The sequence below is a fragment of the Escherichia sp. WS3063 genome (genome assembly GCF_046486595.1).
Classification (GTDB): Bacteria; Pseudomonadota; Gammaproteobacteria; order Enterobacterales; family Enterobacteriaceae; genus Escherichia; species Escherichia coli.
Genome location: NZ_JBJQKY010000036.1, coordinates 1 through 40674, shown reverse-complemented (window position 1 = coordinate 40674; position 40674 = coordinate 1). Strand labels below are relative to the sequence as shown.

The window sequence follows — 40674 nt, the reverse complement described above, 5'->3', positions numbered from 1 at the left end:
CGGGTCTTGTAGGCCTGATAAGACGCGCCAGCGTCGCATCAGGCACTGAATGCCGGATGCGGCGTAAAACGCCTTATCCGGCCTACGGTTCTGTGCTCGGATCTTGTAGGCCTGATAAGACGCGTCAGCGTCGCATCAGGCACTGAATGCCGGATGCGGCGTAAAACGCCTTATCCGTCCTACGGCTCTGTGCTCGGGTCTTGTAGGCCTGATAAGACGCGTCAGCGTCGCATCAGGCACTGAATGCCGGATGCGGCGTGAACGCCTTATCCGTCCTACGGTTCTGTGCTCGGATCTTGTAGGTCTGATAAGACGCGTTAGCGTCGCATCAGGCAAAAAACGGCAACGAACACAACAAACACAGCCTCACCTGGCATCAAATTTATGAGGAAAAAATGAAATTACTTATTCTGGGCAACCACACTTGCGGCAATCGTGGCGATAGCGCCATCCTGCGTGGCTTACTTGATGCCATCAATATCCTCAATCCACATGCCGAAGTGGACGTGATGAGCCGCTATCCGGTCAGTTCTTCCTGGCTGCTCAACCGCCCGGTAATGGGCGATCCGCTGTTCCTGCAAATGAAAAAACACAACAGCGCGGCGGGCGTTGTCGGGCGCGTTAAAAAAGTCCTCCGTCGCCGCTATCAGCATCAGGTATTGCTCTCACGCGTCACCGACACTGGCAAGCTGCGTAATATCGCCATCGCTCAGGGATTCACTGACTTCGTGCGCCTGCTGTCAGGTTACGACGCCATTATTCAGGTCGGCGGATCGTTTTTTGTCGATCTCTACGGCGTGCCGCAGTTTGAACACGCGCTTTGCACTTTCATGGCGAAAAAGCCGCTATTTATGATTGGTCACAGCGTTGGTCCATTCCAGGATGAGCAATTTAACCAACTGGCGAACTACGTTTTTGGTCACTGCGACGCGCTGATCCTGCGCGAATCGGTCAGCCTTGAACTGATGAAACGCAGCAATATCACCACCGCAAAAGTCGAACATGGCGTCGATACTGCGTGGCTGGTCGATCACCACACAGAAGACTTCACCGCCAGCTATGCCGTTCAACACTGGCTGGACGTTGCCGCACAACAGAAAACGGTAGCAATTACCCTGCGCGAACTGGCACCGTTCGACAAACGTCTCGGCACCACTCAGCAAGCGTATGAAAAAGCCTTTGCCGGGGTGGTCAATCGCATTCTCGACGAAGGGTATCAGGTGATTGCGCTTTCCACCTGTACGGGCATCGACAGCTATAACAAAGACGACCGCATGGTGGCGCTCAATCTTCGCCAGCACATCAGCGATCCTGCCCGTTACCACGTGGTGATGGATGAACTCAACGATCTGGAAATGGGCAAAATTCTGGGGGCCTGTGAACTCACCGTCGGTACGCGCCTGCACTCTGCCATTATCTCGATGAACTTTGCCACTCCGGCGATTGCCATCAACTATGAACATAAATCCGCCGGGATTATGCAACAACTGGGGCTACCAGAGATGGCAATTGATATCCGTCATTTATTAGACGGCAGCCTGCAAGCGATGGTTGCGGATACCTTAGGCCAGCTTCCGGCACTGAACACGCGACTTAACGAAGCCGTCAGTCGCGAACGTCAGACGGGAATGCAGATGGTGAAATCTGTGCTTGAACGCATCGGGGAGGCGAAATGAAGGTCGGCTTCTTTTTACTGAAATTTCCACTGTCGTCGGAAACCTTCGTCCTCAATCAAATTACCGCGTTTATTGATATGGGCTTTGAGGTGGAGATTGTCGCGCTGCAAAAAGGCGACACACAAAACACCCACGCGGCATGGACAAAATATAACCTTGCCGCCAGAACCCGCTGGTTACAGGACGAACCTACGGGCAAAGTGGCGAAACTGCGCCACCGCGCCAGCCAGACCTTACGCGGCATTCATCGTAAAAATACCTGGCAGGCGCTCAACCTCAAACGCTATGGTGCTGAGTCGCGGAACCTGATTTTGTCTGCCATTTGCGGCCAGGTCGCAACACCATTTTATGCCGATGTCTTTATCGCTCATTTTGGCCCTGCGGGGGTAATCGCAGCAAAACTACGGGAACTGGGTATCATTCGCGGCAAAATCGCTACTATCTTCCACGGCATTGATATCTCCAGTCGGGAAGTGCTCAACCACTACACTCCCGAATATCAGCAACTGTTCCGCCGTGGCGACCTGATGCTACCGATCAGCGATCTGTGGGCCGGAAGGCTGCAAAAAATGGGATGCCCGAGGGAAAAAATCGCCGTATCGCGCATGGGCGTGGACATGACGCGCTTTAGCCCGCGTCCGGTGAAAGCGCCCGCAACACCGCTGGAAATCATTTCCGTCGCACGCTTAACCGAGAAAAAAGGCCTGCATGTGGCGATCGAAGCCTGCCGTCAGTTGAAAGAGCAGGGCGTGGCATTTCGCTATCGCATCCTCGGCATTGGCCCGTGGGAACGACGCCTGCGCACCCTCATCGAACAATATCAACTGGAAGATGTGGTAGAGATGCCGGGCTTTAAACCGAGCCACGAAGTGAAAGCGATGCTAGACGACGCGGATGTTTTCCTGCTGCCTTCGGTAACGGGTGCGGACGGCGATATGGAAGGCATTCCGGTGGCGCTAATGGAAGCGATGGCGGTCGGCATTCCGGTGGTTTCTACTCTGCATAGCGGAATTCCTGAACTGGTGGAGGCCGATAAATCCGGCTGGTTGGTGCCTGAGAACGATGCTCGCGCACTGGCGCAACGACTGGCGGCGTTTAGCCAACTGGACACCGACGAACTGGCTCCGGTTATCAAACGTGCTCGCGAAAAAGTCGAACACGATTTTAACCAGCAGGTGATCAATCGAGAACTCGCCAGCTTGCTGCAGGCTTTATAGAGGAGAACGCATGCCATTTAAAAAACTCTCCCGACGCACCTTCCTGACGGCAAGCTCTGTGCTTGCCTTCCTCCATACGCCTTTCGCCCGCGCACTTCCCGCTCAACAAAGCGTTAACATTAACGACTACAACCCTCACGACTGGATCGCCTCATTTAAACAAGCCTTCAGCGAAGGGCAAACGGTCGTCGTGCCTGCCGGATTGGTTTGTGACAATATCAACACCGGCATCTTCATTCCTGCAGGTAAAACGTTACACATCCTTGGAAGCCTGCGCGGCAACGGCAGAGGGCGATTTGTCTTACAGGACGGCAGCCAGGTGACAGGGGAGGAGGGCGGCAGTATGCATAACATCACCCTGGATGTGCGTGGTTCTGACTGCACCATCAAAGGGCTGGCGATGAGCGGCTTTGGTCCGGTAACGCAGATTTATATCGGCGGCAAAAACAAACGGGTCATGCACAACCTGACCATCGATAACCTGACCGTTAGCCACGCTAATTACGCCATCTTACGCCAGGGATTTCATAACCAGATAATCGGTGCCAACATCACCAACTGTAAGTTCAGCGACTTACAGGGCGACGCTATTGAATGGAACGTGGCGATTAACGACAGTGATATTTTGATATCCGACCATCTCATTGAGCGCATTAACTGTACCAACGGCAAAATCAACTGGGGCATCGGCATAGGCCTTGCGGGAAGTACCTACGATAATAATTATCCGGAAAACCAGGCAGTGAAAAACTTTGTCGTGGCGAATATCACGGGATCGGATTGTCGGCAACTGATCCATGTTGAAAATGGTAAACATTTTGTTATCCGTAATATCAAAGCTCGTAATATCACGCCGGATTTCAGTAAGAAAGCAGGTATTGATAACGCCACAGTTGCTATTTATGGTTGTGACAACTTTGTGATTGATAATATTGAAATGATTAATAGTGCCGGGATGTTAATCGGCTATGGGGTAATTAAAGGCAAATATCTCTCGATACCGCAGAATTTCCGAGTGAATGATATTCAACTGGATAATACTCATCTTGCTTATAAATTGCGCGGCATTCAAATCTCCGCCGGGAATGCTGTCTCCTTTGTGGCGCTGACTAACATTGAGATGAAGCGTGCGTCGCTGGAGTTACACAACAAACCGCAACATCTTTTTATGCGAAATATCAATGTGATGCAGGAATCCTCAGTTGGACCCGCATTGAGCATGAACTTTGACATGCGCAAAGACGTTCGAGGCGTTTTTATGGCAAAGCGTAAAACGCTGCTTTCACTCACGAATATTCATGCAGTGAATGAAAAAGGGCAAAGCTCCGTCGATATCGACAGGATTAATCACCATATTGTTAATGTGGAGAAGATTAACTTTAGATTGCCGGAACGGAGGGAGTAGATTTGCGACCATTCATAAACTTACTGGATATAATGTTCTAAAAGATTATAATCCTCACACTAACTGTTAAAGCTGGGGCTGGGCAGCATTGACTACTCAGAGAAGGTACTCATCTTTATCTTGTGTTTCTTACGTAACAACCAGACTAAAGTGATTTATGAACGATAACGTTTTGCTCATAGGAGCTTCCGGATTCGTAGGAACCCGACTACTTGAAACGGCAATTGCTGACTTTAATATCAAGAACCTGGACAAACAGCAGAGCCACTTTTATCCAGAAATCACACAGATTGGCGATGTTCGTGATCAACAGGCACTCGACCAGGCGTTAGCCGGTTTTGACACTGTTGTGCTACTGGCAGCGGAACACCGCGATGACGTCAGCCCTACTTCTCTCTATTATGATGTCAACGTTCAGGGTACCCGCAATGTGTTGGCTGCCATGGAAAAAAATGGCGTTAAAAATATCATCTTTACCAGTTCCGTTGCTGTTTATGGTTTGAACAAACACAACCCTGACGAAAACCATCCACACGACCCTTTCAACCACTACGGCAAAAGTAAGTGGCAGGCAGAGGAAGTGCTGCGTGAATGGTATAACAAAGCACCAACAGAACGTTCATTAACCATCATCCGTCCTACCGTTATCTTCGGTGAACGCAACCGCGGTAACGTCTATAACTTGCTGAAACAGATCGCTGGCGGCAAGTTTATGATGGTGGGCGCAGGGACTAACTATAAGTCCATGGCTTATGTTGGAAACATTGTTGAGTTTATCAAGTACAAACTGAAGAATGTTGCCGCAGGTTATGAGGTTTATAACTACGTTGATAAGCCAGACCTGAACATGAACCAGTTGGTTGCTGAAGTTGAACAAAGCCTGAACAAAAAGATCCCTTCTATGCACTTGCCTTACCCACTAGGAATGCTGGGGGGATATTGTTTTGATATCCTGAGCAAAATTACGGGCAAAAAATACGCTGTCAGCTCAGTGCGCGTGAAAAAATTCTGCGCAACAACACAGTTTGACGCAACGAAAGTGCATTCTTCAGGTTTTGTGGCACCGTATACGCTGTCGCAAGGTCTGGATCGAACTCTGCAGTATGAATTCGTCCATGCCAAAAAAGACGACATAACGTTTGTTTCTGAGTAATGCAGACGAGTCAGAGAAAAAAGGACCAGGTTGGACTACGATTATTCGGAAAGAGGTACTGATTAAATTATCAGTATGCGGAATTCCGAGTAATCCGAGTAACCCAGATGCTGATGGTGTGTAGTGTTATCGCAAGGTTTAATCAAAGTTATGCGGAACTAAGCTTTGGTATATAGCCATACCGTTTGGCTAATCTATGGCAATAATTTACGCACTATCAGTCACTTAGAGGTAGGAAAATAATGACGAATTTAAAAGCAGTTATACCGGTAGCGGGTCTTGGGATGCATATGTTGCCTGCCACTAAGGCGATACCCAAAGAGATGCTACCGATCGTCGACAAGCCAATGATTCAGTACATTGTTGACGAGATTGTGGCTGCAGGGATCAAAGAAATCCTCCTGGTAACTCACGCGTCCAAGAACGCGGTCGAAAACCACTTCGACACCTCTTATGAATTAGAATCTCTCCTTGAACAGCGCGTGAAGCGTCAACTGCTGGCGGAAGTGCAGTCTATCTGTCCGCCTGGCGTGACCATTATGAACGTGCGTCAGGGCGAACCTTTAGGTTTAGGCCACTCCATTTTATGTGCACGACCCGCCATTGGCGACAACCCATTTGTCGTGGTACTGCCAGACGTAGTGATCGACGACGCCAGCGCCGACCCGCTGCGCTACAACCTTGCTGCCATGATTGCGCGCTTCAATGAAACGGGCCGTAGCCTGGTGCTGGCAAAACGTATGCCGGGTGACCTTTCTGAATACTCCGTTATTCAGACCAAAGAGCCGCTGGATCGTGAAGGCAAAGTCAGCCGCATTGTTGAATTTATCGAAAAACCGGATCAGCCGCAGACGCTGGACTCAGACATCATGGCCGTTGGTCGCTATGTGCTTTCTGCCGATATTTGGCCGGAACTTGAACGCACTCAACCTGGTGCATGGGGGCGTATTCAGCTGACTGATGCCATTGCTGAACTGGCGAAAAAACAGTCCGTTGATGCAATGCTGATGACCGGTGACAGTTACGATTGTGGCAAGAAAATGGGCTATATGCAGGCGTTTGTGAAGTATGGACTGCGCAACCTGAAAGAAGGGGCGAAGTTCCGTAAAGGTATTGAAAAGCTGTTAAGCGAATAATGAAAATCTGACCGGATGTAACGGTTGATAAGAAAATTATAACGGCGGTGAGGATTCGTGGGGCTAATTGTACTCATTGCCTCATTCTTTCTTTATACCGTTCTAAATATGAGTAACAATAACTTTTCAATAGGCATTTATTGTGGGAGGCTGAGATTTTCTCCATCTCTGAAGCGATTTGGTAAAACGTTCAGAGTTAAGCTTTTCGAACTAACCATAACGGTTAATGCTAGGTACAACTAGGACATGCATGCAGTACGCTGGTAGCTGTTGAGCCAGGGGCGGTAGCGTGAATTAAATGTTTATCCCATATTACTTAACAAATTGTAAACTATCGTGCAAAATAAGACTTGTTAAGTACGTAGGCTCGTTATGTTAAAAAACATCATCTATTTATTAAGCGTTCAAGGTGGCAATTATATATTTCCATTGGTCACACTGCCTTATCTTGTCAGGATCCTTGAACCTACAGGATACGGGATATATGGGTATAGTTTTGCTGTGGTCCAATATTTTATATTATTTATTGATTACGGATTTAACTACTCAGCGCCCAAAATCATATCAATATCAAGGGAAAATACTGATTCCATAAGTAAAGTTTTTTGGAATGTAACGTTTATCAAAATAATTGCAGCATCTCTTGGTTTGTTAATTATTTATTTAATTTCGGAATTGAATATCATTGATTACCAAATTAAATTTATCATTCTTGCATACATATCTGTCGTAGGAAATTTAATATATCCAGTATGGTTTTTTCAAGGGCTGGAAAAAATGTTAGGAATAGCGATAAGTATGTTTTCCGCACGCTTACTTACACTATGTTTAACATTTTTATTGGTTAAAAGTGAAAAGGATCTTGGTATAGCGATAACAATACAATCATCAATAACAGTTATTGCAGGTATAATATCTACATATTTTTTATTTTCTCTTAAAAAAATAATATGGGTACCACCATCCTTATCCAAAATGAAAGAGTTAATTTATGATGGATGGCATTACTTCATTTCCTCTGCAGCAATAAGCCTTTATACTACTAGTTCAACAATAATATTAGGTGCATTATCAGGAACAACTGCAGTGGGATATTTTATCGCTGCAGATAAAATTAGGCTTGCACTACAAGGCGTTATTGGTCCTATAACCCAAGCTGTTTTTCCTAGAGTAACTTATATAATGAAGGATAATCATGACGATGGACTATTATTAGCCAGGAAAGTGTTTCGATGGCAATTTTCACTGATGTTCGTACTTTCCATATTTCTTTACTTTTTTGCAGACGATATAATTTTAATCATGTATGGAAAAACGTATCATGAATCTTTAGAAATACTCAAAGTTTTAGCTTTTACTCCAGCAATAGTTACGGTAAGTAATTATATTGCAATTTTAGTAATGATCCCTATTGGTATGAAAAAAGAATTTACAAAAATTATTACTACCAGTGGATTAATAGGCCTACTGATAATTACTTATTTGACTAATGAATACTCAGGAGTTGGTACAGCAATAGGAGTTATTTCAACTGAGTTTATAATAATGGCGAGATTTTACTTTTTGATTAAGAAAACAAATAAATTAAATAATTTAAATTTATTGTAGGGCTAACAATGAATAAACCAACTTTAACAATAGTTACCGTTGTGTACAATGGCGAAATGTATATCGAAGATACTATAAAAAGTGTCTTATCACAAAACTGCAATGATGACATTGAATATATTATAATTGATGGTGCATCAACGGATAATACTCTAAATATTGTTAATTCTTACAAAAATGAAATTTCATATATCATTTCTGAAAATGATAATGGTATATATGATGCAATGAATAAAGGTGTGTTAAAAGCATCTGGAAATTATATAGGATTTATAAACGCTGATGATTTTTATAATAAAGATGTATTATGTCAAGTAATAAAAGTAATGAAAGAAAATAAATATGATGTTATTTATGGAAATATGTCTTTGGTAGAGGCTGATAGCTTGGATGTTATTCAGGTCCGGAGGCCTAAAGACTGGAAACTACATATAGATATGAATTTAAGCCATCCGGCCACATTTATTAGAAAAGATATCCACAGAGAAAATTTATTTAATACTAGCTATAAAATTGCTTCTGATTATGATCTTTTGCTAAAATTGAAGAAACAAGGTTATATCTTTCATTATATTGATAAAAATATCTCTTCGATGAGAAATGCCGGCCTTAGCGCTAAAAATGTAAAATTAGCATTGGAGGAAGCGAGACAAATCCGAAAGAAAAGAAACGGGAAATTATATGCGGCGTTAGCAGATATTTACCTATTTATGAGAAAAGTTATAAAAAGATGATTAATAGAAACATAAAAATTAGTGCTTCATTTATTTCAATAATTTATTTGCCTCTTGCTTTATTATTAGCAATGATTGAAATGATTAATGGGGCCAGATGGAGTGTTTATGTATGTTCATTTATGCTAGGGGTACTAGCATTTTTGTTAATACCTTATGAAAATTGGGATTTGACTAGGCATTATGAAACATATTTATATGTTAGTCAAACATCACTAAACAAAGTTTTTGAAAATAGTGACAATAGATATATTACAATAAATACTGTTATTTATTTATTTAAATCTTTAGGAATAAAAAAAGAATTTTTACCTTTTTTTTCAACATTTTTATCATATATTTTTTATTTTAATATATATGTTAATTACATTAAAAAATACAATCCGGAATTATCTCATAGATGTATATATTTATATATTCTAATAAGCGTAATCCCATTTTTTGCTATAGCTAGTTCATTGCGGCAATATCTTGCATTTAGTATTATGCTTTATATGATTATACAGTATTTCACCAGTGAAAATAATAGGTATAAGTCACAAAAAATTATATTCTCTGCAATTATTTCATGTTGTATTCATCCCAGCGCAATACTATTGCTAGGTGTTTTTTTTGTTAGCAAATTAATAAGACTTAACAAAACAATATTGTATTTAATAATATTAGTTCTAATCCTTAACCATGATGGGTTAATATCTTCTTTGCTATTTCAATTGATTAGGCCATTATTGGAAAGCTTAGGTTTTTACTTTCCCGAATATATGGACTCTGTAACCATAGGCATAAGCAATAGCTTGCTGAGCACTAATGAATATATCTTGAATAAGATCATATTACCGTCAGTGTTTTTTATTTTTACTTTTATCTATTTAATTTTATTTAATAAAAAAATGACGAGGCAAGAGTCACAAATCAAAAATTTTTGCAGTTTACTTCTTTTGCTGATATGCCTTTTATCGTTATCGCCTGATTTATTTTATCGATTTTCCATTTTCTGGGTGTTATTATATAGTTATATATTTTTCTCCTACGATATTAATAAAATTAGCAAACTATGTAAGCATCTGATCTTCTTAATACTCATTACCGCATGTTCAATCATAAATTTGGCACAGGCAAATATGGGTAAAGATATTATTTATGTGTCTTGGTGCGATATATTGTATAAGCCCTCATTATTCCTATTCAATAAAGAAGTTAAATCAGCAGAATATATAAGAGTGAGTCAATAAAATGTCCATTGGAGTCTTTAAGCTGTATGAAAATAAAATAGGTGGCACTGAGAAAGCAGTTGAAAATCTAATTGATATATTAACTAAAAACAGCCTACAAGTGAGATGTTTTTCAGCAATAAACGCACAAGAGATACAAGTTAGAGAAGATAATCGGAAAACCTACTTATTCCAAGACAATACTGCATATGAAGAAAGCAAATTAAGGTTTTACATTAAATATTTGTTTTTTTTGAGTGCCAAAAGTAAAGACCTTGAATTAATAATTTCCACGGATATAGCTACATCATCATTATTGTTATTGATTGGTTTTTTTCGGTATAATAAGAATAAAATTATTTGCTGGGAACATTATCCATTTGACAAGAATAGTATTTTTTGGAGAAAAGTATTTAAATTTCTTTTGTCTCTTAATAAAAAAGCTGTAGTAGTTTGTAATTCTCACAAGGAAAAAGATAAGTTTACTTTTTGTAAAAGGGTTGTAATTATACCAAATTCAATCAAAACGCAAAAATATAAGCGCATACATCAAGGAAAAGAAACTCTTGATTTGATTTATATTGGTCGGATTGTTAAAGATAAAGGAGTTGAAAGGTTAATTAATGCAGTAATAAATCACCCGTCTACAAAAAAGTATGTTTTACACATTGTAGGAGGTGGTCAAGAGCTGGAGTATCTCAAATCTAAATATAAGAATAACAACCAAATACACTTTCATGGACCGAGTTTAAACACAGATGTTTTTTTGGCAAAAAGTGATGTTTTTGTATCCGGTTCATACTTTGAATGTTTTCCTGTTACAATACTTGAAGCTATGTCCTACGGATTACCTGTAATTTCAATGGATATATCTGGAGGGACAAGTAGCGTGATTTCTTCATCGGGTGGCGGATTTGTGTGTCAATCTCAAATTGAATTTCAGGAAAAACTAACTTACTTTGAAGATAATGTTAAACGAACCGAACACGGAAATGCAGGATTCCTATTCGTGAATAGACATTATACAGAAGAAATAGTTAGTGCTCAGTGGATGAGTTTGATCAATCGAGCCAATAGTCAAGAAAATTAAGGTATTGGAGCTATTAAAGTATGAGCATACTTGTGACTGGTGGGGCTGGCTATATTGGCTCACATGCTATATTAACTTTATTGCAAAATGGATATGATGTTATATCGCTAGATAATTATTGCAATTCCTCTCCAAAATCTCTAGAACGAGTAGAGGAAATTTGCTTATCTAAGATAAAAAAATTACGTGGTGATATTAGAGATAGACATATATTAAAAAATATCTTTTCAAAATATAATGTTTCTACTGTAATGCATTTTGCGGGTTTAAAATCTGTTAACGAGTCCATTAAAAAACCATTAGAATATTACGACACAAATCTTTTGGGGACTCTAATATTACTTGATGAAATGCAGAAAGCGAATATTTCTAATCTAATTTTTAGTTCGTCTGCTACTGTCTATGGCAATCCTCATTATGTTCCAATATCTGAAAAACACCCTGTCGGTGAGGTGATCAATCCGTACGGTCGTTCAAAGTTTATGGTGGAACATATATTGCGTGATTTTTGTAACGCGAATAGCGACGCAAATATCACAATACTAAGATATTTTAATCCTGTAGGTGCTCATGAGACTGGATTAATTGGAGAAGATCCTTTAGGAACTCCTAATAACCTGTTTCCCTATGTTGCGCAAGTCGCAATTGGAAAATTACCCTATCTAAATGTTTTTGGTAATAAATATATGACAAAAGATGGAACAGGTGTAAGAGATTATATCCATGTAGTCGATTTAGTTGAGGGGCATCTTGCCGCTTTAAAAAATCTCAATAGAAACCAGGGGCTTAAAGTTTTTAATTTAGGCACTGGTCAAGGTTATAGTGTGTTAGATATCATCGACGCTTTTAAACTGGAAACAGGACGCGATATACCTTTCCGTATCGTTTCTGAGCGAAATGGAGATGTGGCTGAATGTTGGTCCGATCCTTCCTTAGCAAACGAGCAGCTAAGTTGGGTTGCTAAAAGGACTCTTAATAATATGGTGGAAGATGCATGGAGATGGCAAACAATGAATCCAAATGGATATAAAGAGTAAATTGAAACAATTATAATCATCCATTTCATTGCTTACTGTATTGTTATCTATATATATGAAAACAAAAAATGAAAATATTATATGATGGGATTGTGAAAAGTTTACAATCATATGGTGGTATCACTGTATACTTTGAAGAAATCATTAAGAGATTAAAAAATGACGAATACAAGTTCATTCAATTTAATGATAAAAATGAAAATCACAATGATGATCTCCATCGGCCATGCCGGTTTTTAGAACGATATAGATGTTTTGAAGCATTAAAAAGTGATTCAGATTACAGTATATTTCATTCTACATATTATCGGGTTCCGAAAGATGGGGAATATGCGGTTGTGACCACGGTCCACGATTTCACATATGAATTGTATATGAAAGGACTTCGGCGCAATGTTCATAGCTTACAAAAAAGATGGGCTGTGAAACATAGCGATGCAATCATTTGTGTCTCTAATAATACAGCCAAGGATTTAATTAATTTCTTTAAGGTTGATGAAAAAAAGATACATGTTATTCATAATGGTGTATCGGAAGATTATAGACACTTAAATCTAGAAAAAGAAAATTTTGTGCTTTTTGTCGGTGCTCGTTCAGGATATAAAAATTTTGAGCTTGCAGTTAAAGCCATTTCTAAACTTTTTGATACTAATCTTAAAATAGTCGGCGGAGGTGGTTTAAATAAAGCAGAAATGAAGTTACTATCTGAATATCTTCCAGAAAGATTCCAGTACTTAGGGAAGGTATCAAATGAAAAACTAAATATATTATATAATTCGGCTTATTGCTTAATCTATCCTTCAGAATATGAAGGGTTTGGAATTCCCTTGCTTGAGGCTATGCGAACTGGCTGTCCTGTGATAGCCGTAAATAGATCATCAATACCCGAGGTTGTGGGGGATAGTGCGATTTTAGTCGAAGAAGTATCAATTGAAAGTTTATTCTCAGCTTTATTAAGTGTAGAAGCTAACGCTAATGAATTAAAAAATAAAGGATTAGCGCAATCTAATAAATTTTCATGGGGGAAGTGTTTCTCCGAAACATATAATCTATATAAATCACTATCTAAGTTTTGAGAGGTTATTTATGTGTAAGAAAGCTTTAATTACAGGAATTACCGGGCAAGATGGTTCCTACTTGGCAGAATTTCTGCTTAAAAAAGGCTATGAGGTTCATGGAATAAAACGTCGATCTTCCTTGTTTAATACTGACCGTATTGATCATATATATCAAGACCCACACCATCGTAATTTAAAATTACAACTTCATTATGGTGATTTAACAGATACTTCTAATTTGACTCGGATATTATCTGAAGTTCAACCTGATGAAGTTTATAATCTTGGCGCAATGAGTCACGTAGCTGTTTCCTTCGAATCCCCAGAATATACAGCTGATGTTGATGCTATAGGTACTTTACGATTATTGGAAGCTATTCGTTTTTTGGGATTAGAAAAAAAAACCCGATTTTATCAGGCGTCAACCTCTGAATTGTATGGATTAGTTCAGGAAGTTCCACAAAAAGAGACAACGCCGTTCTATCCTCGTTCACCTTATGCCGTAGCTAAACTGTATGCATATTGGATCACTGTAAACTATCGTGAGTCTTATGGAATGTATGCATGTAACGGTATTTTGTTCAATCATGAATCCCCACGTCGTGGGGAAACGTTTGTAACACGTAAAATCACACGTGCTATAGCTAATATATCGCAGGGAATAGAAAAATGCTTATATCTTGGCAACATGGATTCTTTACGCGATTGGGGGCATGCGAAAGATTATGTTCGTATGCAATGGATGATGCTTCAACAAGACCAGCCAGAAGACTTTGTTATTGCCACCGGCAAACAAATATCTGTACGTGAATTTGTCCGTATGTCTGCTAAAGAAGTTGGACTTGAACTTGAGTTTTCCGGTACTGGTGTTGATGAGATTGCATTTGTTGTAAATAAAACATCAGATTGCGCCGTTGGTGTTAATATTGGTGATGTTATTGTTCGCGTTGACCCTCGTTATTTTCGACCAGCAGAAGTTGAAACTCTTCTTGGTGATCCAACAAAAGCAAAAAATGTCTTGGGTTGGGAGCCAGAGATTACAGTTGAAGAAATGTGTGCAGAAATGGTGGCTAGTGATTTAGAAAAAGCTAAACAGCATGCACTTCTTAAAAGCCATGGTTTTGACGTGGCAGTCTCTTTGGAGCGTTAAAGTATGACCAAGAAGCGAATTTTTGTGGCTGGACATCGTGGGATGGTTGGTTCTGCTATTTGTCGTCAATTATTAGCACGTAATGATGTTGAGTTAATTGTCAAAACTCACAAAGAACTCGATTTGACAGTTCAAAAGGATGTTGAATGTTTTTTTGAGCAAGAGAGAATAGATCAGGTTTACCTTGCAGCAGCAAAAGTAGGAGGAATTCATGCTAATAACACTTTTCCAGCTGAATTTATTTATCAGAACCTTCTTATTGAAAGCAATATTATTCACTCATCTTACAAAGCGGGCATAAAGAAACTATTATTCTTAGGGTCAAGTTGTATCTATCCAAAGTTTGCAGAACAGCCAATGAAAGAATCTGCACTTTTGACGGGAACTCTTGAGCCTACTAATGAGCCTTATGCTATTTCCAAAATAGCAGGTATAAAGCTATGTGAATCTTATAATCGCCAATATGGATGTGATTATCGCAGTGTAATGCCTACTAACTTATATGGTATGAATGATAATTTTCATCCCAATAACTCACATGTAATTCCAGCGCTTATGCGGCGTTTTCATGAAGCAAAGGAACTTGGTTTAAATGAAGTGGTTGTCTGGGGAACGGGAACTCCAAAACGCGAGTTTTTATATGTTGATGATATGGCCGCTGCATCAGTATATGTGATGGAGCTTGATGATGAAATTTATAAAAAAAATACTCAACCAATGTTATCTCATATTAACGTAGGTACTGGTGTTGATTGTTCCATACGTGAAATGGCAGAAACAATGGCTTTAGTTGTTGGCTATGATGGAAAAATTGTTTTTGATATAACAAAACCAGATGGTTCGCCTCGTAAACTTATGGATGTTACACGCCTTGAGAATTTGGGTTGGAAATATCGTTATAATTTAAAACAAGGACTAGAATTAACATATAAATGGTTTATAAATAATCTTGACTCATTTAGGAGTTAATATTGAACAAGAGATTAGAAACAGAGTTATTTAAATCAATAGTTGAACATACTCCACTAATCTCGATAGACCTTATTATAAGAAACGAAGATGGTAAGGCGCTGCTTGGTCAGCGCCTTAATCGTCCAGCACAAAATTATTGGTTTGTGCCGGGGGGACGGATTCTTAAAGATGAGTCTTTCGAGAACGCATTCAAAAGAGTTACTTTAGAAGAATTGGGTGTTCAAATTAGCATTAATGAAGCAAAATTTCTTGGGATTTATGAACATTTCTACAGCGACAATTTTTCTGGGACTTGTTTTTCAACTCATTATGTCGTACACGGATATGAGATTAGTTTGATGCCACATCAAATTAACTATCCAACACTACAACATAGTACTTACAATTGGTTCGATATAGCCGAATTGTTAGCTAATTCCTCAGTTCATCAGTACACAAAAAATTATTTTAAGTGAAGGTTATTTATATGCTACTTCCTGTTGTAATGGCCGGTGGTTCTGGAACTAGATTGTGGCCACTTTCTCGAACACTATATCCGAAGCAATTCCTATCGTTAACTAGTCGTTTGACTATGCTACAAGAGACCTTAAGAAGGCTTGAAGGGGTTGAACATCGTCCTGCTCTGGTTATTTGTAATGAAGTTCATCGTTTTATCGTTGCAGAACAAATGCGTAATGTAAATTTAGCGAATAGTGGCATTTTACTAGAGCCGATAGGTCGTAATACAGCCCCCGCAGTTGCGCTTGCTGCTCTTAAAGCGATTTCATCAGGTGAGGATCCAATACTGCTTGTACTAGCAGCCGATCATGAAATACAAGACCAAAAGCGCTTTATATCGTCAATATTGGCTGCAAAAGAATTTGCAGAGGAAGGTAAGCTGGTAACTTTTGGTATTGTGCCAACCAAACCCGAAACTGGATATGGCTACATAAAAACCGGAGAAAATTTAAATGAATATGGTTTTAAAGTTTCTGCTTTTGTTGAAAAGCCTGAGCTAGATGTGGCCAAAAAATATCTTGAAGATGGAGATTATCTTTGGAATAGTGGAATATTCATGTTTAGGGCTTCTGTGTTTATTGATGAGTTGAATAAATTTAGACCAGACATACTAAAAATATGCCAACAAGCATTGAAGTCCTCTACACAAGATCTTGATTTTATCCGTATAGATAATGACTCATTTAGTTGTTGCCCTGAAGAATCCATTGATTACGCTGTTATGGAGAAAACAACAGAGGCTGTGGTAGTTCCATTAAATGCCCACTGGAGCGATGTTGGTTCTTGGTCTGCATTATGGGAAATTAGCAGAAAAGATAAAAGTGGAAATGCAATTAGAGGAGATGTATTAATTCATGATTCTTCTGACAGTTATCTTTACTCACAACATAGATTAATTGGTGTAGTAGGAGTTAAAGATTTAGTAGTTGTTGAAACTAAAGATGCTATTCTCGTTGCGCATAAAGATAAAGTTCAACAGGTAAAAAATATTGTAGAAAAACTTAAGGTTAATAACCGTACGGAATATCTGCAGCATCGTGAAATATTTAGGCCATGGGGCAGTCATGACTCTATAGCGGAAGGATCTCGATTTGAGGTTAAACATGTCGTTATTCATCCTGGACATAAAACTGCTAAACAGATTCATTACCATCGTACTGAGCATTGGATTGTTGTTTCTGGAACAGCAAAAGTCCATTATGAAGATGAAATATTTCTTGTTTCTGAAAATGAATCAACTTATATACCAATAGGTGTACCTCATTTTATTGAGAATCCAGGAAAGATCCCTTTGGAGATTATTGAGGTACGTTCAGGTGTCTACTTGGATGAAGATGATGTTGTTAGAATCTAAAATGATGCTGGATACTAATGCAACATTATTATTCGTAATGCTGTACTGACGTTATTTAATTATGATTATTATTGGATGTTAAAATGAAAGTCAGTATTATTACAGTGACTTATAATAGTGAAAAGACTTTAAGGGATACTTTAGAGTCAATAGAGTTGCAAACCTATAAAGATATAGAGTATATAATTATTGATGGTGGTTCTACAGATAATACGTTAAAACTAATTAACGAAGTATCAACAAGAGTAACCAAATGTCTATCAGAAAGCGATAACGGTATCTATGATGCTTTAAATAAAGGTATAAATTTATCTACGGGAGATATTATTGGATTCGTTCATTCTGATGACCTTTTAGCAAGACCTGATATTATTGAAACTATTGTAAGCCGTTTCCATGAGACAAAAGCGGATGTTGTATACGGTGATTTGGTTTTTTTCGAAAAAAACCAAACTGATATAATCAAACGATACTGGCGTAGTGGTCCTTTTAAACGTTCTAAGCTATCATTAGGCTGGGCACCACCGCATCCATCTTTCTATATGAGGAGGGAATTATATAAAGACGATGGATATTTTGATTTATCCTATAGGATTGCTGCAGACTATGATCAGATGGTCAGGATTTTGAAACGTGATGATATTAAAGTTATTTATGTTCCTCAAGTATTTGTAAAGATGAGATTGGGTGGGGAAAGTACCAGAATTGATAACGCGATATCAAGTACAAAGGAAATTGTAGAAGTTATGAAAAACCATAATGTAAATTGGAAAATTGCTATCATTATCAGAAAAATCTCAAAACTAATGCAATTGTTTGCGCATAAATAATTTTATTATTGGTAAGGTTTTTATATGAAAAAATTAACCTGCTTTAAAGCCTATGATATTCGCGGGAAATTAGGCGAAGAACTGAATGAAGATATTGCGTGGCGCATTGGTCGCGCCTATGGCGAATTTCTCAAACCGAAAACCATTGTGTTAGGCGGTGACGTCCGCCTCACCAGCGAAACCTTAAAACTGGCGCTGGCGAGAGGTTTACAGGATGCGGGCGTCGATGTGCTGGATATCGGCATGTCCGGCACCGAAGAGATCTATTTCGCCACGTTCCATCTCGGCGTGGATGGCGGCATCGAAGTTACCGCCAGCCATAATCCGATGGATTATAACGGCATGAAGCTGGTTCGCGAGGGGGCTCGCCCGATCAGCGGAGATACCGGACTGCGCGACGTCCAGCGTCTGGCTGAAGCCAACGACTTTCCTCCCGTCGATGAAACCAAACGCGGTCGCTATCAGCAAATCAACCTGCGTGACGCTTACGTTGATCACCTGTTCGGTTATATCAATGTCAAAAACCTCACGCCGCTCAAGCTGGTGATCAACTCCGGGAACGGCGCAGCGGGTCCGGTGGTGGACGCTATCGAAGCCCGCTTTAAAGCCCTCGGCGCACCTGTGGAATTGATCAAAGTGCACAACACGCCGGACGGCAATTTCCCCAACGGTATTCCTAACCCGCTGCTGCCGGAATGTCGCGACGACACCCGCAATGCGGTCATTAAACACGGCGCGGATATGGGCATTGCCTTTGATGGCGATTTTGACCGCTGTTTCCTGTTTGACGAAAAAGGGCAGTTTATCGAGGGCTACTACATTGTCGGCCTGCTGGCAGAAGCGTTCCTCGAAAAAAATCCCGGCGCGAAGATCATCCACGATCCACGTCTCTCTTGGAATACCGTTGATGTGGTGACCGCCGCGGGCGGCACACCGGTGATGTCGAAAACCGGACACGCCTTTATTAAAGAACGTATGCGCAAGGAAGACGCCATCTACGGTGGCGAAATGAGCGCCCACCACTATTTCCGTGATTTCGCTTACTGCGACAGCGGCATGATCCCGTGGCTGCTGGTCGCCGAACTGGTGTGTCTGAAAGGAAAAACGCTGGGCGAACTGGTGCGCGACCGGATGGCAGCGTTTCCGGCAAGCGGTGAGATCAACAGCAAACTGGCGCAACCCGCTGAGGCGATTAATCGCGTCGAACAGCATTTTAGCCGTGAGGCGCTGGCGGTGGATCGCACCGATGGCATCAGCATGACCTTTGCCGACTGGCGCTTTAACCTGCGCTCCTCCAACACCGAACCGGTGGTGCGCCTGAATGTGGAATCGCGCGGTGATGTGCCGCTGATGGAAGAAAAGACAAAACTTATCCTTGCGTTATTGAACAAGTAATTCAGTAATTTCATATAAATAAGTTTTAAAAGACGGAAAAGATGAGATATTCAGTGTGGTATAGCAAAGGTACTGCTATTCACCATCTCTATGAGTGAGTTAACATCTATACCACATTTAAGCCGCACACTCGGCGGTGAACACCCCCTGACAGGAGTATACAATGTCAAAGCAACAGATCGGCGTCGTCGGTATGGCAGTGATGGGGCGCAACCTTGCGCTCAACATCGAAAGCCGTGGTTATACCGTCTCTATTTTCAACCGTTCCCGTGAAAAGACGGAAGAAGTGATTGCCGAAAATCCAGGCAAGAAACTGGTTCCTTACTATACGGTGAAAGAGTTTGTTGAATCTCTGGAAACGCCTCGTCGCATCCTGTTAATGGTGAAAGCAGGTGCAGGCACGGATGCTGCTATTGATTCCCTCAAACCATATCTCGATAAAGGTGACATCATCATTGATGGTGGCAATACCTTCTTCCAGGACACCATTCGTCGTAACCGTGAACTTTCTGCCGAAGGCTTTAACTTCATTGGTACCGGTGTCTCCGGTGGTGAAGAAGGCGCGCTGAAAGGTCCTTCTATTATGCCTGGTGGGCAGAAAGAAGCCTATGAACTGGTTGCACCAATCCTGACCAAAATCGCCGCAGTAGCTGAAGACGGGGAGCCATGCGTTACCTATATTGGTGCCGATGGCGCAGGCCATTATGTGAAGATGGTTCACAACGGTATCGAATACGGTGATATGCAACTGATTGCTGAAGCCTATTCTCTGCTTAAAGGTGGCCTGAACCTCACCAACGAAGAACTGGCGCAGACCTTTACCGAGTGGAATAACGGTGAACTGAGCAGTTACCTGATCGACATCACCAAAGATATCTTCACCAAAAAAGATGAAGACGGTAACTACCTGGTTGATGTGATCCTGGATGAAGCGGCTAACAAAGGTACCGGTAAATGGACCAGCCAGAGCGCGCTGGATCTCGGCGAACCGCTGTCGCTGATTACCGAGTCTGTGTTTGCACGTTATATCTCTTCTCTGAAAGATCAGCGTGTTGCCGCATCTAAAGTTCTCTCTGGTCCGCAAGCACAGCCAGCAGGCGACAAGGCTGAGTTCATCGAAAAAGTTCGTCGTGCGCTGTATCTGGGCAAAATCGTTTCTTACGCCCAGGGCTTCTCTCAGCTGCGTGCTGCGTCTGAAGAGTACAACTGGGATCTGAACTACGGCGAAATCGCGAAGATTTTCCGTGCTGGCTGCATCATCCGTGCGCAGTTCCTGCAGAAAATCACCGATGCTTATGCCGAAAATCCGCAGATCGCTAACCTGCTGCTGGCTCCGTACTTCAAGCAAATTGCCGATGACTACCAGCAGGCGCTGCGTGATGTCGTTGCTTATGCAGTACAGAACGGTATTCCGGTTCCGACCTTCTCCGCAGCGGTTGCCTATTACGACAGCTACCGTGCTGCTGTTCTGCCTGCGAACCTGATCCAGGCACAGCGTGACTATTTTGGTGCGCATACTTATAAGCGTATTGATAAAGAAGGTGTGTTCCATACCGAATGGCTGGATTAATCTGATTTAATCAACAATAAAATTGAGGCCCGGCGTATATTATGCCGGGTTTTTTTTACCAATTATCTTATAGACTAAATTTCACTGCTTAATATTAACTTAATAAATATCAGCTATTCTTATAAAGAAATTCTGAATTGTTTTTCGTTGCGTTGACCATCTTACAACGTAGCGTTAAAACTTTTAACTCTTATCAGGATGCTAAAAACATCATGATTCACAGTTAAGTTAATTCTGAGAGCATGAAATGAAAATCACCATTTCCGGTACTGGCTATGTCGGCTTGTCAAACGGGCTTCTAATCGCACAAAATCATGAGGTTGTGGCATTAGATATTTTACCGTCACGCGTTGCTATGCTGAATGATCGGATATCTCCTATTGTTGATAAGGAAATTCAGCAGTTTTTGCAATCAGATAAAATACACTTTAATGCCACATTAGATAAAAATGAAGCCTATCGGGATGCTGATTACGTCATCATCGCCACTCCAACCGACTATGATCCTAAAACTAATTATTTCAATACATCGAGTGTAGAATCAGTAATTAAAGACGTAGTTGAGATAAATCCTTATGCGGTTATGGTGATCAAATCAACGGTTCCCGTTGGTTTTACCGCAGCGATGCATAAGAAATATCGCACTGAAAATATTATATTCTCCCCGGAATTTCTCCGTGAGGGTAAAGCCCTTTACGATAATCTCCATCCTTCACGTATTGTCATCGGTGAGCGTTCAGAACGCGCAGAACGTTTTGCTGCTCTGTTACAGGAAGGAGCGATTAAGCAAAATATCCCGACCCTGTTTACCGACTCCACTGAAGCAGAAGCGATTAAACTTTTTGCAAACACCTACCTGGCGATGCGCGTGGCGTACTTTAACGAACTGGATAGCTATGCAGAAAGTTTAGGTCTGAATTCCCGTCAAATAATCGAAGGCGTTTGTCTCGACCCACGTATTGGCAACCATTACAACAATCCGTCGTTTGGTTATGGTGGTTATTGTCTGCCGAAAGATACCAAGCAGTTACTGGCGAACTACCAGTCTGTGCCGAATAACCTGATCTCGGCAATTGTCGATGCTAACCGCACGCGTAAAGATTTTATTGCCGATGCCATTTTGTCACGCAAGCCGCAAGTGGTGGGTATTTATCGTCTGATTATGAAGAGCGGTTCAGACAACTTCCGCGCGTCTTCCATTCAGGGGATTATGAAACGTATCAAGGCGAAAGGCGTTGAAGTGATCATTTACGAGCCGGTGATGAAAGAAGACTCATTCTTCAACTCTCGCCTGGAACGTGATCTCGCCACTTTCAAACAACAAGCCGATGTCATTATTTCCAACCGTATGGCAGAAGAGCTTAAAGATGTGGCAGATAAGGTCTACACCCGCGATCTCTTTGGCAGCGACTAACATCCTGTTATCAGGGCTATTTACGCCCTGATTGTCTTTTGTTACTTGCGTAACAATTCATTATTTTTATCAATTATCCTATAGCATTCATGAGGATTATCGCTAAACTATGCGGACTTGGAAATTTCCGTCAGTTAGGGTAATGATGAGAGTAGAAAATAATAATGTTTCTGGGCAAAACCATGACCCGGAACAGATTGATTTGATTGATTTACTAGTGCAGTTGTGGCGTGGCAAGATGACAATCATCATTTCCGTCATTGTGGCTATTGCCCTGGCTATTGGATATTTGGCAGTAGCGAAGGAGAAATGGACGTCAACAGCAATTATCACTCAGCCCGATGTGGGGCAAATTGCTGGCTATAACAATGCCATGAATGTTATCTATGGTCAGGCTGCACCGAAAGTATCGGATTTGCAGGAGACGTTAATTGGTCGCTTCAGTTCTGCCTTCTCTGCATTAGCAGAAACGCTGGATAATCAGGAAGAACCAGAAAAACTTACCATCGAACCTTCTGTTAAGAACCAGCAATTACCATTGACTGTTTCTTATGTTGGGCAAACTGCAGAGGGCGCACAAATGAAGTTGGCCCAATACATTCAGCAAGTTGACGATAAAGTGAATCAAGAGTTAGAAAAGGATCTCAAGGACAACATTGCTCTGGGACGGAAAAACTTGCAGGACTCTTTAAGAACGCAGGAAGTGGTTGCGCAGGAGCAGAAAGATCTGCGTATCCGTCAGATTCAGGAAGCGTTGCAGTATGCGAATCAGGCGCAGGTGACAAAACCGCAGATTCAACAGACTGGCGAAGATATCACACAAGATACGTTGTTCCTTTTGGGGAGCGAAGCGCTGGAGTCGATGATTAAGCATGAGGCGACCCGTCCGTTGGTGTTCTCACCAAACTACTATCAGACTCGTCAAAACCTGCTTGATATCGAAAGCTTAAAGGTTGATGATCTTGATATTCATGCTTACCGTTATGTGATGAAACCGACGTTACCTATTCGTCGCGATAGTCCGAAAAAGGCAATTACCTTGATTCTGGCAGTGCTGCTGGGCGGCATGGTTGGCGCGGGGATTGTGCTTGGGCGTAACGCGCTGCGTAATTACAACGCGAAATAATATTATTGTGCATTTAAGAGAAACGGGCAGGGTGGTGACACCATGCCCGTTTTTTTTGCCGGATGCGATGCTGGCGCATCTTATCCGGCCTACGTGTGTTGAGATAATGTGTAGGCACGATAAGCTTGCGCATCGGGTAATGGCTCCGGGTGTGACAACAACATCACACCTGCTCAGCACGCCACTCACTGATGCCGTTTACGCAGGTTCTCAATTACCGTTGTTAAATCCAGATCCTGATCCTGCAACAGCACCAGCAGGTGATACATCAAATCAGATGCCTCGTTGGTCAGCTCAAAGCGGTCATGTACCGTCGCGGCCAGCGCGGTTTCCACGCCTTCTTCGCCTACTTTCTGCGCAATGCGTTTGGTGCCGCTGGCATACAGTTTGGCAGTGTAGGAGGTTTCCGGGTCGGCAGATTTACGTTCGGCGAGCAGTTGTTCCAGTTGATACAGGAACAGCCACTGGTGAGCGGTGTCGCCGAAGCAGCTGCTGGTGCCTTTGTGGCAGGTTGGCCCGATGGGATTCGCCAGCACCAGTAACGTGTCGTTGTCGCAGTCCGGGGCAATACTCACCACATTGAGAAAATTGCCCGACGTTTCGCCTTTGGTCCACAGCCGTTGTTTAGTGCGCGAGAAGAAGGTGACTTTGCCGCTTTCGATGGTTTTGTCTAAAGCTTCCGGGTTCATATAGCCCAGCATTAGCACTTCGCCGGATACCGCGTGTTGCACAATCACCGGCATAAGTCCGTCGGTTTTTTCCCAGTCCAGTTCGCGACGTTGTTGTTCTGTTAACATATCCTGATCTCCACGCCCTGTGTTGCCAGGTACGCTTTTAATTCACCAATATTGATTATTTGTTTGTGGAATACGGAAGCTGCCAGCGCGCCGTCAACGTCGGCATCGCGGAAGGCTTCGAGGAAGTGTTCCATGGTGCCCGCGCCACCGGAGGCAATCAGCGGGACGTGGCAAACTTCACGCACTTTTTTCAGCTGCTCGAGGTCGTAACCGTTACGCACGCCGTCCTGATTCATCATGTTGAGGACGATTTCTCCGGCACCGCGTTTTTGCACTTCTTCTACCCAGTCGAGCGTTTCCCACTGAGTAACGCGGGTGCGGCTTTCATCGCCAGTATATTGATTCACATGATATTTACCGGTTTCAGCGTCGTACCAGGTATCAATACCGACCACAATACACTGCACGCCAAAACGATCCGCCAGGCGAGTAATTAACGTCGGGTCCGCCAGCGCAGGCGAGTTTATGGAAATTTTATCCGCGCCAAAGGAAAGAATTTTCGCGGCATCTTCCAGAGACTTAATCCCACCCGCCACGCAGAACGGAATGTCGATCACTTCCGCCACGCGAGATACCCAGCTTTTATCTACCACACGGCCATCGCTGGAAGCGGTGATATCGTAGAACACCAGTTCGTCTGCACCTTCTTCGGCGTAGCGTTTTGCCAGCGGTACAATATCGCCAATGATTTCATGGTTGCGAAACTGTACGCCTTTCACCACCTGACCATCACGAACGTCGAGACAAGGGATTATGCGTTTTGCCAGCATGCGATGGCCTCCTTCAGGGTGAATTTACCTTCCAGTAATGCCCGACCAACTATTACGCCGCGCACGCCAGTACCACGCAGGGCCGCCACATCATCAATGTCACCAATGCCGCCGGAGGACTGAAATGCCACCTGCGGATATCTGGCGCACACTTCTTCATATAAAGAAACGTTAGAGCCTGCCAGCGTGCCGTCGCGCGAGATATCGGTACACAGCACATGTTTCAGTCCGACGGGCAGATAGGTTTCCACCAGTTGTTCCAGTGAAACGCCCGAGTTCTCTTGCCAGCCGCTGACTGCCACCTGCTTGTTGCCTTGCTCGTCGATACGGACATCCAGTGCCAGCACTAAGGCATCGGCACCAAAACGTTCAAACCAGCCCTTCACCATTTCTGGTGATTTCACCGCGGTGGAGCCGACCACCACGCGAGCAACGCCCGCTTCCAGTAACGCCGCCACGTCTTCTTCGCTACGCACGCCGCCGCCAACCTGCACCGGAACGTTAACGCCCGCGACCAGGGTTTTAATCAGCGGGATTTGACGTCTAGCCGGATCTTTTGCCCCGGTCAGATCCACCAGATGCAACACTTCGGCACCCTGCGCGGCGTAATCCTGTAAGCGCGGCAGCGGGTCGTTACCGTAATCGCGTTGTTTGCCGTAATCGCCCTGATGGAGACGCACCACGGTGCCGTCGATTAAATCTAATGCCGGAATAATCATCACATCTCCAGGAAGTTTTTCAGCAACTTAGCGCCAGCAGCACCAGAACGCTCCGGGTGGAACTGCACGCCGTAGAAGTTATCTTTTTGTACTGCCGCGGTGAACGGTTCGCCGTAATTACACTGGGCGATGGTCCACGGATTGACTGGCATTGCGTAGCTGTGAACAAAGTAAAAGTACGCGCCGTCTTCAATCCCCTGAAACAGACGGTTGCCTGCCTGCGGGTAAACGCGGTTCCAGCCCATATGCGGCAGCGGCAGACCAAAGTCGGTCATTTTCGGCACGTCTTCGTCGATGATGCCCAGCAAGTCGACGCCGTTGCTCTCTTCGCTGCGCCGCCCCAGAAGTTGCATCCCTAAGCAGATGCCCAGCACCGGTTGGGTACAGGCTTTGATGAGATCAAACAGCTCGCGCTCACGCACCTGGTCCATCGCCGCTTGCGCGGTGCCAACGCCGGGTAAAAACAGTTTATCGGCCAGCAACACCACGTCCGGGTCACGGCTGACTTTGGGTTCATAACCGTGACGCGCAATGGCTGACTTCACCGAGTTCAAATTGGCGCAGCCAGTATCAAGGATCACCACGTTCATTACAGCACTCCTTTCGACGAGGGCAGGGTGTCGCCTTCCACGCGGATGGCCTGGCGCAGGGTGCGACCAAAGGCTTTGAACAGGCTCTCTACACGGTGATGATCGTTTTTACCTTTGGTTTTCAGGTGCAACGTCACGCCCATGGTGTAAGAGAGTGAACGGAAGAAGTGCTCGATCATTTCAGTGCTGAGATCGCCCACGCGCTGGTAGGTAAATTCAGCTTTATATTCCAGGTGCGGGCGACCAGAGATATCCAGCGCGCAGCGGGCAAGGCATTCGTCCATCGGCAGTACAAAACCAAAGCGGCAAATACCGCGTTTGTCGCCAAGGGCAATTTTTAATGCTTCCCCCAGCGCCAGGCCGGTATCTTCGACGGTGTGGTGATCGTCGATATAGAGGTCGCCTTTAACGTTGATTTCCATGCGGAAACCGCCGTGGGTGGCGATCTGATCCAGCATGTGATCAAAGAATCCCACGCCGGTGTTAATCTTGCTGCCACCTTCGCGATCCAGCCACACCTGGACGTCAATTTGCGTCTCTTTGGTGTTACGCACTACATGGGCGTAACGGTCTCGTTTAGTGAGTTGCTCGCCAATCATCGGCCAGTTCAGTGTTTCGCGGTCGTAGCGTAAACCATTAATGCCCATGTTTTCCGCCAGTTGAATGTCGGTCGTGCGATCGCCAATGACATAACTGTTGGCACGATCCATCGCTTGCTCAGCCAGATAACGCTCCACAAGTTTTACTTTCGGCTTACGGCAGTCGCACTCATCGGCGGGCAGGTGCGGACAAATCAGCACTTCATCAAACTGTACGCCTTGCGAGGTGAAGATCTGCATCATCAGGTTGTGCGGGCCATCAAAATCCGCCTGCGGGAAACTTTGTGTTCCAAGACCATCCTGATTAGTGATCATCACCAGCTTGTAGCCCGCTTTTTGCAGCCTCAGCAGCTCCGGGATCACGCCAGGTTCAAAGGCGAGTTTGTCAAAACGGTCCACCTGAAAATCACTCGGCGGTTCGCTAATCAGGGTTCCATCGCGATCGATAAAAAGATACTTCTGACTCATCAAACTTGCTCCGCACGTAAGGCGTCAATGACGCGCTGGCTTTCTTCACGGGTTCCGACGGTAATTCGCAGGCAGCCGCTTAAAGTGGGTTGTTTATTCTGATCACGTAAGATAATGCCCTGATCCCACAAAGATTTAAACACTGCACTGGAGGCTTTAAAGCGCGCCAGAATGTAGTTGGTTTCAGAGTCAAAAACCTGCTCCACGCAGGGGATCTCTTGCAGTGCGGCAATCAGGTATTCGCGTTCTGCAATAATTTGCGCCACCCGTTCGCGCATGGCGACGATTCCCTGCGGGCTTAACGCCTGTGCGGCAATATCGGCAACCGGTGTCGAGAGCGGGTAGGGGGCGATCACTTTCATCAGCAGGTTGATGACTTCTTCGTTTGCCAGCGTAAATCCGCAACGAAGGCCCGCCAGAGCAAAAGCTTTCGACAGTGTGCGTAAAATAGCCAGGTGCGGATATTCCGCCAGCCAGCCAGCCAGCGATGCCTGCGGGCAAAACTCGATATAGGCTTCATCGGCAACCACAATCGCCTTACCGCGGGTTAACTCCAGCAGGGTGCGAAAATCCTGCGGGTTGATCAGTTGCCCGGTGGGGTTGTTGGGGCTGCAAACATAGACCACTTTTACGCCGTCCAGCTTGTCGGAAATACCCTGTAAGTCCAGTTGCCAGTTGTCCAGCGTCGGCACTGTGCGGCACTCGACGCCAATGGTTTCAGCGCTGACGCTGTACATGCCGTACGTTGGCGGGCAGTAGAGGATGGCGTCTTTACCCGGTTCGCAAAAAGCGCGAATCAGCAGTTCAATGCCTTCGTCCGCGCCACGGCTGACCAACACCTGCTCCGGTTTTACGCCTGCATATTGCGCGTAATTTTCAATCACCGTTTTCGGCTGGCATTCCGGGTAGCGGTTGAGCGTTTGCTGAGTAAGCTGAAATTCCACGGCAGTGGGGTATTCGTTGGCGTTCAGCCAGACGTCGCCGTTACCGCCCAGACGACGCGCCGACTGATACGGCGTCAGGTTGCGGACGTTTTCACGCGCTAAATCAGTAATAGTCACGGTGCTCATGCTTGCTCCTTAAGGACGTTAACACGCAAAGTAACGGCATTTTTGTGGGCGGTCAGGCGCTCGGCGGCGGCGAGTGTTTCAATGGTCGACGCCAGCACGGAAAAACCTTCTTTCGACAGTTCCTGCACGGTCATGCGTTTCTGGAAATCTGCCAGCCCGAGGCTGGAACAGGTGGCGGTGTAACCGTAAGTCGGCAGCACGTGGTTCGTGCCGGAGGCGTAATCACCTGCCGATTCCGGTGACCAGTCACCAAGAAATACCGAACCGGCGCTGGTGATGCCATCGACCAGTTCGCGGGCGTTGCGGGTCTGAATGATCAGGTGCTCCGGGCCGTACTGGTTGGAGATCTCTACGCACTGCGCTAAATCTTTAGTCACGATCAGGCGGCTGGCGTTCAGTGCCTGGCGGGCGGTTTCGGCACGCGGCAGTTCTGCCAGTTGGCGTTCGACGGCCTCGGCAACGCGACGCGCCATATCAGCGTCGGGGGTCAGTAAAATTACCTGTGAGTCAGGGCCGTGTTCAGCCTGAGAAAGCAAATCAGAAGCCACGAAATCCGGCGTTGCGCCGCTGTCAGCAATCACCAGCACTTCCGACGGGCCTGCGGGCATATCGATCGCCGCACCGTCCAGACGCTGGCTTACCTGGCGTTTTGCTTCGGTGACAAAGGCGTTACCCGGCCCGAAGATTTTATCCACTTTCGGCACAGATTCCGTACCAAACGCCAGCGCGGCAATGGCCTGTGCGCCGCCGACGTTAAACACGTCCTGCACACCGCACAGCTGCGCCGCATAAAGGATCTCATCGGCAATCGGCGGCGGTGAGCACAGCACCACTTTTTTACAGCCCGCAATACGCGCCGGAGTTGCCAGCATTAATACCGTTGAGAAGAGCGGGGCGGAGCCGCCAGGAATATACAACCCCACTGAAGCCACCGGGCGCGTGACCTGCTGGCAACGTACGCCTGGCTGCGTTTCGACATCTACCGGCGGCAGTTTTTGCGCAGTGTGGAAGGTTTCAATATTCTTTACTGCCACCGCCATCGCCTGTTTTAGCTCGTCGCTCAGGCGTTCGCTGGCTGCAGCGATCTCCTCAGCAGACACCTTCAGCGCGGTAACCGTGGTTTTATCAAACTTCGCGCTGTATTCCCGCAGGGCCTCATCGCCGCGTGCTTTCACGTTATCGAGAATATCGTTAACAGTGCGGGTAATGCTTTCAGAAGCGGAGATCGCCGGGCGCATTAACAGCTGGCGTTGTTGCTCCGCAGTACAGCTATTCCAGTCAATGATTGTGTTAAAGCTCATGGCGATCACTCCATCATCTTCTCAATCGGCAGGACCAGAATTGAACTGGCACCCAGCGCTTTCAGTTTTTCCATCGTTTCCCAGAACAGGGTTTCGCTGCTGACCATGTGCATCGCTACGCGCTGTTGGTCACCTGCCAGCGGTAGAATGGTTGGGCGTTCGGCACCTGGCAGCAGGGCGATGACTTCATCCAGACGTTCGGTCGGTGCGTGCATCATGATGTATTTTGATTCGCGCGCCTGGATCACGCCCTGAATACGCGTCAGCAGTTTGTCGATCAGTTGCTGTTTGGATTCTTCCATTTCGCCATCGCGTTGGATCAGGCAGGCTTTCGAGCGGTAGATAACTTCGACTTCGCGCAGGCCGTTAGCTTCAAGCGTGGCACCGGTGGAAACCAGATCGCAAATCGCATCCGCCAGTCCGGCACGCGGGGCGACTTCAACAGAACCGTTCAGTAAGCAGGATTTAAAAGAGATGCCTTTCTGGTCGAGATAACGCTTGAGCAGGTGAGGATAAGAGGTGGCGATACGTTTACCGTTTAAGGAGAGCGGGCCGTCCCAGGCTTCATCAACCGGCGTTGCCAGCGAAAGGCGGCAGCCGCCGAAATCCAGACGACGCAGGGTAAAGTAGCGCGGATCTTCACCCTGGGCGCGGCGGTTAAGCAGCTCTTCTTCCAGCACGTTTTCGCCGATAATCCCAAGGTCAACCACGCCGTCCATTACCAGACCGGGAATGTCGTCGTCACGCACGCGCAGAATATCAATCGGCATGTTTTCTGCCATCGCGATCAGGCGCTGGGTGTGAAGATTAATTTTAATGCCGCAGCGCGCCAGTAATTCGCGTGAGTCATCACTTAAACGGCCGGATTTCTGCATAGCTATGCGTAAACGAGAGTTGTCTGTCATTTTCTTATTCCTCTTTAAACCTGTCTGAACCGTTATCAACCGCGCAATAAAAAAGCCCCCGGAAGGTGATCTTCCGGGGGCTTTTTCATGCGTTCATGCACCACTGGAAGATCTGAATGTCTTCCAGCACACATCGCCTGAAAGACTAGTCAGGATGATGGTGATGATGGTGGTGTTTAAATTGAACGCGTGTCATAAAAGTCTCTGTGAATGTTTATTCAACTGATGTCTTTTAACCTAACCCACTTTCACGTTAGAAAGCAAGGGCTTTTTTATATATTTTATGGCGATGGATTTGTTTAATGAATGAGCGGGGAAAGGAGGGGGCCAGGAGTGGCTACGTTAAAAAAGTAATCGTGAAAATATGTCTTTAAAACCCTCAAGAACATTGTGTTCTGTAACTAAAGTGGGCTTTGTTCCTGCCGGATGCGGCGTGAATGCCTTATCAGGTCTACAAATATTGCCTAAATTCAATGTATTGATGTTTTTGTAGGACTGATAAGCGGAGCACATCAGGCAATTGTATATTTGCTAACAGTTTCGATTTCATTCATAGAATGAATTGTCAGTTTTGATACGCTAGCGTAGCCTTATAGATCTAAGGTGTATCAGGAGATAACGGATGAAAAAGGTCGCAATTGTCGGGTTAGGGTGGTTAGGCATGCCGCTGGCGATGTCACTTTCAGCGCGAGGCTGGCAAGTCACCGGGAGTAAAACCACACAAGATGGTGTCGAAGCGGCCCGAATGAGTGGGATTGATAGCTATCTGCTTCGCATGGAGCCTGAGTTAGTTTGCGATTCTGACGATCTGGATGCCCTGATGGATGCCGATGCGCTGGTCATTACGCTTCCGGCACGTCGTAGCGGCCCCGGCGATGAGTTCTATTTACAAGCGGTACAAGAGTTAGTAGATAGCGCGCTGGCCCATCGTATTCCCCGCATTATTTTTACCAGCTCAACATCTGTCTATGGCGACGCGCAAGGCACGGTGAAAGAAACCACCCCGCGTAATCCGGTAACCAACAGTGGACGAGTATTAGAAGAACTCGAAGACTGGCTGCACAATTTACCCGGTACTTCGGTCGATATTCTGCGTCTTGCGGGCCTGGTCGGACCGGGACGTCATCCGGGACGCTTCTTTGCCGGAAAAACCGCCCCTGATGGTGAACATGGTGTCAATTTAGTCCATTTAGAAGATGTTATTGGCGCTATCACCCTGTTGTTACAGGCACCTAAAGGCGGACACATCTATAATATATGTGCGCCAGCTCACCCTGCGCGTAATGTTTTCTATCCGCAGATGGCCCGTTTACTGGGGCTGGAGCCTCCGCAGTTCAGAAATAGTCTGGACAGCGGAAAAGGTAAGATTATTGATGGCAGTCGGATTTGTAATGAACTGGGATTTGAATACCAGTATCCCGATCCGCTGGTAATGCCGCTGGAGTAAACGATCACGCCAGCAGGACGCCGCATGCACTGCAAGGGGGCGTGTATGAAACCACTGCTGGATGTGTTGATGATCCTCGATGCCTTAGAAAAAGAGGGCAGTTTTGCGGCGGCGTCGGCCAAACTCTACAAGACGCCGTCCGCTCTGAGTTACACCGTTCACAAGCTGGAAAGCGACCTTAATATTCAATTGCTTGATCGTAGCGGACACCGCGCTAAATTCACCCGCACCGGAAAAATGTTATTAGAGAAAGGGAGGGAAGTTCTGCATACCGTGCGAGAACTGGAAAAGCAGGCGATCAAACTGCATGAAGGCTGGGAAAACGAGCTGGTGATTGGCGTGGACGATACCTTCCCTTTTTCTCTTCTCGCGCCACTTATTGAAGCTTTTTATCAACATCATAGCGTGACGCGCCTGAAGTTTATCAATGGCGTGCTCGGTGGTTCCTGGGATGCCCTGACTCAGGGACGAGCGGATATTATTGTTGGCGCGATGCATGAGCCACCATCTTCCAGTGAGTTTGGTTTCTCGCGGTTGGGCGATCTTGAACAAGTCTTTGCGGTCGCGCCCCATCATCCGTTAGCCCAGGAAGAAGAACCGTTAAACCGTCGTATCATTAAGCAATATAGGGCGATTGTGGTAGGGGATACTGCGCAGGCCGGCGCTTCTACGGCCTCGCAACTTCTCGACGAACAAGAAGCCATTACCGTTTTCGATTTTAAAACCAAGCTGGAGCTGCAAATTAGCGGCCTCGGCTGCGGCTATTTACCCCGTTATCTGGCGCAACGTTTTCTCGATAGTGGCGCGTTAATCGAGAAGAAAGTGGTCGCCCAAACTCTCTTTGAACCTGTCTGGATTGGCTGGAACGAACAGACCGCAGGACTTGCCAGCGCCTGGTGGCGAGACGAGATTTTAGCAAATAGTGCGATCGCCGGTGTTTATGCAAAATCTGATGACGGAAAATCAGCCATTTAAAGAAAAATTATTATGACAAGCCTCTCATTCTCTTGTCATTTCCCCCCCATTTAGGCACAATGCGCCGCTGTCAAAAAATGACTAAAAACCGACGTTTAATTAGCGTCGGTTATTTTTTGCTTCAAACCAATCATTCATACCAAGAGGCCGGGCTTCGTACCGGATAGATATTTACTAAAAATCGACAGTTGTTGTCGCTGAGGAATCCAAAAAAATGGGGCAATTTTTTGCTTACGCGACGGTTATCACCGTAAAGGAGAATGACCATGTCGCATAACGTTACTCCAAACACCTCTCGCGTGGAATTGCGTAAAACGCTTACGTTAGTTCCGGTTGTAATGATGGGTCTTGCCTATATGCAGCCGATGACGCTGTTTGATACATTTGGTATCGTTTCAGGCCTCACGGATGGTCATGTGCCGACAGCCTATGCGTTCGCATTGATTGCGATCCTGTTTACGGCTCTGAGCTACGGGAAGCTGGTCCGCCGCTATCCTTCTGCTGGCTCTGCATACACTTACGCCCAGAAATCCATTAGCCCGACCGTCGGCTTTATGGTGGGTTGGTCTTCTCTGCTCGACTATCTGTTCGCGCCGATGATCAACATTCTGCTGGCGAAAATCTATTTTGAAGCTCTGGTGCCTTCCATTCCATCGTGGATGTTTGTGGTGGCGCTGGTGGCCTTTATGACCGCCTTTAACCTGCGTAGTCTGAAATCCGTAGCGAACTTCAACACTGTAATCGTCGTGTTGCAGGTAGTGCTGATCGCGGTGATCCTGGGCATGGTTGTTTATGGCGTATTTGAAGGTGAAGGCGCGGGTACGCTGGCGAGCACTCGTCCGTTCTGGTCTGGCGATGCGCATGTTATCCCGATGATTACCGGGGCGACAATCCTGTGCTTCTCCTTTACCGGCTTTGACGGCATCAGCAACCTGTCGGAAGAAACCAAAGATGCAGAGCGCGTGATCCCGCGTGCGATTTTCCTGACCGCGCTGATCGGCGGCATGATCTTCATCTTTGCAACTTACTTCCTGCAGCTGTACTTCCCGGATATCTCTCGTTTTAAAGATCCGGATGCGTCACAGCCTGAAATCATGCTGTACGTTGCGGGTAAAGCGTTCCAGGTTGGCGCGCTGATCTTCTCCACCATTACCGTACTGGCGTCCGGTATGGCGGCGCACGCAGGCGTAGCGCGTCTGATGTACGTAATGGGTCGTGACGGCGTATTCCCGAAAAGCTTCTTCGGTTATGTACACCCGAAATGGCGTACTCCGGCGATGAACATCATCCTGGTTGGCGCGATTGCCCTGCTGGCAATCAACTTCGACCTGGTAATGGCTACGGCGCTGATTAACTTTGGTGCGTTGGTGGCGTTCACCTTCGTTAACCTGTCGGTTATCTCGCAGTTCTGGATCCGTGAGAAGCGTAACAAGACGCTGAAAGATCACTTCCAGTATCTGTTCCTGCCGATGTGTGGTGCGCTGACCGTTGGTGCGCTGTGGGTTAACCTGGAAGAAAGCTCAATGGTTCTGGGTCTGATCTGGGCTGCTATCGGTCTGATTTACCTGGCTTGCGTCACCAAGAGCTTCCGTAACCCGGTTCCGCAGTACGAAGACGTAGCATAATCATCTTTTCTAATAATCAACCGGAGTCGAATGAATATTTGGCTCCGGTTTTTTTATTCTTTTTTATCGAAATCCTCATTAATAACCATTTGTTCTAATTTAGAGAATTTGGTTATTGGTCTGCATTCCACCAGTCATGAATAATTTCCTCATTAACATTCATCTGGTTAATTAATTTATGTTTTCAATGATATTAAGCGGGCTAATTTGTGGTGCTCTGCTGGGATTTGTCATGCAGCGTGGGCGTTTTTGCCTGACAGGTGGTTTTCGCGATATGTATATCGCGAAAAATAATCGCATGTTTTACGCCCTGCTGATTGCAATTTCGGTACAAAGCGTGGGGGTTTTTGCGTTAATTCAGGCGGGTCTACTGACTTACGAAGCCGGGGCGTTCCCGTGGCTTGGCACTGTTATCGGTGGGTATATCTTCGGGCTGGGAATTGTTCTGGCGGGTGGATGTGCTACCGGGACCTGGTATCGCGCGGGTGAGGGATTGATCGGCAGTTGGATCGCGCTTTTCACTTATATGGTGATGAGTGCGGTGATGCGTTCTCCACATGCCAGTGGTTTAAATCAAACCTTGCAGCACTACAGTACTGAACATAACTCTATTGCTGAGACTTTTAATTTGTCTGTGTGGCCGTTGGTTGCCGTTTTGCTGGTGATAACGCTCTGGGTGGTGATGAAAGAGTTGAAGAAGCCAAAACTCAAAGTCGCGACCTTACCGCCGCGCCGAACTGGGATCGCTCATATTATGTTTGAAAAACGCTGGCATCCCTTTGTCACAGCTGTACTCATCGGTTTGATTGCGCTTTTAGCCTGGCCCCTGAGTGAAGCAACCGGACGTATGTTTGGGTTAGGCATCACTTCCCCAACGGCCAATATTCTGCAATTTCTGGTCGCGGGTGACGTGAAATACATTAACTGGGGCGTTTTCCTGGTGTTAGGGATCTTCGTGGGGTCATTTATTGCCGCCAAAGCGAGCCGTGAGTTCCGCGTTCGCGCTGCTGATGCACAAACAACATTACGTAGCGGGTTAGGTGGTGTACTGATGGGCTTCGGTGCCAGCATTGCAGGTGGTTGCTCTATCGGTAATGGACTGGTAATGACTGCAATGATGACCTGGCAGGGCTGGATTGGCCTTGTATTTATGATTCTCGGAGTCTGGACTGCGTCCTGGCTTGTGTATGTTCGACCGCAGCGTAAGGCGCGACTGGCAACTGCTGCGGCAAATTAAGTAAGGTGTAAAGATGGCGATTAAAAAGCTGGATGTGGTGACGCAGGTCTGTCCGTTTCCACTCATAGAAGCAAAAGCAGCACTGGCAGAAATGGCCAGCGGCGATGAGTTGGTAATTGAGTTTGATTGCACCCAGGCAACTGAAGCAATCCCACAGTGGGCGGCAGAAGAAGGACATGCCATCACCGATTATCAGCAGATTGGTGATGCTACGTGGAGCATCACCGTTCAAAAAGCCTGACTCAAAATTGTCCTCCGCCGTACCAGCGGCGGAGGCTTCACATTAGACAATCTCTTCCGCGTACTGCCAAAGCGCTTTTAACAGCGCCACTTTCTCTTTGTCATCGGCATACTGTTGTGCCAGCATCTGCAATTCATCAGCGTAGCCCTGCAAAAACTCTGGCGTGAAGACCTGGCGGCGGTGCTCAAGCCAGCGTTGCTGCTCGGCATAATCCAGCGTCCCCGGGAAGTTGCGCGCTCGATAATTGAACAACAGTTTTTCAATTCGTTTATCAACAAAAGTGATATCCAGTGCCGGTAAATTACGCGGCTCGGTTTCCAGCACAATTTTCATTGCTGCACGATCGGCGTCACTGAAAAAGCCATTATAAAGCTGTGCATCCACGTTATCTGAAGGCGTAAACGGTTCGGCTTCCGCGAATATCGCCACCACTTTTTCACGCACTTGCGGATTTTCACGCAGAATTTTTAGGTTATCGAGGCAATGCTGACGATTAATTCCCAGTCGGTCGGCATCTTCCGGGCGTAGCGTATTCGCCTGGGCCAGTACCGGACATTTATTGATATGCACCAGCTTAACCGGAACGGCGGCGTTATCGCCAAGATCGGCTTTTGCGGTATATAAACGCTCGCGCAATGTGTCGCTATCCAGCTCCAGTAATGGCGAAATGTCTCCTGCCAAATCCACCATAATTACGGCATTGCGATTTTCAGGATGCCACGCCAGCGGTGCCACCCAGCTGGTATTGCCACGCCATGCCCCAAACATTCCGGAAACGTGAACCAGGGGTTTCATCTGCGGAACATCAATCAACGCCATCAGTTTGTGTTTATTACGATGGGTAAAGAGATAATCAAACAGGCGTGGCTGACGCGTTTTTACCAGTTTCGCCATCGCAATAGTGGCGTACACATCAGCCATCGCATCGTGGGCGTTGCTATGTTCAATACCATTCGCTTTGGTTAAATGCTCAAGGCGAAAGCTCGGTAGACCGTCATCATTTTCAGGCCAGTTTATTCCTTCCGGGCGCAGGGCATAACAGGCACGCATAACATCCAGTAAATCCCAGCGCGAGTTATCATGCTGCCAGCTCCAGGCGTAAGGATCGTAGAAATTACGATAAAAAACGTTGCGTGTGACTTCGTCGTCGAAACGCACATTGTTGTAGCCCAGAATACAGGTCTTCGGTACGGTAAAAAGCGAGTGAATACGGGCGGCAAACGCGGCTTCGTTTTCTCCTTTCGCCCGTGCCTCCTGCGGGGTAATACCGGTAATTAATACTGCTCCAGGCTGGGGTAAATAGTCATCCGCGGGCTTGCAGTAAAAGACTTCGGGTTCGCCGATGACATTGAATTCGTTATCAGTGCGAATGGCTGCGAACTGTGCAGGGCGATCTAACGCGGGGTGCGTTCCAAAGGTTTCGTAATCGTGAAACAAAAAGGTAGATTGTTGCTTACCGTCATTCATCATTAGGTTAAATCCGTTGTTTCTGCTGTCTGCCAGAGTATCAAATATCACCGTGCTAATCAGCTTTAGCGCGACAATTTGGCAGCGAGTGGCAACAGATCATGTCAGATAAAAATGAGATAGTAGTCACATTTTCTTGCACTTTATTCCAGCCAGTTCATAAGTATTTCCGTAAAAAGAACAGCTATTTGAAACACCTGAGGGTTTGCTGTTGAAACGCCGTCTTATTATTGCTGCTTCTTTGTTCGTTTTTAATTTATCGTCTGGTTTTGCGGCGGAAAACATTCCTTTTTCACCTCAGCCTCCAGAGATTCATGCCGGGTCCTGGGTATTGATGGATTACACCACCGGTCAGATTCTCACCGCGGGTAATGAGCATCAACAGCGCAATCCCGCCAGCCTGACAAAGCTGATGACGGGCTATGTCGTGGATCGTGCTATCGATAGTCATCGCATTACGCCAGACGATATTGTCACCGTGGGGCGCGATGCGTGGGCGAAAGATAATCCGGTGTTTGTCGGTTCTTCACTGATGTTTCTGAAAGAGGGCGATCGCGTATCGGTACGTGATTTAAGCCGTGGTTTAATTGTGGATTCCGGAAATGACGCTTGTGTTGCTCTGGCTGACTATATTGCCGGTGGGCAACGGCAGTTTGTTGAAATGATGAACAACTATGCCGAGAAGCTGCATCTCAAGGATACGCATTTTGAAACAGTGCATGGTCTGGATGCACCTGGCCAGCATAGCTCGGCTTATGATTTAGCTGTGCTTTCTCGCGCTATCATCCACGGCGAGCCCGAGTTTTATCATATGTACAGTGAGAAAAGCCTCACCTGGAACGGTATCACCCAGCAAAACCGTAACGGGTTATTGTGGGATAAAACCATGAATGTTGACGGCCTGAAAACGGGTCATACTTCTGGTGCCGGGTTTAATCTCATTGCTTCGGCTGTAGATGGGCAGCGTCGTCTCATTGCAGTGGTAATGGGGGCTGACAGCGCAAAAGGTCGTGAGGAAGAGGCAAGAAAATTACTGCGTTGGGGGCAACAAAACTTTACTACGGTGCAAATTTTGCACCGTGGGAAAAAGGTTGGTACGGAACGCATCTGGTATGGCGATAAAGAAAATATCGCCCTGGGAACGGAACAAGAGTTCTGGATGGTGCTACCGAAAGCCGAAATTCCACATATCAAAGCCAAATATACCCTTGATGGTAAAGAACTCACCGCGCCAATTAGCGCCCATCAGCGGGTAGGGGAAATTGAACTTTACGACCGTGATAAACAGGTGGCGCACTGGCCGCTGGTTACCCTGGAATCTGTCGGGGAAGGCAGCATGTTTTCCCGGCTGAGTGATTATTTCCACCATAAGGCCTGACCTTTCTTTTGCAGCAGACTGGCAGGAGTGCGAGTCTGCTCGCATAATCAACACTCATTCCTTGTGGTTTTAATATTGCAACTATACTGTATATAAAAACAGTGTTAATGGAGGCGTCATGAACTACGAGATTAAGCAGGAAGATAAACGTACCGTTGCAGGTTTCCATCTTGTTGGCCCGTGGGAGCAGACGGTAAAGAAAGGTTTTGAGCAGTTGATGATGTGGATAGATAGCAAAAATATTGTGCCGAAGGAGTGGGTTGCTGTCTATTACGACAATCCAGATGAAACACCCGCCGAAAAATTACGCTGCGACACCGTCGTGACGGTACCGAATAACTTTACGCTCCCCGAAAACAGTGAGGGCGTCATTCTGACAGAAATTTCAGGTGGTCAGTATGCGGTGGCGGTGGCTCGTGTAGTCGGTGATGATTTTGCTAAACCCTGGTATCAGTTCTTTAATAGCCTCTTGCAGGACAGTGCCTATGAAATGTTACCAAAGCCCTGCTTCGAGGTTTACTTGAACAATGGCGCGGAAGATGGGTACTGGGATATCGAAATGTATGTTGCGGTGCAGCCAAAACATCACTAATTCATCTCAGGGCGGTGTGTTAACGCGATGACCACTCTTTTTTTGAAAGCGAAAAGAGTAAGATGCGCCTTTCAATTTTTTCGCTCCTGCCGGGAAATTACACTGTTCCCGGTATGTCCGTCGGATAATTCAGAGGCGCGCCTTCTGGCCGACAGATGAGTTATGAGCGCTTTTAATCTTCATTACGGAGTTTCTGCGTGCGTGCCGATAAGTCATTAAGCCCGTTTGAAATCCGGGTATACCGCCATTACCGCATTGTGCATGGTACTCGGGTCGCGCTGGCATTCCTGCTCACTTTTCTCATTATCCGCCTGTTTACTATCCCGGAAAGTACCTGGCCGCTGGTCACCATGGTGGTGATTATGGGGCCAATCTCGTTCTGGGGTAACGTTGTCCCTCGTGCCTTCGAACGTATTGGCGGTACGGTGTTGGGTTCGATTTTAGGTCTTATCGCTCTGCAACTGGAGTTAATTTCGTTACCGCTGATGTTAGTCTGGTGCGCGGCGGCGATGTTTCTTTGCGGTTGGCTGGCGCTGGGCAAGAAACCGTATCAAGGATTATTGATTGGGGTGACGCTGGCAATTGTTGTGGGTTCCCCGACAGGTGAAATTGATACGGCGTTGTGGCGAAGCGGCGATGTGATCCTCGGCTCTTTACTGGCAATGTTGTTTACCGGTATCTGGCCACAACGGGCGTTCATCCACTGGCGCATTCAACTGGCGAAAAGTCTGACCGAGTATAATCGGGTCTTGTATTATCCCTCCTGTGCAGAGAAAATCGGCCAGTTTTCTCTGCCTGCAGTCCGCATGCCGTATCGGGCCTTAGGTTTTCAACCTGTTGCGTAGATTCATGCAGCGGA

At 45.6% G+C, this 40674-nt stretch carries 38 protein-coding genes, 1 pseudogene and 1 other annotated feature; of the genes and pseudogenes, 29 read left to right on the top strand and 10 right to left on the bottom strand.

Features of this window, described 5'->3' with window-relative positions; translation table 11 throughout:
• Nucleotides 1-395 precede the first annotated feature (395 nt).
• The 20 genes from wcaK to wzzB all read left to right on the top strand — a co-directional run bounded on the left by wcaK (nucleotide 396) and on the right by wzzB (nucleotide 23634).
• Nucleotides 396-1676: a colanic acid biosynthesis pyruvyl transferase WcaK gene (gene wcaK, locus ACJHYW_RS23150; protein WP_000770767.1), complete on the top strand. Its 1281-nt coding sequence runs from the start codon at nucleotides 396-398 to the stop codon at nucleotides 1674-1676.
• The gene (gene wcaL, locus ACJHYW_RS23145; RefSeq protein WP_000862677.1) at nucleotides 1673-2893 is read left to right on the top strand and encodes a colanic acid biosynthesis glycosyltransferase WcaL; all 1221 of its coding nucleotides are present in this window, start codon (nucleotides 1673-1675) and stop codon (nucleotides 2891-2893) included. The genes wcaK and wcaL overlap by 4 nt, the downstream gene beginning before the upstream one ends.
• A gap of 10 nt (nucleotides 2894-2903) precedes the next feature.
• Nucleotides 2904-4298 (top strand): colanic acid biosynthesis protein WcaM, encoded by a 1395-nt coding sequence (wcaM, locus tag ACJHYW_RS23140; protein ID WP_001116065.1) that lies wholly within the window; start codon nucleotides 2904-2906, stop codon nucleotides 4296-4298.
• 157 nt (nucleotides 4299-4455) lie between these two features.
• Nucleotides 4456-5451 (top strand): N-acetyl-alpha-D-glucosaminyl-diphospho-ditrans,octacis-undecaprenol 4-epimerase, encoded by a 996-nt coding sequence (locus ACJHYW_RS23135; RefSeq protein ID WP_000999466.1) that lies wholly within the window; start codon nucleotides 4456-4458, stop codon nucleotides 5449-5451.
• Between the two features lie 242 nt (nucleotides 5452-5693).
• On the top strand, nucleotides 5694-6587 hold the full coding sequence (gene galF / locus ACJHYW_RS23130; protein ID WP_000183045.1) for a UTP--glucose-1-phosphate uridylyltransferase GalF: 894 nt from the start codon (nucleotides 5694-5696) through the stop codon (nucleotides 6585-6587).
• Between the two features lie 372 nt (nucleotides 6588-6959).
• Nucleotides 6960-8195, top strand: coding sequence for an O11 family O-antigen flippase (wzx, locus tag ACJHYW_RS23125; protein WP_000916633.1), 1236 nt, complete (start codon nucleotides 6960-6962; stop codon nucleotides 8193-8195).
• Nucleotides 8196-8203: 8 nt separating this feature from the next.
• Nucleotides 8204-8929: a glycosyltransferase family 2 protein gene (locus ACJHYW_RS23120; RefSeq protein ID WP_001361572.1), complete on the top strand. Its 726-nt coding sequence runs from the start codon at nucleotides 8204-8206 to the stop codon at nucleotides 8927-8929.
• Nucleotides 8926-10161, top strand: a complete 1236-nt coding sequence (wzy, locus tag ACJHYW_RS23115) for an O11 family O-antigen polymerase (RefSeq protein WP_061092867.1) — start codon at nucleotides 8926-8928, stop codon at nucleotides 10159-10161. Before ACJHYW_RS23120 ends, wzy begins: the two co-directional genes overlap by 4 nt.
• Nucleotide 10162: 1 nt before the next feature.
• Entirely contained in the window at nucleotides 10163-11230 is a 1068-nt protein-coding gene (locus ACJHYW_RS23110; protein ID WP_000022057.1) for a glycosyltransferase, read from the top strand.
• Nucleotides 11231-11250: 20 nt separating this feature from the next.
• A complete protein-coding gene (gene galE, locus ACJHYW_RS23105; protein WP_000026026.1) occupies nucleotides 11251-12267 on the top strand; it encodes a UDP-glucose 4-epimerase GalE in 1017 nt (338 codons plus the stop codon).
• A 68-nt stretch (nucleotides 12268-12335) separates the two neighbouring features.
• The gene (locus tag ACJHYW_RS23100; RefSeq protein ID WP_000699784.1) at nucleotides 12336-13343 is read left to right on the top strand and encodes a glycosyltransferase family 4 protein; all 1008 of its coding nucleotides are present in this window, start codon (nucleotides 12336-12338) and stop codon (nucleotides 13341-13343) included.
• 10 nt (nucleotides 13344-13353) lie between these two features.
• The gene (gmd, locus tag ACJHYW_RS23095) at nucleotides 13354-14475 is read left to right on the top strand and encodes a GDP-mannose 4,6-dehydratase (protein ID WP_000335121.1); all 1122 of its coding nucleotides are present in this window, start codon (nucleotides 13354-13356) and stop codon (nucleotides 14473-14475) included.
• Nucleotides 14476-14478: 3 nt separating this feature from the next.
• On the top strand, nucleotides 14479-15444 hold the full coding sequence (locus ACJHYW_RS23090) for a GDP-L-fucose synthase family protein (protein ID WP_000163129.1): 966 nt from the start codon (nucleotides 14479-14481) through the stop codon (nucleotides 15442-15444).
• Between the two features lie 2 nt (nucleotides 15445-15446).
• On the top strand, nucleotides 15447-15902 hold the full coding sequence (locus ACJHYW_RS23085; protein WP_001042472.1) for a GDP-mannose mannosyl hydrolase: 456 nt from the start codon (nucleotides 15447-15449) through the stop codon (nucleotides 15900-15902).
• A gap of 11 nt (nucleotides 15903-15913) precedes the next feature.
• Nucleotides 15914-17299 carry a mannose-1-phosphate guanylyltransferase/mannose-6-phosphate isomerase gene (locus ACJHYW_RS23080; RefSeq protein WP_001361571.1) on the top strand — a complete coding sequence of 462 codons (1386 nt, stop codon included), beginning with the start codon at nucleotides 15914-15916 and terminating at the stop codon, nucleotides 17297-17299.
• Nucleotides 17300-17382: 83 nt separating this feature from the next.
• Nucleotides 17383-18129, top strand: coding sequence for a glycosyltransferase family 2 protein (locus tag ACJHYW_RS23075; protein ID WP_000868618.1), 747 nt, complete (start codon nucleotides 17383-17385; stop codon nucleotides 18127-18129).
• A gap of 24 nt (nucleotides 18130-18153) precedes the next feature.
• The gene (gene cpsG, locus ACJHYW_RS23070) at nucleotides 18154-19524 is read left to right on the top strand and encodes a colanic acid biosynthesis phosphomannomutase CpsG (RefSeq protein ID WP_000736848.1); all 1371 of its coding nucleotides are present in this window, start codon (nucleotides 18154-18156) and stop codon (nucleotides 19522-19524) included.
• 163 nt (nucleotides 19525-19687) lie between these two features.
• Entirely contained in the window at nucleotides 19688-21094 is a 1407-nt protein-coding gene (gene gndA, locus ACJHYW_RS23065) for an NADP-dependent phosphogluconate dehydrogenase (protein WP_000043484.1), read from the top strand.
• Between the two features lie 247 nt (nucleotides 21095-21341).
• A complete protein-coding gene (ugd, locus tag ACJHYW_RS23060) occupies nucleotides 21342-22508 on the top strand; it encodes a UDP-glucose 6-dehydrogenase (RefSeq protein WP_000704860.1) in 1167 nt (388 codons plus the stop codon).
• A gap of 145 nt (nucleotides 22509-22653) precedes the next feature.
• Nucleotides 22654-23634, top strand: a complete 981-nt coding sequence (gene wzzB, locus ACJHYW_RS23055) for an LPS O-antigen chain length determinant protein WzzB (protein WP_001350693.1) — start codon at nucleotides 22654-22656, stop codon at nucleotides 23632-23634.
• 185 nt (nucleotides 23635-23819) lie between these two features.
• On the opposite strand, the gene hisIE is transcribed toward wzzB, so the two are convergent.
• From hisIE to hisL, 9 genes are all read right to left on the bottom strand, one after another.
• Nucleotides 23820-24431, bottom strand: a complete 612-nt coding sequence (hisIE, locus tag ACJHYW_RS23050; protein ID WP_000954893.1) for a bifunctional phosphoribosyl-AMP cyclohydrolase/phosphoribosyl-ATP diphosphatase HisIE — start codon at nucleotides 24429-24431, stop codon at nucleotides 23820-23822.
• Nucleotides 24425-25201 (bottom strand): imidazole glycerol phosphate synthase subunit HisF, encoded by a 777-nt coding sequence (hisF, locus tag ACJHYW_RS23045; protein ID WP_000880175.1) that lies wholly within the window; start codon nucleotides 25199-25201, stop codon nucleotides 24425-24427. The genes hisIE and hisF overlap by 7 nt, the downstream gene beginning before the upstream one ends.
• Nucleotides 25183-25920, bottom strand: coding sequence for a 1-(5-phosphoribosyl)-5-[(5-phosphoribosylamino)methylideneamino]imidazole-4-carboxamide isomerase (hisA, locus tag ACJHYW_RS23040; RefSeq protein WP_000586472.1), 738 nt, complete (start codon nucleotides 25918-25920; stop codon nucleotides 25183-25185). The genes hisF and hisA overlap by 19 nt, the downstream gene beginning before the upstream one ends.
• Entirely contained in the window at nucleotides 25920-26510 is a 591-nt protein-coding gene (gene hisH, locus ACJHYW_RS23035) for an imidazole glycerol phosphate synthase subunit HisH (RefSeq protein WP_001103560.1), read from the bottom strand. The genes hisA and hisH overlap by 1 nt, the downstream gene beginning before the upstream one ends.
• Nucleotides 26510-27577 (bottom strand): bifunctional histidinol-phosphatase/imidazoleglycerol-phosphate dehydratase HisB, encoded by a 1068-nt coding sequence (hisB, locus tag ACJHYW_RS23030; RefSeq protein WP_000080125.1) that lies wholly within the window; start codon nucleotides 27575-27577, stop codon nucleotides 26510-26512. Before hisB ends, hisH begins: the two co-directional genes overlap by 1 nt.
• Nucleotides 27577-28647, bottom strand: a complete 1071-nt coding sequence (gene hisC / locus ACJHYW_RS23025; protein ID WP_000108989.1) for a histidinol-phosphate transaminase — start codon at nucleotides 28645-28647, stop codon at nucleotides 27577-27579. The genes hisB and hisC overlap by 1 nt, the downstream gene beginning before the upstream one ends.
• Nucleotides 28644-29948 (bottom strand): histidinol dehydrogenase, encoded by a 1305-nt coding sequence (hisD, locus tag ACJHYW_RS23020; RefSeq protein WP_061092868.1) that lies wholly within the window; start codon nucleotides 29946-29948, stop codon nucleotides 28644-28646. The genes hisC and hisD overlap by 4 nt, the downstream gene beginning before the upstream one ends.
• Nucleotides 29949-29953: 5 nt before the next feature.
• Entirely contained in the window at nucleotides 29954-30853 is a 900-nt protein-coding gene (hisG, locus tag ACJHYW_RS23015) for an ATP phosphoribosyltransferase (RefSeq protein ID WP_000131756.1), read from the bottom strand.
• A 46-nt stretch (nucleotides 30854-30899) separates the two neighbouring features.
• Nucleotides 30900-31023: a sequence feature (His leader region), on the bottom strand.
• A complete protein-coding gene (hisL, locus tag ACJHYW_RS23010; protein WP_001364200.1) occupies nucleotides 30999-31049 on the bottom strand; it encodes a his operon leader peptide in 51 nt (16 codons plus the stop codon). It overlaps the preceding feature by 25 nt.
• Before the next feature lie 426 nt (nucleotides 31050-31475).
• Between hisL and ACJHYW_RS23005 the strand changes: the two genes are divergently transcribed.
• The 6 genes from ACJHYW_RS23005 to tsuB all read left to right on the top strand — a co-directional run bounded on the left by ACJHYW_RS23005 (nucleotide 31476) and on the right by tsuB (nucleotide 36378).
• Nucleotides 31476-32300 carry an SDR family oxidoreductase gene (locus ACJHYW_RS23005; RefSeq protein ID WP_000754737.1) on the top strand — a complete coding sequence of 275 codons (825 nt, stop codon included), beginning with the start codon at nucleotides 31476-31478 and terminating at the stop codon, nucleotides 32298-32300.
• Between the two features lie 45 nt (nucleotides 32301-32345).
• Nucleotides 32346-33275: a LysR substrate-binding domain-containing protein gene (locus ACJHYW_RS23000; protein ID WP_000803363.1), complete on the top strand. Its 930-nt coding sequence runs from the start codon at nucleotides 32346-32348 to the stop codon at nucleotides 33273-33275.
• A 214-nt stretch (nucleotides 33276-33489) separates the two neighbouring features.
• Nucleotides 33490-33552, top strand: a complete 63-nt coding sequence (gene yoeI / locus ACJHYW_RS22995; protein ID WP_010723108.1) for a membrane protein YoeI — start codon at nucleotides 33490-33492, stop codon at nucleotides 33550-33552.
• Complete coding sequence (plaP, locus tag ACJHYW_RS22990) at nucleotides 33542-34900, top strand: putrescine/proton symporter PlaP (RefSeq protein WP_000019197.1); 1359 nt, start codon at nucleotides 33542-33544, stop codon at nucleotides 34898-34900. The genes yoeI and plaP overlap by 11 nt, the downstream gene beginning before the upstream one ends.
• A gap of 178 nt (nucleotides 34901-35078) precedes the next feature.
• A complete protein-coding gene (gene tsuA, locus ACJHYW_RS22985) occupies nucleotides 35079-36137 on the top strand; it encodes a thiosulfate utilization transporter TsuA/YeeE (RefSeq protein ID WP_061092869.1) in 1059 nt (352 codons plus the stop codon).
• A 13-nt stretch (nucleotides 36138-36150) separates the two neighbouring features.
• A complete protein-coding gene (tsuB, locus tag ACJHYW_RS22980) occupies nucleotides 36151-36378 on the top strand; it encodes a thiosulfate utilization sulfurtransferase TsuB/YeeD (RefSeq protein WP_061092870.1) in 228 nt (75 codons plus the stop codon).
• 42 nt (nucleotides 36379-36420) lie between these two features.
• On the opposite strand, the gene sbcB is transcribed toward tsuB, so the two are convergent.
• On the bottom strand, nucleotides 36421-37848 hold the full coding sequence (sbcB, locus tag ACJHYW_RS22975) for an exodeoxyribonuclease I (RefSeq protein WP_000980557.1): 1428 nt from the start codon (nucleotides 37846-37848) through the stop codon (nucleotides 36421-36423).
• Nucleotides 37849-38056: 208 nt separating this feature from the next.
• On the opposite strand from sbcB, the gene dacD reads away from it, so the two are divergent.
• The 3 genes and pseudogenes from dacD to ACJHYW_RS22960 all read left to right on the top strand — a co-directional run.
• On the top strand, nucleotides 38057-39223 hold the full coding sequence (gene dacD / locus ACJHYW_RS22970) for a serine-type D-Ala-D-Ala carboxypeptidase DacD (protein ID WP_001296209.1): 1167 nt from the start codon (nucleotides 38057-38059) through the stop codon (nucleotides 39221-39223).
• 118 nt (nucleotides 39224-39341) lie between these two features.
• Complete coding sequence (gene sbmC / locus ACJHYW_RS22965; RefSeq protein ID WP_001105376.1) at nucleotides 39342-39815, top strand: DNA gyrase inhibitor SbmC; 474 nt, start codon at nucleotides 39342-39344, stop codon at nucleotides 39813-39815.
• 197 nt (nucleotides 39816-40012) lie between these two features.
• Nucleotides 40013-40564 (top strand): annotated as a pseudogene (locus ACJHYW_RS22960) (FUSC family protein); the annotation flags it as partial.
• Nucleotides 40565-40674: the final 110 nt, after the last annotated feature.

Coding starts and splice junctions, on each gene's coding strand:
- wcaK (WP_000770767.1), top strand. CDS start 396: ATGAAATTACTTATTCTGGGCAACCACACTTGCGGCAATCGTGGCGAT.
- wcaL (WP_000862677.1), top strand. CDS start 1,673: ATGAAGGTCGGCTTCTTTTTACTGAAATTTCCACTGTCGTCGGAAACC.
- wcaM (WP_001116065.1), top strand. CDS start 2,904: ATGCCATTTAAAAAACTCTCCCGACGCACCTTCCTGACGGCAAGCTCT.
- ACJHYW_RS23135 (WP_000999466.1), top strand. CDS start 4,456: ATGAACGATAACGTTTTGCTCATAGGAGCTTCCGGATTCGTAGGAACC.
- galF (WP_000183045.1), top strand. CDS start 5,694: ATGACGAATTTAAAAGCAGTTATACCGGTAGCGGGTCTTGGGATGCAT.
- wzx (WP_000916633.1), top strand. CDS start 6,960: ATGTTAAAAAACATCATCTATTTATTAAGCGTTCAAGGTGGCAATTAT.
- ACJHYW_RS23120 (WP_001361572.1), top strand. CDS start 8,204: ATGAATAAACCAACTTTAACAATAGTTACCGTTGTGTACAATGGCGAA.
- wzy (WP_061092867.1), top strand. CDS start 8,926: ATGATTAATAGAAACATAAAAATTAGTGCTTCATTTATTTCAATAATT.
- ACJHYW_RS23110 (WP_000022057.1), top strand. CDS start 10,163: ATGTCCATTGGAGTCTTTAAGCTGTATGAAAATAAAATAGGTGGCACT.
- galE (WP_000026026.1), top strand. CDS start 11,251: ATGAGCATACTTGTGACTGGTGGGGCTGGCTATATTGGCTCACATGCT.
- ACJHYW_RS23100 (WP_000699784.1), top strand. CDS start 12,336: ATGAAAATATTATATGATGGGATTGTGAAAAGTTTACAATCATATGGT.
- gmd (WP_000335121.1), top strand. CDS start 13,354: ATGTGTAAGAAAGCTTTAATTACAGGAATTACCGGGCAAGATGGTTCC.
- ACJHYW_RS23090 (WP_000163129.1), top strand. CDS start 14,479: ATGACCAAGAAGCGAATTTTTGTGGCTGGACATCGTGGGATGGTTGGT.
- ACJHYW_RS23080 (WP_001361571.1), top strand. CDS start 15,914: ATGCTACTTCCTGTTGTAATGGCCGGTGGTTCTGGAACTAGATTGTGG.
- ACJHYW_RS23075 (WP_000868618.1), top strand. CDS start 17,383: ATGAAAGTCAGTATTATTACAGTGACTTATAATAGTGAAAAGACTTTA.
- cpsG (WP_000736848.1), top strand. CDS start 18,154: ATGAAAAAATTAACCTGCTTTAAAGCCTATGATATTCGCGGGAAATTA.
- gndA (WP_000043484.1), top strand. CDS start 19,688: ATGTCAAAGCAACAGATCGGCGTCGTCGGTATGGCAGTGATGGGGCGC.
- ugd (WP_000704860.1), top strand. CDS start 21,342: ATGAAAATCACCATTTCCGGTACTGGCTATGTCGGCTTGTCAAACGGG.
- wzzB (WP_001350693.1), top strand. CDS start 22,654: ATGAGAGTAGAAAATAATAATGTTTCTGGGCAAAACCATGACCCGGAA.
- hisIE (WP_000954893.1), bottom strand. CDS start 24,431: ATGTTAACAGAACAACAACGTCGCGAACTGGACTGGGAAAAAACCGAC.
- hisF (WP_000880175.1), bottom strand. CDS start 25,201: ATGCTGGCAAAACGCATAATCCCTTGTCTCGACGTTCGTGATGGTCAG.
- hisA (WP_000586472.1), bottom strand. CDS start 25,920: ATGATTATTCCGGCATTAGATTTAATCGACGGCACCGTGGTGCGTCTC.
- hisH (WP_001103560.1), bottom strand. CDS start 26,510: ATGAACGTGGTGATCCTTGATACTGGCTGCGCCAATTTGAACTCGGTG.
- hisB (WP_000080125.1), bottom strand. CDS start 27,577: ATGAGTCAGAAGTATCTTTTTATCGATCGCGATGGAACCCTGATTAGC.
- hisC (WP_000108989.1), bottom strand. CDS start 28,647: ATGAGCACCGTGACTATTACTGATTTAGCGCGTGAAAACGTCCGCAAC.
- hisD (WP_061092868.1), bottom strand. CDS start 29,948: ATGAGCTTTAACACAATCATTGACTGGAATAGCTGTACTGCGGAGCAA.
- hisG (WP_000131756.1), bottom strand. CDS start 30,853: ATGACAGACAACTCTCGTTTACGCATAGCTATGCAGAAATCCGGCCGT.
- ACJHYW_RS23005 (WP_000754737.1), top strand. CDS start 31,476: ATGAAAAAGGTCGCAATTGTCGGGTTAGGGTGGTTAGGCATGCCGCTG.
- ACJHYW_RS23000 (WP_000803363.1), top strand. CDS start 32,346: ATGAAACCACTGCTGGATGTGTTGATGATCCTCGATGCCTTAGAAAAA.
- plaP (WP_000019197.1), top strand. CDS start 33,542: ATGTCGCATAACGTTACTCCAAACACCTCTCGCGTGGAATTGCGTAAA.
- tsuA (WP_061092869.1), top strand. CDS start 35,079: ATGTTTTCAATGATATTAAGCGGGCTAATTTGTGGTGCTCTGCTGGGA.
- tsuB (WP_061092870.1), top strand. CDS start 36,151: ATGGCGATTAAAAAGCTGGATGTGGTGACGCAGGTCTGTCCGTTTCCA.
- sbcB (WP_000980557.1), bottom strand. CDS start 37,848: ATGATGAATGACGGTAAGCAACAATCTACCTTTTTGTTTCACGATTAC.
- sbmC (WP_001105376.1), top strand. CDS start 39,342: ATGAACTACGAGATTAAGCAGGAAGATAAACGTACCGTTGCAGGTTTC.